Source organism: Sporosarcina limicola, from assembly GCF_014873855.1.
GTDB lineage: Bacteria > Bacillota > Bacilli > Bacillales_A > Planococcaceae > Sporosarcina > Sporosarcina limicola.
On sequence record NZ_JADBEL010000001.1, the window covers coordinates 221198 to 278868 of the forward strand.

At 39.0% G+C, this 57671-nt stretch carries 48 protein-coding genes and 1 riboswitch (1 of these 49 cut by a window edge); of the genes, 24 read left to right on the plus strand and 24 right to left on the minus strand.

Translation table 11 applies throughout. The features are described from left to right. The 7 genes from H4683_RS21190 to H4683_RS01225 form a co-directional block, all read left to right on the plus strand. Window positions 1-386: hypothetical protein (locus tag H4683_RS21190; protein ID WP_225941805.1), on the plus strand; the 386-nt coding region annotated here is incomplete at its 5' end. 69 nt (window positions 387-455) lie between these two features. Beyond that, window positions 456-1157 (plus strand): response regulator transcription factor, encoded by a 702-nt coding sequence (locus H4683_RS01200; RefSeq protein WP_192596986.1) that lies wholly within the window; start codon window positions 456-458, stop codon window positions 1155-1157. After that, a complete protein-coding gene (locus tag H4683_RS01205; RefSeq protein WP_192596987.1) occupies window positions 1154-2578 on the plus strand; it encodes a sensor histidine kinase in 1425 nt (474 codons plus the stop codon). Before H4683_RS01200 ends, H4683_RS01205 begins: the two co-directional genes overlap by 4 nt. Window positions 2579-2793: 215 nt before the next feature. Further along, window positions 2794-3984 carry a hypothetical protein gene (locus tag H4683_RS01210; protein WP_192596988.1) on the plus strand — a complete coding sequence of 397 codons (1191 nt, stop codon included), beginning with the start codon at window positions 2794-2796 and terminating at the stop codon, window positions 3982-3984. A gap of 61 nt (window positions 3985-4045) precedes the next feature. Continuing rightward, window positions 4046-5221, plus strand: a complete 1176-nt coding sequence (locus H4683_RS01215; RefSeq protein ID WP_192596989.1) for an amidohydrolase — start codon at window positions 4046-4048, stop codon at window positions 5219-5221. A 254-nt stretch (window positions 5222-5475) separates the two neighbouring features. After that, window positions 5476-5847 (plus strand): AbrB/MazE/SpoVT family DNA-binding domain-containing protein, encoded by a 372-nt coding sequence (locus tag H4683_RS01220; protein ID WP_192596990.1) that lies wholly within the window; start codon window positions 5476-5478, stop codon window positions 5845-5847. Then, on the plus strand, window positions 5847-6137 hold the full coding sequence (locus H4683_RS01225; RefSeq protein WP_192596991.1) for a type II toxin-antitoxin system RelE/ParE family toxin: 291 nt from the start codon (window positions 5847-5849) through the stop codon (window positions 6135-6137). Before H4683_RS01220 ends, H4683_RS01225 begins: the two co-directional genes overlap by 1 nt. Before the next feature lie 95 nt (window positions 6138-6232). Here H4683_RS01225 and H4683_RS01230 read toward each other — a convergent pair whose 3' ends face one another. After that, complete coding sequence (locus H4683_RS01230; RefSeq protein WP_192596992.1) at window positions 6233-6820, minus strand: TetR/AcrR family transcriptional regulator; 588 nt, start codon at window positions 6818-6820, stop codon at window positions 6233-6235. A 118-nt stretch (window positions 6821-6938) separates the two neighbouring features. Between H4683_RS01230 and H4683_RS01235 the strand changes: the two genes are divergently transcribed. The 5 genes from H4683_RS01235 (at window position 6939) to H4683_RS01255 (ending at window position 10950) form a co-directional block, all read left to right on the plus strand. Further along, window positions 6939-7481, plus strand: a complete 543-nt coding sequence (locus H4683_RS01235) for a hypothetical protein (protein WP_192596993.1) — start codon at window positions 6939-6941, stop codon at window positions 7479-7481. Window positions 7482-7486: 5 nt separating this feature from the next. Then, window positions 7487-8344 carry a CPBP family glutamic-type intramembrane protease gene (locus H4683_RS01240; protein ID WP_192596994.1) on the plus strand — a complete coding sequence of 286 codons (858 nt, stop codon included), beginning with the start codon at window positions 7487-7489 and terminating at the stop codon, window positions 8342-8344. Between the two features lie 213 nt (window positions 8345-8557). Next, a complete protein-coding gene (locus tag H4683_RS01245; protein WP_192596995.1) occupies window positions 8558-9085 on the plus strand; it encodes a PadR family transcriptional regulator in 528 nt (175 codons plus the stop codon). Continuing rightward, entirely contained in the window at window positions 9085-9828 is a 744-nt protein-coding gene (locus tag H4683_RS01250; protein WP_192596996.1) for a CPBP family intramembrane glutamic endopeptidase, read from the plus strand. The genes H4683_RS01245 and H4683_RS01250 overlap by 1 nt, the downstream gene beginning before the upstream one ends. Window positions 9829-10401: 573 nt before the next feature. Next, window positions 10402-10950, plus strand: coding sequence for a PBECR4 domain-containing protein (locus tag H4683_RS01255; RefSeq protein ID WP_192596997.1), 549 nt, complete (start codon window positions 10402-10404; stop codon window positions 10948-10950). Between the two features lie 240 nt (window positions 10951-11190). Here the strand turns inward: H4683_RS01255 and wrbA are convergent, their stop codons facing one another. Both wrbA and H4683_RS01265 read right to left on the minus strand, forming a co-directional pair. Continuing rightward, window positions 11191-11805, minus strand: a complete 615-nt coding sequence (gene wrbA / locus H4683_RS01260) for an NAD(P)H:quinone oxidoreductase (protein ID WP_192596998.1) — start codon at window positions 11803-11805, stop codon at window positions 11191-11193. Window positions 11806-11900: 95 nt separating this feature from the next. Further along, a complete protein-coding gene (locus H4683_RS01265; RefSeq protein ID WP_192596999.1) occupies window positions 11901-13106 on the minus strand; it encodes a DUF3238 domain-containing protein in 1206 nt (401 codons plus the stop codon). 88 nt (window positions 13107-13194) lie between these two features. Then, window positions 13195-13304: riboswitch (TPP riboswitch) on the plus strand. Between the two features lie 95 nt (window positions 13305-13399). On the opposite strand from H4683_RS01265, the gene tenA reads away from it, so the two are divergent. The 5 genes from tenA (at window position 13400) to thiW (ending at window position 16941) form a co-directional block, all read left to right on the plus strand. Then, on the plus strand, window positions 13400-14089 hold the full coding sequence (tenA, locus tag H4683_RS01270; RefSeq protein ID WP_192597000.1) for a thiaminase II: 690 nt from the start codon (window positions 13400-13402) through the stop codon (window positions 14087-14089). Then, window positions 14089-14850, plus strand: a complete 762-nt coding sequence (thiM, locus tag H4683_RS01275; RefSeq protein WP_192597001.1) for a hydroxyethylthiazole kinase — start codon at window positions 14089-14091, stop codon at window positions 14848-14850. Before tenA ends, thiM begins: the two co-directional genes overlap by 1 nt. Window positions 14851-14955: 105 nt before the next feature. Next, entirely contained in the window at window positions 14956-15789 is an 834-nt protein-coding gene (gene thiD / locus H4683_RS01280) for a bifunctional hydroxymethylpyrimidine kinase/phosphomethylpyrimidine kinase (RefSeq protein WP_192597002.1), read from the plus strand. A 4-nt stretch (window positions 15790-15793) separates the two neighbouring features. After that, the gene (gene thiE, locus H4683_RS01285) at window positions 15794-16447 is read left to right on the plus strand and encodes a thiamine phosphate synthase (RefSeq protein WP_192597170.1); all 654 of its coding nucleotides are present in this window, start codon (window positions 15794-15796) and stop codon (window positions 16445-16447) included. Beyond that, window positions 16444-16941 carry an energy coupling factor transporter S component ThiW gene (gene thiW, locus H4683_RS01290; protein ID WP_192597003.1) on the plus strand — a complete coding sequence of 166 codons (498 nt, stop codon included), beginning with the start codon at window positions 16444-16446 and terminating at the stop codon, window positions 16939-16941. Before thiE ends, thiW begins: the two co-directional genes overlap by 4 nt. Window positions 16942-17087: 146 nt before the next feature. On the opposite strand, the gene H4683_RS21845 is transcribed toward thiW, so the two are convergent. From H4683_RS21845 to H4683_RS01305, 4 genes are all read right to left on the minus strand, one after another. Further along, a complete protein-coding gene (locus tag H4683_RS21845) occupies window positions 17088-17213 on the minus strand; it encodes a hypothetical protein (protein WP_275403053.1) in 126 nt (41 codons plus the stop codon). Between the two features lie 91 nt (window positions 17214-17304). Beyond that, the gene (gene abc-f / locus H4683_RS01295) at window positions 17305-18963 is read right to left on the minus strand and encodes a ribosomal protection-like ABC-F family protein (RefSeq protein WP_192597004.1); all 1659 of its coding nucleotides are present in this window, start codon (window positions 18961-18963) and stop codon (window positions 17305-17307) included. A 294-nt stretch (window positions 18964-19257) separates the two neighbouring features. Next, window positions 19258-19893, minus strand: coding sequence for an NUDIX hydrolase (locus H4683_RS01300; protein WP_338062373.1), 636 nt, complete (start codon window positions 19891-19893; stop codon window positions 19258-19260). 173 nt (window positions 19894-20066) lie between these two features. Continuing rightward, on the minus strand, window positions 20067-20624 hold the full coding sequence (locus tag H4683_RS01305) for a histidine phosphatase family protein (RefSeq protein ID WP_192597006.1): 558 nt from the start codon (window positions 20622-20624) through the stop codon (window positions 20067-20069). A gap of 252 nt (window positions 20625-20876) precedes the next feature. Between H4683_RS01305 and H4683_RS01310 the strand changes: the two genes are divergently transcribed. After that, window positions 20877-21761 (plus strand): helix-turn-helix transcriptional regulator, encoded by an 885-nt coding sequence (locus tag H4683_RS01310; RefSeq protein ID WP_192597007.1) that lies wholly within the window; start codon window positions 20877-20879, stop codon window positions 21759-21761. 149 nt (window positions 21762-21910) lie between these two features. Here H4683_RS01310 and H4683_RS01315 read toward each other — a convergent pair whose 3' ends face one another. Both H4683_RS01315 and H4683_RS01320 read right to left on the minus strand, forming a co-directional pair. Continuing rightward, window positions 21911-22876: an alpha/beta hydrolase gene (locus H4683_RS01315; protein ID WP_192597008.1), complete on the minus strand. Its 966-nt coding sequence runs from the start codon at window positions 22874-22876 to the stop codon at window positions 21911-21913. A gap of 384 nt (window positions 22877-23260) precedes the next feature. Further along, a complete protein-coding gene (locus H4683_RS01320; RefSeq protein WP_192597009.1) occupies window positions 23261-24763 on the minus strand; it encodes a malate:quinone oxidoreductase in 1503 nt (500 codons plus the stop codon). A 374-nt stretch (window positions 24764-25137) separates the two neighbouring features. Here H4683_RS01320 and H4683_RS01325 point away from each other — a divergent pair, with 374 nt between their 5' ends. Together H4683_RS01325 and H4683_RS01330 are read left to right on the plus strand one after the other, a co-directional pair. Next, window positions 25138-25668: an ECF transporter S component gene (locus H4683_RS01325; protein ID WP_225941806.1), complete on the plus strand. Its 531-nt coding sequence runs from the start codon at window positions 25138-25140 to the stop codon at window positions 25666-25668. A 333-nt stretch (window positions 25669-26001) separates the two neighbouring features. Continuing rightward, the gene (locus tag H4683_RS01330) at window positions 26002-26151 is read left to right on the plus strand and encodes a hypothetical protein (RefSeq protein WP_192597011.1); all 150 of its coding nucleotides are present in this window, start codon (window positions 26002-26004) and stop codon (window positions 26149-26151) included. Between the two features lie 51 nt (window positions 26152-26202). On the opposite strand, the gene H4683_RS01335 is transcribed toward H4683_RS01330, so the two are convergent. The 6 genes from H4683_RS01335 to H4683_RS01360 form a co-directional block, all read right to left on the minus strand. Continuing rightward, window positions 26203-27327 (minus strand): plasmid pRiA4b ORF-3 family protein, encoded by a 1125-nt coding sequence (locus H4683_RS01335; protein ID WP_192597012.1) that lies wholly within the window; start codon window positions 27325-27327, stop codon window positions 26203-26205. A gap of 384 nt (window positions 27328-27711) precedes the next feature. Next, complete coding sequence (locus H4683_RS01340) at window positions 27712-29352, minus strand: RNA-binding domain-containing protein (RefSeq protein ID WP_192597013.1); 1641 nt, start codon at window positions 29350-29352, stop codon at window positions 27712-27714. A gap of 333 nt (window positions 29353-29685) precedes the next feature. Beyond that, window positions 29686-30876 (minus strand): DUF4317 domain-containing protein, encoded by a 1191-nt coding sequence (locus H4683_RS01345; RefSeq protein WP_192597014.1) that lies wholly within the window; start codon window positions 30874-30876, stop codon window positions 29686-29688. 376 nt (window positions 30877-31252) lie between these two features. Then, window positions 31253-32206: a hypothetical protein gene (locus tag H4683_RS01350; RefSeq protein WP_192597015.1), complete on the minus strand. Its 954-nt coding sequence runs from the start codon at window positions 32204-32206 to the stop codon at window positions 31253-31255. Then, complete coding sequence (locus H4683_RS01355) at window positions 32203-32760, minus strand: RNA polymerase sigma factor (RefSeq protein ID WP_192597016.1); 558 nt, start codon at window positions 32758-32760, stop codon at window positions 32203-32205. Before H4683_RS01355 ends, H4683_RS01350 begins: the two co-directional genes overlap by 4 nt. Before the next feature lie 558 nt (window positions 32761-33318). Continuing rightward, window positions 33319-35040, minus strand: a complete 1722-nt coding sequence (locus tag H4683_RS01360; protein WP_192597017.1) for a hypothetical protein — start codon at window positions 35038-35040, stop codon at window positions 33319-33321. Between the two features lie 110 nt (window positions 35041-35150). Here H4683_RS01360 and H4683_RS01365 point away from each other — a divergent pair, with 110 nt between their 5' ends. Then, window positions 35151-36443 carry a DNA cytosine methyltransferase gene (locus H4683_RS01365; protein ID WP_192597018.1) on the plus strand — a complete coding sequence of 431 codons (1293 nt, stop codon included), beginning with the start codon at window positions 35151-35153 and terminating at the stop codon, window positions 36441-36443. A 276-nt stretch (window positions 36444-36719) separates the two neighbouring features. Continuing rightward, window positions 36720-40451 carry a YobI family P-loop NTPase gene (locus H4683_RS01370; RefSeq protein ID WP_192597019.1) on the plus strand — a complete coding sequence of 1244 codons (3732 nt, stop codon included), beginning with the start codon at window positions 36720-36722 and terminating at the stop codon, window positions 40449-40451. Between the two features lie 109 nt (window positions 40452-40560). Here H4683_RS01370 and H4683_RS01375 read toward each other — a convergent pair whose 3' ends face one another. From H4683_RS01375 to H4683_RS01405, 7 genes are all read right to left on the minus strand, one after another. Then, the gene (locus tag H4683_RS01375) at window positions 40561-43017 is read right to left on the minus strand and encodes a restriction endonuclease-like protein (protein ID WP_192597020.1); all 2457 of its coding nucleotides are present in this window, start codon (window positions 43015-43017) and stop codon (window positions 40561-40563) included. Beyond that, the gene (locus tag H4683_RS01380; RefSeq protein ID WP_225941807.1) at window positions 42989-44752 is read right to left on the minus strand and encodes an McrB family protein; all 1764 of its coding nucleotides are present in this window, start codon (window positions 44750-44752) and stop codon (window positions 42989-42991) included. The genes H4683_RS01375 and H4683_RS01380 overlap by 29 nt, the downstream gene beginning before the upstream one ends. 109 nt (window positions 44753-44861) lie before the next feature. Beyond that, window positions 44862-46730 carry a DUF1998 domain-containing protein gene (gene drmB / locus H4683_RS01385; protein WP_192597021.1) on the minus strand — a complete coding sequence of 623 codons (1869 nt, stop codon included), beginning with the start codon at window positions 46728-46730 and terminating at the stop codon, window positions 44862-44864. After that, window positions 46731-50312 (minus strand): helicase-related protein, encoded by a 3582-nt coding sequence (locus tag H4683_RS01390; RefSeq protein ID WP_192597022.1) that lies wholly within the window; start codon window positions 50310-50312, stop codon window positions 46731-46733. 9 nt (window positions 50313-50321) lie between these two features. After that, window positions 50322-51833, minus strand: a complete 1512-nt coding sequence (locus tag H4683_RS01395) for a DISARM anti-phage system protein DrmE domain-containing protein (RefSeq protein ID WP_192597023.1) — start codon at window positions 51831-51833, stop codon at window positions 50322-50324. Then, window positions 51811-52776, minus strand: coding sequence for a hypothetical protein (locus H4683_RS01400; RefSeq protein WP_192597024.1), 966 nt, complete (start codon window positions 52774-52776; stop codon window positions 51811-51813). The genes H4683_RS01395 and H4683_RS01400 overlap by 23 nt, the downstream gene beginning before the upstream one ends. A gap of 368 nt (window positions 52777-53144) precedes the next feature. Continuing rightward, complete coding sequence (locus tag H4683_RS01405; RefSeq protein WP_192597025.1) at window positions 53145-53525, minus strand: hypothetical protein; 381 nt, start codon at window positions 53523-53525, stop codon at window positions 53145-53147. A 302-nt stretch (window positions 53526-53827) separates the two neighbouring features. On the opposite strand from H4683_RS01405, the gene H4683_RS01410 reads away from it, so the two are divergent. Then, window positions 53828-54409 (plus strand): hypothetical protein, encoded by a 582-nt coding sequence (locus H4683_RS01410; RefSeq protein ID WP_192597026.1) that lies wholly within the window; start codon window positions 53828-53830, stop codon window positions 54407-54409. Between the two features lie 230 nt (window positions 54410-54639). Here H4683_RS01410 and H4683_RS01415 read toward each other — a convergent pair whose 3' ends face one another. Beyond that, window positions 54640-55407, minus strand: a complete 768-nt coding sequence (locus tag H4683_RS01415; protein ID WP_192597027.1) for a MerR family transcriptional regulator — start codon at window positions 55405-55407, stop codon at window positions 54640-54642. A 370-nt stretch (window positions 55408-55777) separates the two neighbouring features. Continuing rightward, window positions 55778-56893, minus strand: a complete 1116-nt coding sequence (locus H4683_RS01420) for a Fic family protein (protein ID WP_192597028.1) — start codon at window positions 56891-56893, stop codon at window positions 55778-55780. 292 nt (window positions 56894-57185) lie between these two features. Here H4683_RS01420 and H4683_RS01425 point away from each other — a divergent pair, with 292 nt between their 5' ends. Further along, window positions 57186-57671, plus strand: the 5' portion of a protein-coding gene (locus H4683_RS01425; RefSeq protein ID WP_192597029.1) for an alpha/beta fold hydrolase. It continues 588 nt past the right edge of the window; only the first 486 of its 1074 coding nucleotides appear in the window; it begins with the start codon at window positions 57186-57188; the stop codon falls past the right edge of the window.

Sequence of the window (57671 nt, forward strand, 5' to 3'; positions counted from 1 at the left end):
GTTCAACCGACCAATTCCACTGCACAACCGACCATTCTTTCATTCAACCGACCAATTCCACTGCACAACCGACCATTCTTTCATTCAACCGACCAATTCCACTGCACAACCGACCATTCTTTCATTCAACCGACCAATCACATTGCACAAGCGACCATTCTTTCGTTCAACCGACCAATCACACTGCACAAGCAACTATTCTTTCGTTCAACCGACCAATTCCACTGTACAAGCGACTATTCTTTCATTCAACCGATCTATCACACTGTACTAGCGACTATTCTTTCATTCAACCGACCAATCACACTGCACAACCGACTATTCTTTCGTTCAACCGACCCATTCCACTGTACAAGAAACTATTCTTTCATTCAACCGATCATTAACAGTTGCACAATTCCTGTCTTGAGTATAATTTTGTAATGAACAGCGACACTGGAAGGAGGACCACTCCCTTGAAAATCCTAGTAATCGAAGACAACGAAAGCGTATCATCCATGCTCGAACTATTCTTATCTAAAGAAGGAATCGATGGACAATTCGTTATGGATGGGCTCGATGGCTATCATCAAGCACGCGTAGGCGAATGGGATTGCTTAATCATCGACTGGATGCTTCCCGGAATGGACGGTGTAACGATTTGCCGCAAGCTTCGCGAAGAAAATTATTCAACACCCATCATCATGTTAACCGCTAAAGACAGCGAGTCGGAGCAAGTATTGGGACTTGAAATGGGCGCGGATGACTATGTCACGAAACCGTTTAGCCCGCTCGCGCTAATGGCCCGTATCAAAGCCGTGACACGCCGGTATTCTGCTCTAAAAGAGACCCTCCAAGAAGAGGGCGTCATTGAAAGCGCTCATTTTAGAATTAATTCAACTACGCGTGAAGTATTGCTCAACGGTAAACAAATACAAAATCTGACCCCAAAAGAATTCGATTTGCTCTGTCATTTCGTGCAACATCCAAAACAAGTATTTTCACGTGAACAGCTCCTCGACCGCGTGTGGGGATACGATTTCTACGGGGATGACCGAACTGTCGACGTGCATATCAAGCGACTTCGCACGAAAATCTCGACGAACAATCAGACCTTTTTCCACACAATCTGGGGCGTCGGTTACCGATTCGATGAAACAATCGGTGAACGAAAATGAAAATCAAATACTTATACCAACAGCTCGCAAGTCATGTCAGCGTGATTGTAATTGCTTTTTTAATCCTAAGTCTGCTCTTCTCCCACTACGTCGAGCAATTCGTCTATGATAATAAAACCGAGGAACTCGCAACCTACGGACAGGCTATTCTACGTGACATCGAGCGTGACCAGCTGAATTCAAGAAGGACATTGCAATCCTATGGTCATGTCCTCGATGCCCGCGATATTCAATACAGCCTCTTCAATGAAAAATCCGTCATTATCTACTCGACAGGCTTAAAGACGCCCCTTAACGAACTAAATGCAGAAGAATGGGCCAATATTAAAAACGGCCATACGGTTACCGTGAAACAGGATTTCAAACGGTTCGACGTTGGCGTCACGTTCGTTTTGCTCCCTTATGTCATTAACCACCAATTTGTCGGTGGGATCTTGTTAACCTCCCCCATCAAAGGCTCGCGGGAAGTCATTTCACAGATGAACAATTATTTAATCTACACAACAATCATCGCCCTCGCGGTTGCACTCCTTCTCAGTTGGATATTATCGACTTTCCACGGAAGACGCATTAAACGGTTACAAGAGGCCACTTCCGCAGTTGCACAAGGCGATTATTCCGTACGGATTCCCTCTTCCGATTTTGATGAAATCAGTGAACTCGCTGATGATTTCAATGGTATGGTCGAAAAACTAAACGTTTCAATGGAAGAAATTGAAAATCTGGAAAATCGGCGTCGACAGTTCATGGCTGATGTTTCACATGAATTAAGAACGCCACTCACAACCATTCGCGGCATCATTGAAGGCTTACGCAACGACATGATTTCTGAATCTGAGAAAGGGAAAGGTCTTCAACTCGCCAGCAACGAAACGATGCGACTCATTCGTCTTGTCAATGAAAACCTCGACTACGAAAGAATCCGTTCCAATCAAGTGCAGTTGGTGAAACAGGATATCCAACTCGTCGAATTGCTGGAAATCATCAAAGAACAACTAAACGGTGCAGCAACGGAACGCGGAAATGACATCTTTGTCACGGCTAATTCCGCTATCCGCATATTTGCCGATTACGATCGGCTCACTCAGATTTTGATTAACATAACGAAAAACAGCATCCAGTTCACGGATAACGGAACGATTCATCTACGTGGCTTCGCAAGTGATAGTGGAACAGTAATTGAAATTGAAGACACAGGCATTGGTATGGACTCCGATGAAATCGAGCGGATTTGGAGCCGATTTTACAAAGCTATCGTCTCGCGCACTACAAACCCATACGGCGAATTCGGACTCGGTCTGTCCATCGTGAAACAGCTCGTCACGATGCATAAGGGGACGATTAAAGTTACGAGCACAAAAGGGATTGGAACGAAATTCATAATTTCCTTGCCTACTAATAATCAAAAGGGAAAGCGCTAATGCTTTTCCTTTTTTACTATTCAAAATAAGTATTGCTCCCCCTTTTCATCACCAAAAACTGTAAAAACTATGTGTAATACGTTTATTTCCAAGACAGCGCTTTCTTTTCCAGCTCTTTTAAAATAGTATTCCAAAAACACAAAATACGCTTTTAATTTATAAAAATACGTGTTATTGTTGTTGAAATTCATTATTATTCGAAAGGATGAGAATACATGCCCCAAATGCTCGCTTTAGTTATTTTAGTCGCTATTCTATTTGTTGGAGATGTAATTGCAGTTCGAACAAAAGCTTGGATTCCATCCGTTTTCGTCTGCGCTGTACTATTTTTACTTGGCTACTGGACGTTTTTCCCACAAGATATTGTCGCACTCTCCGGCGTGCCGCCTACTGTTGCGGTGATGATGATTTACCTACTCATCACAAATATGGGTACATTATTGTCTATCCAACAACTGAAAGAACAATGGAAAACGATTTTAATCTCCATTGCTGGAATTTTGGGTATTATTGTCGCTTTATTCGGAATTGGAACATTGTTATTTGATGTTAAAACCATCATCGTCGCCATTCCACCTCTCGTAGGCGGTGTCGTATCCGCTTTGATCATGTCAGAAGGGGCTGCAAATGCTGGTCTTGTCACGTTGTCTGTATTTGCCATCGTCATTTACGTTATGCAAGGCTTCGCTGGCTACCCACTTACGTCAATTGTTCTCAAAAAAGAAGGCAAGATGCTTCTTGGAAAATACCGAAGTGGCACCCTTGAAGTGAAAAGTGGAGATATCAACCCACTAACTCTGGAGCCCAAAAAAGAACTTAAACTATTTAGTAAAATTCCGGAAAAATACAATACCAACTACTTCAAGTTTTTACGACTTGCGTTTGTTGGCTATCTCGCCTATCTCACATCTACACTGCTTGCACCTATCGTGACCGTGAGCCCTTTTGTACTTTGCTTATTATTCGGGATCATCGCAACGAGCGTAGGATTCTTGGAGCGTCAAGTGCTACAAAAAGCGAATGGCTTCGGATTAGCCATGATGGCACTGATGCTTTTCATATTTGACGGGTTAAAAAGTGCGACACCTTCTATGATGATGGAGATTCTGTACCCACTCATCGGCTGTATCGTTTTAGGCGTCATTGGAATGTACATCTTCTCATTACTTATCGGAAAAGTACTAAAAGTGAGCAAGGAAATGGCGTTCGCCGTATCCTTAACTGCGTTATATGGCTTCCCAGCTGACTACATTATCACCAATGAAGTCATTAACTCGCTAACCGAAGATGAAAAGGAAAGAGAAGCATTGACGAGTCATATGATGCCGCCTATGCTCGTTGGTGGATTCATAAGCGTCACAGTCGTATCAGTCATCCTAGCAGGCTTCTTTGTCGAATTCCTATAAGACGACCGTACGAATACTTTTTTTAGGAATAGTAATATGATTAACGGAGGCTAAATGAGCTATGATCAATCAGAGAATTAAAGACGCCATTACGCAGTCTAATGGCGAACTAATTGAGTTACGTCGCAAGCTTCATAGTGAACCGGAGTTGTCATTTGAAGAAGTGAAAACGACTGCCTTCATTTGTGAATACCTTGACGGACTTGGTATCCCCTATCGTAGGACCGTACCAACTGGCGTAATCGCAGATATCCAAGGCATGAAAGCTGGCAAAACCGTCGCGCTTCGCGGTGATATGGATGCACTGTCTGTCGACCAATTAAACACACATGTTCCATACGCCTCCAAAATAGAAGGGAAAATGCATGCATGCGGTCACGACGCGCATACGTCAATGCTTCTAATCGCGGCAAAAGCGTTAACTACTATAAAAGACGAGCTATCCGGTACCGTTCGCCTTCTATTCCAACCTGCTGAGGAAATTGCACAAGGGGCTAAAGCAATGGTCAAACAGGGTGCCATGGAAGGCGTTGATAACGTCTTCGGCATCCACATCTGGTCGCAAATGCCGACACATAAAGTAGCTTGTTCCCCAGGGCCTTCATTTGCGGCAGCCGACATTTTCAAAGTTCATTTCACTGGTAAAGGTGGCCATGGTGCCATTCCCCAAGACTGTATCGACGCTGCACTCGTTGCCTCTTCGTTCGTCTTAAATATCCAAACCGTCATCTCACGGACAATTGATCCGCAAAGTCCCGCAGTTCTCACAGTTGGGAAAATGGATGTCGGCACACGATTCAACATTATTGCTGAAAACGCCATGATTGAAGGAACAGTCCGTACGTTCGATCAAGACACGCGCAATCACATCGAAAAAAGCATCACGCAATACGCTGACAGTGTCGCCGCCATGTATGGTGCAAAAGCGGAGGTCGAATATATTCGTGGAACCGAGCCAGTCATCAATGACGAAGAAAGCGCCAATCTTGTCCAGCAAGTTGCTGCTGAAGCGTTTGGATCAGACGTCTTGTTTGATGAAAAACCGACAATGGGCGCCGAAGACTTCTCATTCTTCCTTGATGAAGCACCCGGTAGCTTCGCACTTGTCGGCAGTGGTAATCCCAACAAAGATACAGAATGGTCGCACCACCACGGCAACTTTGACATCGATGAAGATGCGCTTGCTACGGGAGCGGAATTATACGCACAATACGCGTGGGCTTATTTGAATAAGTAAGATGTGGGACGGAAAAGCTAATCAGCTTTTCCGTTTTTTTGTGCGTGGCGGTGATAAACCAGGTCAAGACGGTGATAACTCGCTCCAAGGCCGTGATAAACCATTCATCGTGCTAACTTTTCATTAAAGCGCAAGCATTTCAGAAACTCTACACTGTTTCATAGACTGTTTCCGGGTTTCCTTGTTATAATGATTTCAAAGATATCCGCATATACTTGTTTCACTTTGCATATACTGACAAGGAGGTGGCAACGATGCCAGTAACCGCCGTAGGAAGTGATAAGATGGAACGAAAAATAATTAGCGTTTCAAAAAAGCGCCAAATCACAATTCCATTAAAGTTTTTTAACGAACTTAATTTAGACAGTGAAGTCGAATGCTTCGTGGAAAACGATGTAATTGTCATACGCCCGCTACACAGGGATACAAGCGAGTTTTCATTAGAAATATTAAAGGATCTTGTCTCACAAGGCTTTTCCGGTGATGAATTGATAAAGCACTTTGAAATCTATAGCCGGACTATCCAGAAGTCTATAGGTACACTATTAGAAGAAGCCGATCAGATTGCAAGCGACGAAAAACGTGCCGCAAGTTTTGACGATGTGTTCGGTTCGGAGAATGGCTAATGTATGAGTTGGTATTTGCATCAGCGGCAGAACGCTATTTTAAAAAGCTAATAGAAAAACCGTTAATCACAGCTTATAAAAATGAACTCTTACTGATTCGTGAAAATCCATATATTGGACAACCTAAACGGGGTAATTTAAGTGGGATTTATGGCTATGACGTGAACTATAGGGGCATTAATCACGAAATTGCTTATACGATTCATGAGGATAATGGTAAATTAATTGTCGTATTGCTAGCTGGAACAAGAGAAAATTTTTACGACGAATTGACCCGATCTTTAAAGTGAGTATTTCACAAGAACCATCATTTATTATGATGATCCTTTTTCCAACTAAAAACACCCTTCGCTTCCACTAAAAAAGTAGAAACGAAGGGTGCTTTTCATTCAACGCAGATTGAATTGATATGGTACTCGATTGTTTTTATGACCCGCTCGCTATCCAAACGCTGCGGATCAAGCAACGCGTGCATGGCAATCCCGTCAATGAACGCATAAAGCCGCTCGATTTCAAGTTCCAGGTCGAGCCCTTCTTTCAATAATCCAGTTGCGTGCAAATAGCCGATAAACTTTTGCGTTCCTTCAAAAATACCGTCTTCCGGTACATTTGGGATATCTTTTCGATGCTTCACATACGCCGTGAACGCAAACCAGACGCCCATTTCCGCAAGCGTTTCCGCGTTAACCGGCACAATTTCAAGTAAAACAGCAATGACCTTTTCCTTCGGCGGTATGTCACGCTTCATAACCGATTCGATACGTGAATTCGCCCTTTCCAGTACAAGCGTCATCGCATAGACAAGCAAATCATTTTGGTTTTGAAAATAATGACGGAGTGCTCCAAGTGAAAGCCCCGCCTCTTCCGCAATATTCCGCACTGTCGCCCCTTCCATCCCTTTATCCAAAATGACACGCCACATCGCCTCGGCAATGCGCTTCTTTCTTTCCTCATGATCTACAATTTTAGGCATACTCTTATTTTATCAGAAGAAAAATGATTAGCAATTAAACAACACACTTGTATTAAATAAATAGCTTATGCTATGATAAATACAAAACAATACAGTTGTATTAAAAAGGGGTGCTTAGATGAATTTTGTTGCTTGGACAATTGTTGCCTGCGAAATCGGGTTCTGGGTTGTTATCTTACTCGGCCTTTTAACCCGCTATATTTTCAACCGTGAGAAACTTGGCTTATTCTTTCTGGCGTTGACGCCTGTCATTGACCTTATTCTCCTCATCGTCACAGCAACAGATTTATATAACGGAGCGACAGCAACGCAGGTTCACGCGATTTCAGCCATTTACCTCGGAGCATCGATTGCTTTTGGGAAAAGCATGATTCGATGGGCCGACGAACGGTTCCTTTATTATGTGAAGAAACAAGGAAAGAGACCCGTCCGTAAAACGGGAATGGACCACGCGCGTCACTCTATGAAAGGCTCTTTTCAGCATCTGCTTGCCTACATCATCGGCGCCGCATTCCTCGCCGTGATGATCTATTTCATAGACGACCCAACAAGATCGGAAGCATTATTCGGAACATTAAAAACCTGGTCATTCATCCTCGGTATTGACTTCGTTATTTCAATCTCTTATTTCATTTGGCCAAGGCCTGCGAAAGTGAAGTGAATGATGTGTTAAAAGCAAAGTCATGGTGGCTTTATCTCCTTCTCGGTTGGTTAACATTCGTAGTAGGATTACTCTTTGCTACAATCGTCGGCACTGCATTCCGGAATGCAGATGCGCCAAATTGGTTATGGCAAATTGTTCAAGCAATTATCGTTACAGGCACCGTGATACCTTCCATCTATTTATTGCAAAGAAAACTGGGGCTCAATCACTGGAATGATTTAGGGTTGTCACGATTAAAAAAAGGAATTCCTTATGTGTTCATCGGAGCCGGTTTAGTCATTATCTTAGCTGGAACGGGGCTTATGATCGCTTATTCCCTAGGTTGGATCTATGATATCAGATTCCATTTTTCCTCTAAGCTTGTCTTAGCATTCCTCGTAAATGTACTATTCGCCTTCTTCTATGAGGCTTTTCCGGAGGAAGTCGTGTTTAGGGGGTATACATATCACATATTAACGATGCGGGTACCACGGATTGTAGCATTACTGGTTCAACCTGTTCTATTTGTCCTCGCACCTCTTGCGGTTGTAAGTCTTCAAGAGCTAGTCGGCATAGGAGGTATGGTCATCACAGTCGATTACATCATACTTTTACTCGGGTTCGGTTTGATGCTTCAATTTCTGCGTATTTTGACGAACAACCTCTGGACAAGTATCGGGTTTCATCTCGCTTTCTTGGAAGTGTCACGCTTTTTTATCCAACAACAAGAGCAGCGTTTTCTAAGTTTTAAAGAAGTAGAAGCGGGAACAGGAGACGTATTTGTAGCATTCTTTATGGTGATTGTTGTCGGGATTGTGTTGATGATGATTCTTTCCATTGTATTGCGTAAAAAGATTCGTTGGTTTGAAAAGTCGGACTGAAATGCTGTACGTATATGAACGTAAAAAGAAAGTAATTGCTATGGGGTTGTCCTATAAGTCGAAATTTTGCCGACTTATGAGACAGCCCTTTTTTCATGTATCGTGAGAAAGCAAGGAGATTCAAATGAAAAAGTTGCTAGTTTTCTTAATAAAAACGATTGACTCATATACCTAAGCGATATATAGTATCGATATATAAAGAGGAGTGAAAAAATGCTTGAATATATTCTTATCGGTTTATTACATGAACAGCCTATGAGTGGCTATGACTTGAAGAAAACAATTGATTATTCAATAGGCTTTTTCTACAAAGCGAGTTTTGGCAGTCTTTATCCTGCACTGAAAAGGCTCGAGGAAAAAGAATGGGTGACTGCAAAAGAGGTGGAGGGCAACAGCAAAAACAAAAAAATCTATACGGTCAATCCAGTAGGAAAAGAGGCTTTTTTAAAATGGCTTGCACAACCACTACAAAGTTCTAAAAATGAGCATTTATTAAAAATCTTTTTTATCGACTATCTTGATGAAGAAAAACGAACGGATCTCCTTCAACAATTTCATTTGCAATTGAAAAACGAAAGAGGAAAACTTAAAGAAGTCGAGCAAATTGTTTCAGAGGAAGTAACCGCTCTTACTAATCCCGAAGATTTCTATTACCGCATCTCCGTCTTACGCTATGGAGTGCGACATCTTGAAATGGAGCTGGATTGGTTAGAAGAGATTATTGAGAGGAAAGTGAACTAATGTCAAATGAGAAGACAAACATTTTTGCCAAACGTCCGATTTTAAGCGTCATACTGATTGAGGTATGCTTCTTACTGGCGGTTTTTATTGCCGGCGCGATTGCCACGATTAAACAGTTAGATTATACCTCGCCAGTATTGATTTCATTCATTCCGACTGCTGTCGTTCTTATTCTGTACTTTACATTAAAAAGAAAATGGCGTTCTTTCGGCTTCAAAATCGGGCAAGCATGGAGAAATTGGCTGCTCTACTTGCCTCTTCTATTGATTCTAATCATCTTATGCTTCCAAGGGTTTAACTACACCGCTCCAGAAACAATTCTATTTTATCTTGGCTTTTCCATTTTAGTTGGTTTTGTTGAAGAAAGTATTTATAGAGGGCTCATAGTACACATTTTAGTACCTAAAGGAATCGTTACAGCGATTATTACTTCTAGTTTATTGTTTTCCTTATCGCATATCCTTAACAGCCTATCAGGGCAGAGCATAGAGCAAACTTTGCTACAAGTAGCTTACGCGCTACTTCTCGGTATTGTACTCGCACAATTAATGATCAAAAACGGCAGTATTTATCCGCTGATCCTATTTCATACGCTGCACAATTTTATTCAGTTTATAGGTAAAGGCGGCTACAATCCAATACTCGACGCAACCATCTTGATTATTTTAGTGATAACAATAGTTGTTTTATCTATGCCGTCACGTAAAATTGTGAAAACTAATAGTGGCCAATTAACCGTTTAACGCTTCTGCTTAATACTATGAAAAATCGAGGTTTAGATGACGTTTAATCCATTTGAAATAGTGATTGTAATGGGCATTGTGTCGATGAAATTCTTTCCACATCATTACGCAAAGAGATTACTTGGTCTGAAATGCACACAAAAAGCCGACCCCTCGTAGGTCGGCTTTTTTATCTTACGATTATGCTTCTAAATGTTTCATCGCTTGCGCAACTTTCACCGTACGTCTTCGCACCCAGATTTTGAATTGTACGTTTAGTTGGTTGACAAAATTTAGGGTTAGGCGTTAAAATTGTAGTTGATATGATGGACTAAAAAAGTCATTCGGGGAACAACCTCGAATTCTCTGCGGCGGAGACATTAAACTTGTGCCGAAACCTGATAGCTGCTTTATATGAAAAGTAGAGCCTTGATTTCAAGAAATCAAGGCTCTATTTTTCATATAAAAACAATAGAGCGTTAATATTGAGGGGAAACCATGTCGCTTACTTGTCCAGATTTATTCAATTTAATTGAATAGCCCAAAATCAATCTGATTACATTGAATCTTCTTCGTGAATATTATGAGACGTATTTGAATCCATATATTTATCAATTTGAAATTGTTGATGAATCGGGTGAGAAACCAGTAAAAAGAACAATTGAATTAAGGTTTGACCAAGAAAACTTTTGTCACTTATTTGGTTTAGAAAGTATTGTCCGTCGACATGTTAGAAACACCGGACCATACAAAGGGCAAGCCGGATGGGATACTATTAAAAACGGTATCATTGATTTTAGTGACCTAAAGGTGAAAAACAAGGGTGGCTTTACAGATAATAAGGCTAGGTTCGTTTTTTTCTATTTAGTTCCGAGGCTATTCGAATCTCCAAAGGGTTTGTTATTTGACCCTGATAAAGTTTCTGTAAACACGTACGTAGATTGTGAATTATTATTTTATGACCAATTCCAAAAAACTTACGTACATATCGGAATTATGGAAGATATAAATTTGGGTTACTACATACCAAAGACTTTTTTAATCGAAAAAATGACCAAGCAAAGTGATGGCCAGAAATATATAAAAAGACAGCAGACGATTCATGTAACTAAAATTTCTAAAGAAGAAATTGAAATTATTTGAGAAGAAACCCTAACTCTCTACCTAACTTTTTTGAGGTCTATCTGTCATATACGTAGAATTTTGAATATCTGGATCAATTTTCTATGAGTTTTTCCGGGTTTATATACGAGGGCACCAACCTCAACGGTATTGTATCACGCTTAGTATTGACTAATTACTCAAAAGTCCGATATTATGAAATATAGAAAACCCGACTCCTGAATCCATCAATTGACAGATCTAAGAATCGGGTTATTACAATCACACTTCTAAATGTTTCATCGCTTGCGCAACTTTTACTGTACGTCTCGCCTGGTGCTTAACCGCAGCTTCGATATCTTCGACCATTTTTCCATCTTGTCCAACTGTCACACTCGTACCATACGGATTGCCTCCCGCTGCATATACGGAGCCATCTGTGTAACCTGGCGCCGCCACAATCGATCCCCAGTGATACATTGACGTATAAAGAGAAAGAATCGTCGCTTCTTGCCCGCCGTGTGCGTTTCCGGCAGAAGCCATAGCACTCACTACTTTATTGGCAAGCTTTCCTTGTGCCCAAACTCCGCCCGTCGTATCTAAGAAATTTTTCATTTGACCCGGCATATTACCGAAACGTGTTGGTACGCTAAAGATTATTGCATCCGCCCACGCAAGGTCTTCCGGTGTTACTTCCTGTACATCTTTTGTTGCTTCGATGTTGGCTTTCCATGCTGGATTCGAGTCAATTGCCGCTTGTGGCGCTGTCTCTGCCACTTTTAAAATTTTCACTTCAGAAGAACCAGCCTCTTTTGCCGCTTCCGCTGCCCATTGTGCAAGTTGGTAGTTTGTACCACCTGAACTATAATAAACAACTGCTGTTTTTGTACTTGTCATTTTTTCCGTCTCCTTTGTTATTCATCATATATATAGTAACATTCCCCAATTTAACTATCCAAAAATCTGATTGTAAACCTAAAAACCATCTACTTTCATTCAAAATTTGAAAACCGCCAATAATGCCAAGCAATGACGTCGGACAGCCAGGCAAGTCCTTTACTTTCAGCTTGATGAATAGCAATCGACTCACCCCTTTCACCGCACACGATGTAAATTTCGTGATGTGGCGCTTGATCATGGTAGCCCGTTAGATCAACTATCCCGTCATGACGCATAATCGCGTGAACTTCATAGTCGATTTTCGGGGCAGTTGTGAGCGGATTTCCAACAGCGTGTTCGAGATGGAACCCCGTTTCCCCCTTCCTATGGTCCAACCGTTTCAAAACAATCCCTTCATGTGATGCGGTCAACTTTTTGCGCATGCGTTTTAAATAGCTATACGCAACCGACTTTCCGACATCCTTCGTAAACGTAAGAGGAGTGCGATCTAAATCATACGCGAGATCAATATCCACACGGGTACGATAACTTCCCCCATTCGAATTAAACCCCCTATCATCCCCTTTGAAATAGCGATTGGGTGATAATAGATTCGGATTTTTAACCCACTTCTCTGCCAAAAACGTTGTGTAACGAAATTTCCATCTATCGACGCGCACATGACGCGACCTTTCCTGAACAGGCGTTAGCAATTTCCTCGGCTCCGCAATCATTTTCTGAACCGTGAATTCTTCAACCGCCGCTTCTTCTTTCGATGAAAATGGATTGAGCGTGCCAAAAATTTTTGAGACAACCGATTTACTTATATTTAGCCGTTCCTCCGACTTCGCAAGCGGACGCCTGAAGCGGATAGTGTACGTATATGATTCATCCAACGAAAAATCCCGATCGATCATACAAGTCGTTGTCACTGTTTTTAAATATATCCCATTCCGATAAACCGCATACTCCTCGACATCTTTGATTTCCTCCCAAGACACAGCAATTTGTGTCTTTGCTACAATCGTTGTCAGCACTAGGGAGTGAAGCGGATTATCCTTGTTTTTCTGTTCGGCAAACGCCGTTGTTTGCAGTGCTATACAATCGACCACTTCACAGTTTTCAACTCGCTCGATTAGATAGCTATACAGTTTCGCATGCTTGAAATCCCCGTCACTAAATTCCGGTACCGTCCCTTCATACAGATGACTTCCGTCTCTATACACTTTATATAATCCGCCCGTATCATTCCATGTGAAGGAAATCGAATCATGTACATGAGTAACTGTTTTTATCTCAAAAATCGGTTTTGAATTCATTCGCGTGATTCCTCCTTTGTATGGGTTAGGTTGCCCATATCGCAGAGATCTAAAAGTATGTTATAGTCGTAGAGAAAACTAAATAGAACTACACCACTAGGGGTGTCTTTGTAGAAGACTGAGACGCGTAACCATATATGCGGACCCTTGGAACCTGATCTGGATGATACCAGCGGAGGGAAGTGGGACCGCGTGCAATTTATTTTATCAAACCAAAAAACCGTGGGCCGCTTCCTGACATAGATCAGTAGGTGGCTTTTTTGTATTTAAAAAACAAGAAGGAGTTGGACTAGATGACGTTTTGTGAAGAAGTTCGTAAAGAGTGTGATGATTTGTGGCAAGGGAGTTTCGATCATCCCTTCATTAAACAAATTGCGGAAGGTATATTACCGGAGGACGTATTCAAGTATTACGTTAAACAGGATTCGTATTATTTACAGCATTTTGCAAAAGTACATGCGCTTGCTGCGGTGAAAGCAAAAGGAATTTTGACGACTCAGCGTTTTGCACAGCATGCGGAAATCACATGCGGCGCCGAGATTGCATTGCATGAACATTTTTTCGAAATGCTTGACGTGACAGATGAAGAATTAGCAACCTTCCAACCGGCGCCCACGGCCTATGACTATACATCGCATTTATATCGCGTAGCATTTGAAGGAGACCTAGCGGATATTCTCGCTGCACTACTCCCTTGCTACTGGCTTTATTATGAAATCGGAGAACGTTTGAAAGGGGCGAAACCAAATCACCCCGTTTACGATAAATGGATTCAAACATACGGTTCTGAGTGGTTTGAGAATGCGGTGATGGAACAAATCACGCGGATGAATGAACTAGCGGAAGGACTCTCTACAGAGCGCCGCGAAGAACTGAAAGAACATTTCCGAAAAAGTAGCTATTATGAGTGGCATTTCTGGGAGATGGCATGGACGAAACAAGCGTGGGCAATTGGTTCGTATGAATTGACGCGGAATAAATGATGGAAACAACGGAAAATCTTCTACAGAAGTTGCGAACAGAGCAGCCCCTCATCCATTGCATTACAAATATCGTCGTCGCTAATTTCCAAGCGAATGGCCTGCTGGCACTTGGTGCATCACCCGTCATGGCGGACGCTGTGGAAGAAGCAGCGGAAATTGCTGCTGTATCATCTTGCACCGTATTAAATATCGGTACGCTCAAACGCGAGACTGTGGAAGCGATGCTGTTAGCCGGGAAAAGCGCCAATAAACATGGAAAACCCGTCATCCTCGATCCCGTCGGCGCCGGAGCAACCGCTTTCCGTAAAGAGACCGTTTTACGAATTTTGAATGAAGTAGATGTATCACTCATCCGTTGTAATGCCGGAGAATTAGCAGCAATCGCCGGTGTCTCGTGGCGTGCAAAAGGTGTGGACGCAGGAGCAGGCGATGCAGATATTGCCACTATCGCAAAAGAAGTCGCTAGTAACCACCGCTGCCTCGTTGCAGTAACCGGCAAGGAAGACCTAGTAACGGACGGAGAAAATTTAGCACATATTTCAGGCGGTCATCCACTTATGTCCCGCGTGACCGGAATGGGCTGTTTACTAAGTGCTGTCACTGGCGCCTTTTTAGCTGTCGCAAATGAAAACCGTTTGGATGCTGTCGCAACTGCATTAGCATTCTATAAGCGAACCGGTGAAATAGCAGCAGAAAAAGCTGTCGGACCGGGTGATTTCGCAGTTCACTTTTTAAACTCACTTGATTCATTAAATGATTAAGGTACTTAATTCATTAAATGATTAAGGTACTTAATTCATTAAATGATTAAGGTACTTAATTCATAACAAACATTGATTCATCAACAAAAATGGAGGTAGCTCATAATGACTGTTGTAGCCTTAACAATTGCAGGTTCTGATAGTGGCGGCGGTGCAGGTATCCAAGCAGATTTGAAAACTTTTCAGGAACTGGGTGTCTTCGGTACGTCGGCATTAACCGCGGTGACCGCACAAAACACACGCGGCGTTCACGGTGTCTATCCGATTGACGCACAAGGAGTGACTGCTCAAATTCGTGCAGTGATGGATGATTTCAACGTCGGCGCAGTGAAAACAGGCATGCTATTTTCAGCCAATATTATACAAGCGGTGGCAGAGACGTTACAATCATACGGCCCGTCCGCGCTTGTTATCGATCCAGTCATGATCGCAAAAGGAGGTGCTTCGTTGTTGTTAGATGAAGCGGTGCAGGCCATGAAAGAACTACTCATTCCACTGGCATCCGTGATTACGCCAAATATTCCCGAAGCGGAAGTGCTGGCTAGCATGAGCATCAAATCGGATAGCGATGTTGTGGAAGCGGCTAATCGACTTTTGAAATTAGGTGCTAAAGCGGTCGTCATGAAAGGCGGTCATCGTCGACAAGCCAACTATGCAGAGGATCTATTCCTATCTGCTGCGGGCGAACGATTTACGCTACGCTCCGAATGGATTGAAACCAAAGATACACATGGTACCGGCTGTACATTTTCCGCGGCCATTACGGCTCAAATCGCTCAAGGGAAAACAATCGCAGAATCCGTTATTACAGCCAAGCATTTCATCCAAGCTGCCATAGCGGATGGACTAACTCTTGGAGGCGGGCACGGGCCAACTAATCATTGGGCATATAAGCGACTCGGTAAAACGGCGGGAAAGGATGTCGTTTTGATTGATTAAAAAGATGCTGCGGTTGTATTTCATCATGGGTAGTACAAATACTGGAACAGCTGACCCTTTAGACGTACTAGAGGCGGCACTTCGTGGCGGAGTGACATGCTTTCAGTTAAGAGAGAAAGGTCCTGGGGCACTAAGTGGGAATGAAAAGCAGAAATTCGCGGAAGCCTGCAAAAAACTTTGTGGACTCTATAATGTGCCATTCATCGTCAATGATGATGTCGACTTAGCGATTGCAGTGGACGCGGACGGGGTGCATATCGGCCAGGACGATGAACATGCAAAAGTGGTTCGGGAACAGATTGGTACCCATAAAATCCTTGGCGTTTCTACACATACCGAAAACGAAGTGAAAGAGGCCTTGGTAGTAAGTGCCGATTACATTGGGATGGGACCCGTCTATGCTACTTCATCGAAAGCGGACGCAAAACCCGTTGCTGGAACAGATATGATTCGAACAATAGCAAATGCATATCCAGACTTACCAATCGTCGGTATTGGCGGCATCACATCGACCAATTTCACTCCCGTCATCGAAGCGGGTGCGGCAGGCGTATCCGTTATTTCAGCCATCGCAGCTGCTGGTAACCCGTTTGTTGCGGCATGTGATTTCAAGAAAGCCATCGACTCTATTTTGAATGAAGAAGGTGCCACCTCATGAACACAAGAAAAATGGTCATCATGACAATGTTCGTCGCCATTGCAGTTGCCGGTTCAACATTCGTGTCATTCCCGGCAGGCATCGCACGCGCCTATCCAATCCAGCATGCAGTCAACGTCGTCGCGGCCATCATGCTCGGCCCAATTCCAGCCGTCATTATCGCATTCTTGACTGGATTGATTCGCGTATTGACCGGTACTGGATCGCTACTCGCATTTCCGGGCGGCATGATTGGCGCATTCCTTGCCGGCGTTCTCTATAGGCAATACGGCAAAGCCTGGCTCGCAGCAACCGGGGAAATTATCGGAACCGGTATCATCGCCTCCTTACTCGCCGTTCCCTACGCTAAGATTTTGATGGGCACAACCGTTACAGCATTTTTCTTCGTGCCGCCATTTATCATTTCTAGCGTAAGTGGTGCATTGCTCGGGGTTATGCTTGCTGTACGATTAGAGAGGAACAGGGTTGGGGTGAAGATTAGGGAGATGGTGTAGGTGTTTCCGGCGTGACAATGTTGTTCAGTTTAGGGGAACATTAACGTTGTTTACTTTGGATAAAGCCTTGTCCTGCTCGACGATACACTTCTTGATCAAATATTAATCAAAATAAACAGCCGACTCCTAGTAAAAATAGGGGTCGGCTATTTATTCACTATTGCAGCGAATATATCCGTCACTTTCAGAAAGATATCCGTCACTATTGCGAATATATCCGTCACTTTCAGAAAGATATCCTCCACTTTTGCTTGGATATCCGTCAAGTTCACAAACTTATTCTCAAAACATGACTTTCAGACTATACTCTTCGTAGCCGAATCCAGAATCAGACTACTAAGAGTTTCCGAATAACCGCCGAATTCATTTCAACGCTTTCAACCGCCTACTCAACTCATTATAAACCCTATCCAACCTAGCATATTCACCACTTCCAGGCTTCATCAAACTCAACTTCCCAAGCACCGCCTGCATTTCCGTCTCAAGACGCAGTCGCTCCTCCAGCTGATTATCCGTTTGCTGAACAACGCCCCGCTCTTCCCACTCACGCAACGTCATCGGCACTTTCTGTATCGTTCCATCACCAAAGATCAGTAATCCATCCGCCATCCGCTCATTGAAATAGCGGTCATGTGATGCAAATAACAGCGTTCCAGGAAATGTCTCCAGCGTCTTTTCAAGTTCCTCCCTCGAAGGCAAATCCAGATGGTTCGTCGGCTCATCCAACAGCAACACATCCATTCCTTCTAAGATAAACTGCATCAGCTTCACCTTCACACGCTCGCCCTGACTTAGCGCCGACAACGGAAGGTTCCACTGTTTCTCCGAAAAACCTAGATTCGTCAAATTAATGCGGATCATCCCTTGCTCCTGGAACGTATCTGCATAAAAATACTCCGCCATCGTCATATCCCCAGGCAAATCCAGTACTGTCTGACTCAAATAACCAATCGACATCCCAGCCGTTTTCCACAATTCACCCGCATAACTTTCTTCCCCCAACGCCATCTTGAACAAAGTCGATTTCCCGGTACCATTTGGACCAACAAGCGCAATCCGCTCGCCGGCCTGCACTGTGAACGACACGTCCTTAAACAACTCTCTCCCCGCAAACGCTTTCCGAACACCTTTGCACTCCAGTACCCGTTTCCCTTTTTTCTGCTGCCCCTTCACCTCGAAGGACACATCCACTTCATTCTCAGGCTTATCAATTCGGTCCTTCTCAAGCTCTGCTTCCAGTCGCGTACGCATAGAACGAACCTGGACATCCCTTTTTTTCGCCTTCATACGAAAATGTTCTTTGAAACCATCTTTCTTCGTTGATGCCGCATGTGCTTTCGACGACCAATTCGTAAGCTCCGCGATCTGGCCCTCCACTTGCGCAATTTTCCGCTGCTGCTGCTCATAATGCTTCTGCTGATTCTTTCGGTCTGACGCTTTCTTATCCCTGTAATCCGAATAATTCCCTTTATACGCCGTCAACTTCCCATACTCAATCTCGAATACAAAATCAGCCGTCTGGTCAATGAAATGCCGATCATGCGTCACAATCACATACGTACTTCCGCCTTTATTAATCAACCGAATGAGTTCATCCAGGCTATCACTATCCAAATGATTCGTCGGTTCATCCAGCAAAGTAAGACGACTCTTCTCTGCAAGTGCAGCAGAAAGACGCATCTTCATCCGTTCCCCGCCACTCGCCGAAGCATACTCAACTCTTTCTGGCACATGCCATTTACTCCGGTAAATATGCGTCTCTGCCTGCTCCCAATCAGTATCCCCTTCAACTTCCTGCTCCTGCCTAAAATACGTAACGGAGGGTGGAGATCCATTCCAAGCAATCAAACCCCCTGTCGGTACAATTTCTCCCGCTAACATCGACATTAATGTCGTCTTACCTGCACCATTCGCCCCAACAATCGCGATACAAGCTCCCTCTGGAATATCCGCAGACAACCGATTCAAAATTACTGTCTCTCCATGCGCAAATGATAAATGATTTAATGTTCCAATAAGCATAGCCATTCCTCCATAATCGAGGGATTAAAAAATCCCCCCGAAAGATAATCGGAAGGATCAGTCATCATACTATCCAGATTTCAAAGTTCCTCAAAAAAACCCGTTGCATGCGCAAAGAGAAAGGAAACTACTTAAAATGGACAGACCAATCCTGTTTTCCGTTCGAACAAAAAATTCACTTTCCCGGAATTACAAGATTAGTACTTCATCGTCCACCCTCAGCCCTTTCACTTTTAAGTTGTGTTTAGTATAGCATATTTTTCGTTGTATAGAAATAATTGGACAGCCATTTTTTTATTTAATTTTCCCTTTAATCAAATTCAAAATTTCTTCATAAACCAGTTTCCCATGTGGCACAAATCCATCTCTTCCAACAAGCTTATTAATTGAAATCCTCTCTCCATCCTTCGCTATCCCAAATCCCTGAATCCTAATTTCTTCCTCGTCCCCCAACCAGAGCTCATAAAAATCATCGAATACCACTTTCACAATCCCTGAAACTTCTTCTTTTTGCAACGTGAATTGCTCCAACGTATTTTGGCAATCATATAAAAATACATTCGCCAATTCTTTGTCGATAAAACCTTCCTGTTTTACGCAATAATCGATAACCCCCAACGGCACTAGATCCATAAAAGAAACTGCGACACCAATTTCTTCCTCGACCTCTCTTACGCCATCATGCACAGTTTCATGTGCTAATAAATGACCGGCAGCAGTGATATCCAACAAATTCGGATAATCTTTTTTCAACTCACTTCGCAGCTGAAGAAACAGATAATACACGCCATTTTCTTTACTACCAAACCAACAATGGAAGGTTTCATGCCAATGTCCAAGCCTATGTACTTCTTCACGTGTAGCAACACCAATGTGATTCCTATCTTCATCAAATATGTTCAGAATTTCATTCTCCATGATTGTCTTCACCTACTCATCCTTTTTTTGTCGAATGCAAATCTAACAACGTATCCTCTAACTTTATTAATCTCAACACTTATATCCCAGACTTTTTAAACGTTTAAAAAGAGGTCCTTCCCCAGTTACCATTAGATGTTATCTTGTTCACTAAATTTGTTGCTTCCTTTCGTGCGGACGTTATTTTATTCCGATAAAATAACATTCACGCCCCAAATCCTCTCCACCGACGCACCATTATCACTAATCCGCACCCAATACACATCTGGATTTGTTAACGACTTCCATTCAACAAAACCGACGCGGTCATCGAAGCTCTTCAACAACAAAGCCATCAGATTTCCATGCGTCACAAGCACTATACGCAAGCCATCACTTAGCTCATCCACTACATCCCGAACCCGTGCCGTCGCCTCATTCGACGATTCTCCACCCTCATATTTCAAATGAAAATCTAAAAACGTATCTTCCAATTTTGACATCCAATCATCCATCGATCTTTTACTCAACATGCGTTCAGCGAATCGGTTGTCTGTCTCCACACTGATTCTTTTCGCTTCCGAAAGAGCTCCAATCGATTGTTGCGCTCGAACGTATGGACTTGAAATGATTCGGTCAATATGAATATCTGCGAAAAATCGGCCAAGCTGCTTCGCCTGCGAGACACCCTTCGAAGTTAGATCTGCATCTGGAGCCTGCCCCTCCGCCTCACAATGACGAACGACATAAACTATTTTCTCCACGATATCTCAACTCCTGTTCGTAACGCTTCGGTATTCACAATAAACATAAAATCACTCCCATTCTTAGAAAGAAACATTCAATAGTTCTACAACAAGTTTTTCCACGTCCAGATAACAAACTCTATATACTATTCAATAAGTGCACCCAAAATCCTCTCTCATCTAGTGAAATCAAATCTCTACACTTTCGCACAAAAAGTCAAATCTCCATTTTCATTCCGTTATACAATGAATATGAAAGGGGGCGACGCGATGTTTGAAAATCATGCAATCGTTGTGGATGAAGCAATCGCATTCATCGGAAAAAACGTACTCGAAAAGATTTCATCCAGGGAAGTAGCAAGATATTGTGGGATTTCCCACTGGTATTTCCAACGCATTTTCAAAAAACATACAGGAGAAAACATCGGGGAGTATATCCGGAAGCGACGATTAACAAATGCGGCACAGCGACTCATCCGTTCCAAAGAGCGAATCATCGATATCGCGATGGAACACCACTTCACAACGCAGGAATCTTTTACGCGCGCTTTCAAAATGCTATTTGCCATGCCCCCTGCAAAGTACAGAACTCAATTCAGAGATTTTCTATTTCACAAGGAGGCGTTTCAATTGACCGCACCAACAGGATGGATGATTAGTGGCAGCAACCCACAAGATTATCTGACAGGGATAGACTATACAACGGTTCATACCGGAAAGGCATCCGCCTATCTCCAAGGAGATTCAAAGTTGACTCCCAATGGCTTCGTAACGATGATGCAAGAAATCAAAACCGACCTCTACATCGGAAAAAGAATACGATTATCCGCATTCGCAAAGGCGGACACTATTTCCGGATCGGGTGCGTTGTGGATGCGAGTCGATACGGCCAACGGAGACACCGTCGCATTCGACAATATGCACAACAGACTCATCAAAGGCACACACGACTGGGGCCATTGTAGCGTAGTACTTGATATCCCAGCAGATGCATCCACAATCTCGTTCGGCTTTCTTCTTTCCGGAGAAGGTAAATTATTTATGGATGGCATGAAGTTTGAGGAAGTGGATGAAACCATTCCTGTGACGGATATAAGGTTGGGTGAGGTGGAAACGCTTGGAAACGAGCCTGTGAATCTTGGGTTTGAAAGGTGAATAAAAATATAAAAAAGAGAACTCGGTTTTCAGGAGTTCTCCTTTTTTAATGCCTTGATACCCTAAATGCATGGCTATCGGGGAACTTAAAAAGATGTCCGTAAATCCTTGAATTAGTTAACACTTCTTCAATGAAAACAGCATTAAATTTATTTTATATAACGATTGAGAAAATGATCTATTGTCATTTTGTATTTATCTTCAGCCAATGCAAAGGACTCACCGTGGTTCGCATTCGGGACAAGCAAGAGTTCTGCGTCACTTGAAGTATGCTGATACAAATCCTTCGCCATCTCCGTAGGAACGAATGTATCGCCTTCCCCATGGATATACAGGATCGGGACATTCGTCTTCTCCACTTCATTCAGTGCGCTCGCTTCTCTGAATGAATAACCTGCTCTAATTTTCGTTAACACGCTGGTGCTATCTAACAACGGAAATGCCGGCAGATAAAACATCCGATTCATTTGATACTTGAATAATTGATAGACAGATTCATACGGACTATCCGCTATAATGACCTTGACTTGGCGAGGTAATTCTTCTTCACCGCTGGCCATCAAGACGGTCGCCGCACCCATCGATAAACCATGGTAGGCCACTTTAGTATCAGGCCCAAGCTTCTTCACCAAAAAGTAAGTCCAATCAATCAAATCAAGTCGATCTGGCCAGCCGAACCCATAATAATCCCCCTCACTCTTCCCATGCCCCCGTGCATCAGGCATGAAAATGTTGTAGTCCAAATCGTTATGATAATACTGTCCAAATAGCCCCATTTGCTTCGCATTTCCTAAATAACCATGCGTTAAAATAACCAATTTATCTGTCGGCTTGGATGCCGGTAAATAGTAGCCTGACAGTTTCAGTCCATCGCGTGATGTTAAAGTGAGCTGTTCAAATTTTTGAGCAACCACCCAATCTATCCAACTTCCATTCAAAAAGAGTTCCATTGCCTGATCCGACACTGCCAAATCTGCATTCTTCTGCAAGAATTCTTTCGGTCCCCGCTTGATTGCTAACTCATAGAAAAAGAAGCTGCCGATGATTTGAATCACCAAGAAGACAGTAGTAAAAAGAAAAAGCAGCTTCTTCCATTTGATTCGAATGTTACTCATTCCCCTTTGTTTTTCGGTCTTTTAGTATGTATGATGCCTATGATTAGTATAGTAGAAAAACAGAGGGAAATGAACGAAATTATTACGACTTCATGAAATTACCAAAGGGTTTCGAAGTACGTGAAGGATGGTGGTTGATTTGGTTGCTTGATATACGGGAGATTATTTTAAAGTTAACATTTATGGCGTAGCCTTTTCAACTTGTGATACGGTTCCCCGTAGCCTTTCTAACTGCGAATTTCGAAAAAAGAACCTTCAATCCAAAGTTGGAGTGAAGGTTCTATATTTTAGTTCCAATCTCTTCATCAAAGAAATGATTGTCCGATAATGAAAAATGTTACTTACACTTTTTCATTAAATACCTTCACTTCTACATCGAAAGAATCAACTAGGGTCCAGCAAGTTTTCGCTTAGACCAAGTGTCTGCGCTGTTGAAGTATGGATTTCATGCAAAAGTTCTGGGTTTTCCATTAGCGACATGCCATAAGAAGGAATCATTTCTTTAATTTTCTCTTCCCACTCTTTCACATGTTGCGGGAAGCACTTATTAATTACCTCAAGCATAACGTGAACCGCAGTGGAAGCACCTGGAGAAGCGCCGAGCAATGCTGCAATCGAGCCATCAGCGGCAGTAATAACTTCCGTACCAAATTGAAGCGTTCCTTTTCCACCTGCCTCAGTATCTTTGATAACTTGCACACGTTGGCCCGCTACTACTAAATCCCAATCATCGCTTTTGGCATTCGGGATAAAATCTCGTAACTCTTCCATGCGTTGCTCTTTTGATAACATCACTTGCTGGATTAGGTATTTTGTCAATGACATGTTTTTTCCGCCTGCCGCTAACATAGTAAAGACATTATTCGGTTTTACAGAAGTTATCAAATCTAACATTGAACCCGTTTTTAAGAACTTTGGTGAGAAGCCGGCAAACGGTCCAAATAGCAACGATTTTTTATTGTCGATATATCTTGTGTCAAGATGCGGAACAGACATTGGCGGAGCACCAACCGCGGCTTTGCCGTATACTTTTGCATTATGCTGCTCTATAACATCCGGGTTCTTACACACCATAAATATTCCACCTACTGGGAATCCACCAATATGTTTTCCTTCAGGAATACCGGACTTTTGCAGCAAATGCAGACTTCCCCCTCCGCCCCCGATAAAGACGAATTTTGCAGTATGACGTTCTACATTTCCGCTATCGACATTCTTTACTTTCAATTCCCATGAGCCATCGTTCGTACGTTTAATAGCATCAACACTATGTTTGTAGTTGATATCGACGTTTTTAGTCTTTAAGTGGTCAAATAACATACGTGTTAAAGCACCAAAGTTAACATCCGTTCCAGTGTCGATTTTTGTTGCCGCTATAGCTTCTTTTGATGAACGATCTTGCATAATAAGCGGAATCCACTCCATCAGTTTTCCTGGGTCATTGGAAAATTCCATTCCTTTGAACAGAGGATTGTTTGACATCGCTTCAAAACGTTTCTTTAAAAACGTTACATTCTGCTCCCCTTGTACCATACTCATATGAGGCAATGGCATGATAAAGTCCTGTGGATTATTGATCAGCTTATTGTTTACAAGATAAGACCAAAACTGCATTGAAACCTGAAACTGTTCATTAATTTCTATAGCTTTGCTAATATCTACGGATCCGTCCGGTTTTTCAACTGTGTAGTTAAGCTCGCACAGTGCAGCATGCCCCGTTCCCGCATTATTCCATTCGTTAGAGCTTTCCTCCCCTGCGCTTTCAAGCTTCTCAAACACTTTAATTTCCCATTCCGGTACTAATTCTTTCAGGAATGCCCCCAAAGTCGCACTCATGATTCCCGCACCAATTAAGATAACGTCTGTTTTAGTTTCTTCGTTGCTCATTTTTATCATCCTTATACTCTATATATTTGCAGAAAAGATGTAAGCACTCCTGCTTAGGCGTCACAACAAGCCAAGGCACGACCTAGTCACACACCCCTCTGTATCAATTATAAACTTATCATAGCCCATTACAATTATTTAAGGATTAAAATATCCAGCACTATATACATGGTATTTTGTAATTGTAGTGTATTAACAGTATAGCATCTTGCATAGGCACCAAAAATCAAGATTCAAAACTCCAGTTTTCCAATCTTTCTACAAACTGACCCCTACGTTTTTCGTTAAATTGATACTTTTAAATAGGCCAGTTCTTTGCTAAAGTTATCAGGAAATGCGAATTTAATTTGAAAAATAAGGGTAGGTTTATGACTATGAAAACAACAAGTTATTCAAAATCACGCACGTTTGATTTGATCCTAACTGGAATGCTAATTGCACTCGTATTCGTCGCAACTCTCACATTAAATATCAAGCTACCTATCACGGCAAATGGTGGGTTGGTTCATCTTGGAACAGCCATGCTCTTTATAGCGTCTATTCTTTTTGGTCCTAAAAAAGGGGCACTCGCTGGGGCTATCGGTATGGGTTTGTTTGACTTAGTATCTGGTTGGACATTGTGGGCACCCTTCACCTTTGTGGCTCGTGGCTTACAAGGCTATATCGTCGGAAAAATTGCTTGGTCATTCGCTCGCAAAGGAAACAGTATTACTTTCAATCTACTGGCTACCATCGCTTCGATTCCTGTTATGTTAGGTGTTTATTACATTTGTGAACGGGTTCTATTTGGCAGTTGGGTTATACCATTAGCTTCCATTCCCGGAAACATGGTTCAAAACATTGTGGGGATTGCTATAGCCATTCCAGTTTGTGTTTTGCTAAACAAAGTTTATTTTTCTAAATAGTTCATTAAAAAAGATGACTTCTGCTACATAGCGAAGTCATCTCATTACCACATAAAAGCTGCATATCCCTTTTTATTAAACTGTATCCTTTATAGTAAGTCTCGTTCGTCATTATAGTTTTTCCATTTATCTTTTTTAATATACTCTTTTATTCTCTCATGCCTAATTTTAAAGGGAATGAGCCTACTTCAATCGGTATCACGCCGAGGAGACCATCTTGATAACGCATCTATACAAGAAATATCAAAAAGTCGAAGCACTCTCCTACATAAAACTTTTCCTCTTGGACATAATACAAAGAATGAAATCTTTAAACAAAGGGAGTCATGCGTTATGTCAGTGGAAAACAAAAATAAGAATAAGGATAAAGGTAAACAGCGAAATGCCCTTAAATACGATACAAAGCCAAAAAACGATGTTGAGTTTGCAAGCGAAAGCGAATTTCTAAATTTAGATGGTAAAAAAAACAAAAGAAAGCGCTAAAAACGGTGCCTGTCCACCATAAGTGTGACAGGCACTGTCCGTTTTCATCCCCTAAAGTCCCTTTAACCTCCTATTTATGCGATCAATAGCAAAATCCTGATACCGCTGCATCTGTCCCCACTTAACCAGATGCTCATGTTCAGGGTGGTCGGGATCAGCAAGGACTTTAAGAAACTCTTCATATCCATATTGGCCACCCACATCTTCTGGCGGTGTATTTCCCTCTCCCTCTAAGCAAACGGGATAGTTAGAGTCATAATCCTCCATAATACTTTCCACTTCGATGTCATGGTTCCAATCATCGCCGAAATCGTAAGTATAGGTTAGCTTCTCGCATGCAGGAATATACTCCGATAGCTTCACGCCTTTTTCATGCTTCATGTCTACTTCCCCAGGATAAGAAAAGGCCTCTTCGTCACAGACAAGATTGATGATTGGTTTTTGGAGTTTTTTAATATGCCCTTCAGCGATGTGATTTCCCATAGTGACCGCCTTGTCATAAACATAAAAATCATGAAGATGGTAATCCTGCCACTCAAAGGCTCTCTGTATGATTTGATGCAATTGGTTAAAAGTTTTGTTTACGGGAACCACAAGTCGCCGCCATACTTGGTGATTTTCAAGCCTGAGTGTAACTTTTAAAACGGCAGCTTTCGCTTCAAAAATGGATTGTCCTGCAAATTGGGTAAGATCCTTATACATCTCTTCATTCGGTAGAAAATAACCGCCCTTTCCGTCTCCAACTAAAGAACGGCTAATTCTGATTCCCATGTCTGGCTGAAAAATAGAATCATTATCCCATACCTCATTAAAAAAGTACGCTTCATCACAAGCCTTATTCATCCTCGCCACTAAAGTCCGATTCTTTGTCTTGGTAATGGAAATTTCATTAGTATGAAGTAAATACCGATCAATTGCCTTGTCCGATATCCCTTCCTCCTGGAATGTTGTGCGGATTCCTTGCAAGGCAATCTCGTTAAACCTTTTAAAGTCTGCTGCTTTCAGACCGTACAGCACAACGGCATAACGATTCTGATCATTCATTAACACAACCGCTTTCCTACGATTAACCATGATTAAATTTGCATGCCAAGAGAAAAGTGGATTTTCCTCCGCAACTGATTCAGGTTCTACTTTAAGTTCAACTAAAAGTTTCTTCGTACAACAGATATACATAATTGAAAACTCCTTTACTTTTGTGAGCTTGCCTAATGATGTATAACAACCAGATGCAGCTCAAATCAGACTGTATTTTCATAAAAACTCACTTACCAATGATAAGGCTCTCCGTACTGTGTCTATATGAGTTATCTACAATGAAAGGTACCAGCGTATAATGCTACTCTGAATCCCGTCGGTACCCAAGACCAAGATTAATATTGGTTCGCTTGCGGCTCACTTCAGTCCGCTTGCGGCTCACTTCAGTCCGCTTGCGGCTCACTTCAGTCCGCTTGCGGCTCACTTCAGTCCGCTTGCGGCTCACTTCGGTCCGCTTGCGGCTCACTTCAGTCTGCTTGCGGCTCACTTCGGTCCGCTTGCTCACTTTGGTCTGCTTGCGGCTCACCTATTCAATCTGTATTTACTTGCTTTTGATTTTCCTTCTAGGACTATTTTTTTTTGTTCTCTTAATGATTTTAAGATTCGTTTGCTCGTAGCCGATGAAAACCCGCATAGCCTTTCAACTTCTTGACGCGTCATATATTCATTTTCAGATAAATAATCCAAAATCATTACATTAGCTTGAATCTCATCAAAATCCTTATCTTTTGCATATTCAATATTTCCATTAAAACTTTCATAGACCCTATGCGTAAACATATACTTATTTCTTTTTTCCCTTTGGAGAATATTATTTTTTTGACAAAGCCTATTCAACACACTAATTGCCGATTGGGATGTAATCTGCGCCACATCACCAGCTTTACTAAGAGTGATTGTTTTATTAGATTTAACGTATTTCAAAATACAGATTTCTGCGACTGAAAATTCACCATGTTTTTCTTGCTCTTGTGTAATAAACTCCAGAAACTCCTTATCCTCCAAACCACTTCTTAATGTTAGGCTGACTGCATCCAAATATAAACTATATTCAGGGGCAGATTTCCCCAGAGATAACATATCCTTAAAAATAATATCCACACCTTGTCCAGAGCGTTGAACATATTTCAGTTTTTGGAGCGTTTCTGCAATTAGTTTATTTCTTGGTGAGGATGGATGCGTAATAATATTTTTACTATCCACTCCAGTTGGAAATGCCCCTGGATTTTCTATAATAATTTCATTAGGGTAAAATTTAACGATTATTGATGAGGTATTTTCATAATCTCGATGTGAAATTGCATTTAATAGGGCCTCTTGAAAAACGTTGATAGGATAATCATTTACCTCTAATTTAAACAATCCCATTTGAATGTTTTCTAATCCATTTTGATCTTCAAAAATTTGATGGATTCTATCTACAGCTTGAATTAGGGGAATTCTTAACTCCAAACGCTTATAATATTCCATCTGCCCCTCATTGTAAGTAAGAATGATGATTTCAGCCTGTGGCAAATATTTAACAATTGCTTCTTTGGTGCCCACAAATAATAGACCAGCCACGGTTAATTGAATTTCATCTTCTACAACGTCTATTAGTCGTAAATCCTTTAGAAATGTTATGTTATCCGATTGATACAAAGTAGAATCCTTATCCCGTGATTGGATTTTTAATTTCAGATGCTCTACTTCCGTAAAATCAATATCTTCTTTTGCAGCTGGCCCAATAATCTTTGATGAATAATCCCCTTTAAATCCCGTGATTTTATTAGAACTATACTCTGCCGGATAAAACGGTTTCGTATTCTTACCCAATCTTTTATATACTACACCTTTTGATGTAGCCACAATTTCTGGCGACTTTTGAACAGTAATTTTCAATACTTCTTTATCAGCCAGTTCAACTACTTCAATATCAGTAAAAATTTTTGGCACAGTCTTATCATAAATACTTTCTATGATAGTTTGCACATCATAATTATCACATCCGGTAACCTCTCCGTCATCTTCTACACCAACAAGAATTACCCCACCATCTGTATTAGAAAAACCTACCGCCTCATTTATTAAGATACTCATTAGTTCCTTTTTATTTACTTTAACCCAACTTTTAAACTCAACGTACTTAGTTTCTCCTTGTTGAATCATTTCTTTAATTTCCAATGGGCACACCCCCAACCTAATAACACTAGTATACCAAGATGCGGGAGATTATATATCATACCCGTATCTATAATAAGATAAAGCATCATACGAAAGTCCTGATGATATCATGGTTTTTCTTATTGTGAGGATAAGCAATGTGGGAGGCATTTGAGTTTTAATGTGAAGCATGCAAAGTAAAAGTACACAGTGTTATAAAGGGCTAAACCTTTGCCACACTGTGTACCTATAATTTTAGAAGTTGAAATAATAAGCGGCCCAGCTTGAGCGCGACCCACACCGAGTTCATTGATACCTGTCATGTCGATACCCAGTGCCCGGGACCTCTCTCTCCTACTTCAACAGCTCTTCCGGAAGCAGCTTAAATCCTTCAATCATCGTGTCTTCTTCTACCTCAATCAATATGCAGCGTTTGCCATTGTAATTGACCTGTCTGACATATTTCAAATCTTGCGGGCTGATAGCGATATTCGCTACTTTTGTGCTGATTTTGATAGACTTTGATGTGTAACTTGGAACGATATGGCTCGCTTTCATTTCATACGCTTCATCATCAATCACCTTTTGGAAAGCCATTTCCACTTTTTCCGCATTCACATCCTGCACGCCACACGCCTTCAGCACGCGTTCCACCTCTTTCGTGTCCAAGGTAGGGATGCTTTCGTCTTCCTCTTCTTCGTCTTCCTCATCCATCATGCGATTGATTTCTTCATATACGCTCGCGAGGGTTTGCGCATTCACCTCATCACCTATCACTTCTTTTACAATCTCTTCAAAGACGGCTTTATCATCCTCGGCAGTCATGATCTCTTCGCCGTTCAACACGTTCTCGATAAAATGGATATCCGGCTTATTCGCTTTGCCCGCAGCATAAAGGATGTGATTGACATCTGCCGCGTTGTCCGTGAAACAGGGAAACAAAAATCCACCAATTGGAGAAGCAAGATTAATGATGGGATCAGCTATCATACTCGACTTAAATTCTTTTTCGATAAAATCAAACACGAGTGAACGTTTCGGCAGTTCAGTCTGATTCATGCTACAGAGGATAAAAGGGTTCGTATACACTTCATCCCGAACGTCTATTTCCGATTCATCACCATTCCGTTTTGTCGGTTTAAAATAGTTTCCGCGAATGAACGTAACGACCAAGTCCTTTTCATATTGGACGTCCTGAACCATCTTCCGGGTAACGCGATGCATATCCGCTTTCCATTCTTCTACATTGTCTGTATGAAGTCCCTCATATAAAAGCCGCTGCGTATGGTCCGTTTGCTCCTCCGCAGGACGTTGAAACTTCACTTCAAACAGCTTCACATCCAGTTTCCCACCTAAAACTTTTTTAAAGTTGGTGAGGAATAATTCCTGTTGCTCCTGATCCAACAGGGGAAACGGCTGGCTCTCCTCATGATAGATGTCACTGCTCTCCTGTTTGATATAAACTTTATAAATATCAGTGATCGTCAGTAAATCAGTGTTCAACTTAAATTGTTTACGCATCGCTGCAATGTCCTTCTTATTCATCTCTAATTCCAACTCCCTGGCTTGTATGATTGGTTATATTGGTTCGAAGTCTGTGATATATAGTGAAAAAAGAGCATCCAAAGCTACAGTTTAGCTTTTGACACTCTTTTATTTTTCAAAAGCGTGGTCAAAAACCACCGTCTTTAGACGGTATACGCTTTAGCCTTATCTTTTAGTTTTTGAGCTTTGTTTTTGATTTTTATCTTTAGTGGGCTTTAGCCCGAATAGATTCCACCTACTTTAGTAGGTGGTTGTTCAATATAGCAATGTTTATGATGAAGACAGAAATACATTCAATCTTGAATGATGCGCGGGGTATTTCGAGTTGGGATTACCCACGTTACTGACTCAATTCCTTTATAATTGACATTCCTAGCTATCTAGACTCATTAAGTTCTTTTACTTCCATTACCTTGTTACTGAATTGATACGTTACAGTAACATTTTCTATAATCTCAGTATTCTCGTATGCAAGAGAAGCCTCAAACTGTAGAGTATTATCGTCTTTCCACGCGATATTATTTACATAGCTATAATTCTCATGGTCTGTACGAATCCATGTTTCTAATTCTTTTTGTGCCCCATATTTGATTCTTGCTGACTCTACTAACTCAGGACTGTTTATTCCTTCTTCAACATTAATAATTTGAATAAATTCACTTTTATTAGAGACAGTTACTACCGCAATCGACTTCTGATCTGGTGAGGGAATCATTTTTCTAATATACAGGGATGGCGCAGGAAAATGATAATACTCTTCAAGCACATCATCTTTTATCCTCCAAATGACATTTTGACTTCCATAATCCGAATAATTATTAAACAATGTAAATATCTTACTTCCGTCTGCTAACTGAAGAATAGTAGTACCCTTATAACCTTTTGACAAAATATCAATAGCAAAAGCAGAAGCATCGGCAATTTTTTGATTATCACTTTCTAAAAAGGGGTGAAGTTCATGTAAAGCTTTCTCTCTTAGCCTTTCGTCATTAAAGGTTTCTACCAGCCTATTTATAGCAACATATACATGCTCATTATTATCACTTTTTAAAGCCTGTAGAAATTTATTCGCATCATAGTGAGTAACTGGCTGTAACTCCATATTTTCAGCTGTTAAATAACGAAGATAAGGCTCTGCATCATGCTTTTCATAATATGCCATTGCCAATAAAACTGTAGAGGTTGAACAATAAAGGACAAGGCACGAAACTAGAGCAATCCACATTTTAGAAATACCTTTTTTTCTAACTTTTACGCCACTATTCTCTGCCGCTTTAATTAAGTTCTCATCAATTAATCCAAACTCCCGAAATATATCTTCTCTTTTCATAGGTTAACCCCCTCTTTCACCAAATAAACCCTAAGTTTATTTCTTGTTCGAAATAATATGGACTTCACTTTACTGCTACTCATATCAAACCTCATAGAAAGATTATCTATTGAATCAGAGTACCAGTACCTCCTAATAAACAAATTTCTTGTTTGCTCATCTATCCCATATAAAAATTGATTGATCACATATGCAATCTCACCTGCTTCAAATTCTGTTTCTACAGTATTAATGGAGGCTAGACTTCCTTCCAGTTCAGTTAGAATGACTTCAAACTTAGGATTGCGTTTTTTCGCTGTATTATAACCATATTTATCAAGTGCAATATTACGTGCGATTCTACCTAAAAATACTGACAGATTCCTTGGTATACTAGGCGGGATTGCATTCCATGCTGCTAAGTATGTATCGTTCTCACACTCCTCAATATCCTCGTAGTTGGAAATTATGTTTCTTGCGATTGCTTTGCAGTATGCCCCATATTTATGCTTAGTCTCCAAAATAGCTTGCTGCGAGCGCTGTAAATATAAGTAGACTATTTCTTGGTCCCCCATCCGATATCCCCCTTTCCAAATCTCACCTTTTAGCATGTAAGTATTTGTTTTTTATGCCCTCACTTATATAGTAGAAGTTTCAATGAATTGGTTGCACTTTATACGATAATTTTCAAAAAAATAATCCTAGCCTATAAGAATTTAAAAAGCTTCTCATAGGCTAGGATTAGATGTTTTATCTATATCGAACAAAATATCCATTCTTCTAATCGTTTAAAACACAAACCTCACTTACTTATGATAAGGCTCACCGTACTGTGTCTACAGTTTAGCTTTTGACACTCCTTTATTATGACGATAGTTAGTGATGAAGTAATATTGCATTCCTTTGTTATGCAAATTCATGCTTGTTTAAACTTTTACGATAGCTTTCTTGCACAGATACCTGAAATCAATTGCTGGACACAAGGGAATACGCCTAGTGTGAGTTTTAAGTGGTCGGTTTTAAAATAAAATAAGGTGCCTGGTTCTCAAACGGCTTTTGCTTATCGAGAACCAGGCACCTTATTTGTTTTGCCGCTGATAAAAAGCAGGATAACTTGTACAATTCCCTGAAAATCACTTCACTATCTTACCCTCACAAGCAAGCTTCAAAGAAGACCATCCATACTGTTGCCCCTTACTAAATTTTACCCGTAATGACAGCTCCTCCTGATTATCGTTCCAACGCAATGTTGTTTGAATGGCAGACGGTGTTTTAGGTAAAACTTCAATTTCGCTTTTTATCGCATTGTGCTCTAAAATAACGCTATCGTTGTGCAAATAGAATGTAACAACCATCGGGGCTCTTCCCAACAAAGCTGCAAGACCCTTCTTAATATTTGCTTGTGGAGCTTTATATAAGCTTTCCCCCAGCTCCTCCGATACCTTTCCTAATACCTGTTGATGATTCAATAATTTCTGCTCAAACTGTTTTTGTATATCCTTCACAACTAAATCCAAGGAGCCTATATCAAAATAGGTAGGTCCTAAGATTTGACCAATGCCCGGATTTTTTGACGTAATTTTAACATTCCTTTTTGAAGCTGCTTTCAAGGAGAAGCCTTCTACAACATAATTCCCATTCACTCTTAGGATAAGTTGTAGATCACTCGTTTCCGAGCGATCATCTATATAGCTATCCCCAACCAATTGAATACTTTCAATTTGGTAGACCGGATATTTCCCTTCCAAATATTCATGCATTTTTTGTGTCGTTATAGTAGACGCTATCTGTATACTCAATAACTCTTTATGCGTTATTATAGGCGAATAGGCATTCAGCATATGATAATATTCTTGTTCATCGACTTGATTGATGGATGAATTTTCTTTCAAAATTCTATAATACACCATCGCCTCATTACATTTCCCGATAGCATTGCTCTTATTTGTTGTTTCCAACTGCTTATGTTGACCTATCAACATTTCGAAATTCTCAATTGAACGTAGATTACGATGCAATACCTTGTCTTCTGCTGGAAAAACTTCATAACTCGTTGCCAACTTAACTGACGAGGTAGGACTGCTTTCAAACTTAAAACGAAGTGTTAATGCCTCTTCCCCCGAACGAATCCCAATAGTATCATTACCTTTTTTGTAAATATAAATTCCCTGTGTACTATCTATATTCGACTTCCATCGATCCACATTCAAACATTTGTTCTCTCTAGAATATCGTGTTATAATCGTAGTACTCTCGATTAACATTAATTCATTGAATGCCAACTGGATTCCCGTAGCTCCCAAGTTATATTCATCTGTCAGGAGTTGAAAACAGTGCTCCCTTAAGCTAAAAAGAAAAGCCCGACGAAATGGGTTAATATCCTCCATAAACTTTGGATAATAACCGTCCGCTTTTTTCTTTAGCATCGGAATACTGTCATACTGATTTATGTCTTCCTTTAAAGCAATCACACTATGTAAATACGTTTTATATTCCTGTTGTAAAAGATCATTAAAATAGGTTTGTAAACCACTTGAACCAAAGTATTTTGTGAAAAAACTTTTAGCCCCTAAGTTTTTTGGCTGAATAGCTGCCGAACCTTGAATGAGAAAAAGGTTTACTTTAACTTGTTGCTGATCTTCTAACGTTAACAATAGACTCGGCTGTGTATCAGACTGTTCCATTTCAAACTTATTGATAACAAATTGTATAGTTGGATACTGGTCTTTGATAAAGTGCGCTGTTTGCACGACTGGATCAGAAAACTTCACAATGGATTCTCCCGCCAACAGGTACTTCAAAGCACTGCTAACCTGTAAAACGTGGGCCTTTCCAATTTCACTTGGTTTAGTCACATTCATCCCCCATTCTTCACTTCCACCATGAGATTTTTTCACAATTTATTTCAATGGCCTTTTCTGACTGCGCATGTTAGAATGATAATTAGCTATCGGAGGTGCTCGACATGAAGATTGCAGTACGCGGAAGAGCAAAATTCAGTCCTTTAAAAGACTATGATAAAGCAAAAATCAAAGAATTGCTACTTAACAAAGTTATAGAAGAACAAGAAAAATCCTTGAATTTATCTAACGGGGATCAGTTTGAAATATTCAATCGACAAAATGATAAAATGAACGTAGTTAGTCTTTTCTCAGGATGTGGGGGCTTGGACTTGGGCTTTGAATTAGCTGGTCTGGACGCCTTACTTGGCACAAAAAAAACAAATCGAATACTACAATCACAGGAAGACTTCTTAAATATTCGACACAAGAGTCTATTTCATACTTTCTACACGAATGATATGTTTAAAGAAGCCAACGAATCCTATAAATCGAACTTTCCTAGCACAATCGTCCAACATGCAAAAGACATTAGGCAAATAAAAAACTTCCCTAATTGCGATATTGTGCTTGGCGGATTTCCATGCCCTGGCTTCAGTGAAGCAGGTCCTCGCCTAATCGATGATGAGCGAAATTTTTTGTACATTCACTTTATCCGTTGTCTGATCCAAACGAAGCCAAGTTTCTTCATCGCGGAAAACGTAAAAGGTTTACTGACTTTAGGAAAAGGTGAAGTAGCCAAACAAATCATTCAGGATTTTGAATCTGCCGGCTATACAGTTACTTACAAACTCGTAAACGCCCGTGATTATGGCGTTCCACAAAGCCGTGAGCGTGTCTTCATCGTCGGTGTACGTGAGGACATAGACTTTGACTACGAGTTCCCTGAAGCAACACATGGAGAAGGACAGGGATTACAGCCATTCGTTACATTACACGATGCTATCCATGACTTAGAGGACAAGCCCGGTGATTCATACGAAGGTAGTTTTTCATCCATGTATCTTTCTCGTAACCGTAAGAAAGAATGGAACGATCAGAGCTTTACCATACAAGCCTCTGGCAGACAGGCGCCTTTACATCCAGGTGGAGCACCTATGGAAAAAATTCATGCAGATAAATGGATACTCCCCGGTGGAGAAAACCAGCATCGACGACTATCCATAAGTGAAATCGCTCGCATCCAAACATTCCCTGATTGGTTCCAATTCTCGGATGGAAACAATTCATCTATTAGTAGAAATGGACGTCTCAATAAAGTCTATAAGCAAATTGGCAATGCGGTACCTGTCGAACTTGCAAGAGTCATTGCTGCACCTATTGCACAGTGGACACTCGAAAATCTCCAAGCCATTAAAAAGAGCCGTAGCTATTCAGAGCAATTGGAGTTGTTTGAGGAAACTTCTGGTTATAAGTGATAGCTATACAGAGATACTAAGTAAAAATGAGGACATATATATAAAGATGTACCCTAAGGAGTTGATAGCTTAAAAGCCTACTTTAAAGGGTACATTTTAATTTATCAGGATGCTCCTTATATGAACAATAATATAAATCCCTTCTAATCTCGCTCTGGTTCTACGCAATATCTTGCAACACAAGTCATGCTGTAATGACTTCGACTATTAAACATTAATATAATTAACATCGTCACAAATCTATATTAAAATATTATATTTGGGCGGGGATTCCTTGTGGAAAACAGAAACTATAATTTTCAAAAGCTGACTCCTATAAAAGATGTCGACCTGGATACATACAAAGATGCCTTAGACTTCATCTTTAATAATGACGATATTAAAAATGCTGCAATTACCGGAGCCTATAGTGCCGGAAAAAGTAGCTTATTGGAAAGTTATAAATTAACTAAGCCCGAAAAAAAGTTCTTACATATCTCTTTGGCTCACTTTACGGCTACTGAAGAGAATACTGATACTCCTCTCCAATATAATGAAACTATTTTAGAAGGTAAAATATTAAATCAACTTATTCATCAAATCGACTCAAACGACATTCCTCAAACACACTTCAAGGTCAAAAAAACAAGATCAGAAAAAAGCACAAAAGTTGTTACATCTTTATTTATCACATTCTCTGTATTAATCATGTATATGATTGGGTTCACTTCTTGGACTTCTTTTGTCGATGGTTTATCCCAGCCACTCTTAAAAAACATATTAGGCTGGACTACCAACAGCAATGTACTTCTCTTCAGCGGAATAGTATGCTTAACCATCTTTAGTATAGGATTCTACTTTCTACTAAGTACCCAATTCAACAAAAATATGTTCAGGAAAATCAACTTCCAAGGAAATGAAATAGAGATATTCGAGGAGTCAGAGGAATCATACTTCGATAAATATCTAAATGAGGTCATTTATCTTTTCGAAAACTCTGGGGCAGATGTAATAGTATTCGAAGACATGGATAGGTATAACATTAATCAAATATTCGAGAAGTTACGGGAAATTAATTCCCTTGTTAACACACGTAAAGGGAAGACACTTCGTTTTTTTTACCTGCTCAGGGATGATGTCTTCATTTCAAAAGATAGAACTAAATTTTTCGACTTCATAATACCTGTTGTACCGGTTATAGATGGGTCTAATTCATACGAAAAGTTTATTGAACACTTTAAACTGGGTGAAATTTATGATTTATTTGATGAAAAGTTCCTTCAAAGTCTATCTCTATACGTGGATGATTTAAGAGTTTTGAAAAATATTTATAATGAATTTATTATTTATCATGGCAGAATTAATTCTATAGAATTAAATAATAATAAATTACTTGCTATTATTACTTACAAAAATATCTTCCCTAAAGATTTTAGTAATCTTCAGCTAGGGAATGGGTACGTCCATACGTTATTTGAAAATAAGTCTATATTCACCAATAATTCTTTACAAGAAATTGAACAAGATATCAATGCTTACGAAAACTTTCTAAAAGCAGCAGATAATGAGCACCTGTCTAATATAGACGAACTAGATTCGCTATACTTCAAAGCCCCAGGAAGTTATCCTATTCAAGTCAATAATCAGAGCGAAACCAGTTTTGAGAGTCGTGCAGACTTAATAAGAGCTATTAAGGATCCTACAAAAAACGTTCAATATCTTGATAATTATCGATATTGGAACACCCTTGACGTCGATACAATATTCAATTCTTTCACAAGTAATGAAATCTATATTGAAAGAAAAAAAGCCATAGAAACAAAATTTGATGATAAATATGAACATCTCGCAACCAAAATTAATCAACTAAAAAGTGAGAAAACCATTATTCAAAACTCTCGACTAGAGACTATTATTACCAAAGAAAATATTGATAATATTTTCGATACAAATTTCATAAATGAAATTGGAGTAGAGAATACATTTAAGGAAGTGGAATCAAGTTCCTACTTCCATTTAATTAAATACTTAATTAGAAATGGATATATCGATGAATCATACCCTGATTACATGACTTACTTTTACGAAAATAGTTTAAGTCGCGAAGACAAAATTTTCTTACGCAGTATTACAGATGAAGTTTCTAAAGAGTATAGTTACGATCTGAAAAACCCTAAATTAGTGGTCTCTAGACTACGGATCTCTGATTTCGACCATATTGAGGTTCTTAACTTTGATTTGTTTAGCTACTTGTTACAGAATCACACAAAGTACGAAGAACAGTTATCTCGACTATTCAGTCAAATGAAAAGCGAGAAAAACTACACATTCATTACTGAGTTTTCTGAGCTAACAAATGCCACTATCTCCTTGACCAAATCAATAAATTTATATTGGCATGAATTTTACCACCAACTAATAAACACAGATGGTTTTAGTCATTCCCTAAGGAAAAATCTTATTATTAATGCAATATTATTCTCATCATCAGATTCCGAAATCAAGTCCGCGAATATTGATAATTGCATAACTAAATTTATTTCTAATGATGTAGACTTTCTAGATACTACATTATCCACAGCATCCAATGTCCAAAAGTTAATTTCGGGATTTAAATTGTTGAAAGTTAAAATGAAAGATATTAATTTCAATAAAGCAAATCACCCCCTTTTTATTGATGTATATAAAAATGATTTATATGAACTAAATTTCAACCTTATTTCTTTAATATTAGAGCACGTTTACCACATACCTACTGGTAATGATTACTTTACTAGAAACTATTCTTTAATAAACTCCAACGGTGAAGCCGAACCACTATTAATATACGTAAATAATAACATCAATCAGTATATGTCTATCATTATTGAAAAATCTAATAATCATATTGCTGATAGCGAATCCATAGCATTGTTAATACTTAATAATGAGGATATTGATTTAGAACTTAAAGAGCAATTTATTAACTATTTGGATACAATAATCAATGATATTAGTACTGTTAAAGAGGATAGTTTATGGAGTATTTTATTACAAAATACTACAGTCAAATATTCTTCGGAAAATATCTTACTATACTTCTTCTCTTCTGAACCTAATCTAGATGATTATTTAATTGATTTTATCAATAGTAGCAGTGATGAGTTGAGTTTTAACCCTCAACTAATTGATGAACAATTCGGTGAAAATTCTACTTCGACATTACTTTCAGCTGTTATCGAATGCAACGAATTAGTTGACGAAAAATACCAACTAATAATCAACTCACTAGGATTATATTATGAAGACTTTTCATTTGCAGGAATTTCAAATAGTAAAATTGAAATTTTAATTGAAAGTAAGTTAATTGAGATGAATGAACAAAATCTTTTATTCATGCGCAGGGAATACTCTTTAACTACAATATCATTTATTAAACAAAACATTGTAGTTTATACAGAGAGCATAATAAATCCAGAATTATTTTCACTTGAAGAATTACTAATTTTACTTGAATCTGATATTTCAGACCTGCATAAATTGCACTTGCTAAGTTACACCAATTCCAAAATCTCCACGAACGAAAAAGCATATTCAATAAAAACTAAAAAATATATTTTAGAAAACAATCTTGACACAGATGATATCCCATCATTGATTAAGTCATTTGATACAGAGGACAAAAAAGTTCAAGATATAATAATAAATTCAGCTATTGATCACGTCGATATTATTAATGGTGAACAAATTCCTACACCATTTCTACTACTTAATAAGCTACTTTTAACTGAACGATTAGAATTAGATGTAAAGAAAAAGTTATTATATCTAGCTTTGCCTGATTTGAATAAAGCCCAAGTAATTCAAATGCTTAGCACTTTACACATGAATAGTTTTTCAGAACTATTTATAGGTAAACGCCCCAAAATTGAAGTTACACCAATAAACCATGATGTTTTATCTTATTTTAAATCCCGTAACTGGATTTCTAGCTTTGCTATCGATAGCTCCGACTCGAATTATTATAGAGCAATTGGGCGAAAGATATAGCTGTTTACACTAGTCGGTAGTAAAATGACCACTCATACTTTTTCCATGAGTGGTCACTTTATGAATATTATCACGTATAGTCGCCCACTTCATGAGCCTGCAGAAGACATCATTTCCCACGCCAACCGTAACCCGGATAAATCAATTCATTCATCCTTTTAAATATGAATGATTCATTCTCCAAAATCATTACCATATCTATCGTTTCCCTAAAATCTTCACCCATAAAAATTAATTGCCGAAGTTTATGTTGGATTTCCAATCTATACTTCGCAAACTCGAACGAAATGACTCTTTTTGCATCATCTACATATACATTATCCAAGTTCACTTGAACATCATTCGATAGCCGCTGTACCATTTTCCAAAGTATATTTTCTTCCACCGTTTTTGAATGCAGGTTTGCTAACGAATCAGCTTGAAGAAATTTATTCGTGTAAACAGTGGCCTGATGTTGAACACGATAGCCCTTCCCTTCAATCAATTTCTGCTGCCAACGATTGACCTTAAAATAAAGACTTTGTTCATTAATTTCAATACTCGCTACTTCGGCATAGTAACGAATACGCGTCCCATCATCCTCATAAATCGCAACATACTTTATATGTTGCCAGCCTTCTAACAAATCTTCAACAAGCATCTCATAACTTTTCCCCATTAATAACTGCCGTAATTCCGCTTCACTATAGACAGCACAAATTAACACCTGGTCTACCGAATAAAGACTTCCTATTTCTTCATATGTTCCTTTTGGTAATATCCCCTCTTGCTGTAGCTGATCCGGGCTTTTATTCAACAAGTTATCAATAAAACGATCTACTAATCCCGTCACATTTGGCAGGAATGGAAAAGCACCAATATTTACACTTTCAATGCTACGGTATAACGGATGATTCTCGTATTGCCGCTCTTCGGTCCAAGGAAATAGTACATACGCGCCAAATGCCGTGCGCTCATATCTACCATCCGTATTTACAACAATCGAGTCACGATAACGGTGCATCGTATTAATGTCATCCTGCATGGGTCCAGGCATATCAGGATTTGTTTCTAAATCTAAACGGTACTTTGCATCGAAAATATACTGATATTGATAATCTTTGCCTACCTTGCCGATACTCAACATAGAATCCGGTTTTTGTTGTACAGTCGGTACCCGATTACTCGATGTATCAAACTGATATCTCAATGTGATTTCTTCACCTGTAACAGGATGAACATACTTACGCTCGGCTGTTCGTGTCGTATCCAAACTAATAAAAAGCCCGTCCGAATTGATACTTACAATATTCTGACTGACCTGCTCGCACTTTTGCTCTAACAACCGACCTAACTTTAAAAATGTCCAATATTCATACAAAGTAGCAATATCTTTAACCGACATCTTATAAATTTCACCTTGTAAAACAATGCTTTTGCTAATCGTCGTATATACTTGAAGTACATTACGATAACCCGGCGCCATTTGTAATACTAAGCTCATGACAGAGCGATCCAACTTACCGACTGCTCGCCAAAATATATTTCTCTCTCTTTTTTCAACCCATTCAATCATCGTCTTAAGCTTATTGACCAACTCATAATCTTCTTTTCCATATCCCTTTGCATAGGACTTTTCAACCACTCTCATTAAATCCTTAAGTCGTGTGGCTATCCTTAGCATTGTCCATTTTACATAACGGTTTTCGAGGGTATCTGCTGAATGTTCTTTTTTCATTAGCAGCCCCTTGGTAGGCATTACAGTTCTACCGTGAATAGATATGCCATTTGCTGTATCCACAAACTTCCCGCTATTTTTACGTAAATAGGCTAACGTTCGTGAATCCTGTTTCCTTAACTGATCTCCCCGTACCTCTACATACTTTTTTGTCAATTGCTGGTGGGAAACCTTCTCGATTCGCTCAATCGCCTGAGTATATTGTTCAAAATGCAAATCAATCAGACGATAAAACTCTGTTAAGGAAGGTTCTTTATAAATTTGGGCACTCCCCTGTAAATACGTTCGCTTAATAAAATGATAAGCAAGATTATAAATCTCCTCATTCACTTCGTCTAATAACGCCTTGTAATCCTTTTTATAATCTAGCTTTGTAGGGAAAACCTCCAACACAACCGTCAACAGCACACGCTGACGATCTCCGCGAATCTCAAAAGAAGTTAAGCCTACTTCATTTTGAAAATGCAATGTCCCTGTTAATACATCACTTCTAGAAAGCTTTTTTATCGCGTCTCTGAATCCAGGAAATTCATGATAAAATGTTATCCGCTCTTTTATTTCAGGTAAAACAATAATTTCATAACGTCCATTTTCGAAAAAGACAGGTAGTAGTGGTTGATCTGAAAAAGTTTCTACTTGTCCAGTCAACACATTATGAATTTGAATTTCCTCCAAGTTTTCTGCTCGACAATGAAATTGCATAGCATCCTCAACTTTAAACGACATATGTTCGCGAAGTTTATTATATTGTGGATGCGCTGCAGTCCCTTTAATAATGCACGTCAATTCCGCTGTTTTAATGACCACCAATTCTTGTTCTTTAGGAGATCCAGAAAGAAGTGAAACCATCCGCATGATACCTCCCGAGCATTTCTGTGACCTTTTTTGCACTACGCGGATAATTACCGGATATAGCAATATCATAAGACCGGTCAGTTAACCATTCCAAAAGATCATTCAACAGCGTTTCAACCCGACCATCTCCACCCGTAATACGAGGTAAAATCTTTTGCATTATACAGAAATCAAACGCTTCATTTTCATCAAGTAATCCTGCTTCCGCATTATGTATCATATAAAAGCAAATCTCATCTCGCACACGATATCCAACATGCGCATTCAAAGGTTCAAGGATTTTATTAATGGCCACCAATCTACTTGAAACTTTAGAAATTAACGTGCTATGCGTATCATATACATCTTTCAATGAAATATAATTAGCTGCCAACTGCTCATTCAAAAATTGTTGCGCCTCTACTTCTTCCTGTTCTTCAAGGTAGTCAAAGTTCTCTAAGTAAATTTCATTAAATTCAATCGTATTCGCACGATCCAGCACCTTTTTACTAAATGGATGCGTCGTCTCGTCCATATTGACCGTACCGATGATAAATAGGTTTTCAGGTAATCGTAAAGGCACTCCAGTAGCCTTTTCATCCAACAAATAGGATGAAATAATCTCATCCCGATTTCTTCTGCGGCTCTCCATCACACTCAGTACATCACTGAAATAATACTCCACCCGTGCTAAATTCATCTCGTCCAATAAAACAAAATGAGGGAGGGTCGAGTATTTCATCGCGTGCTCAACCATTTCTGTCAACGGACCTTTTTGAAACTCACCTTTTATATCTGTGTATCCTAATAACTCCGAACCGTCACTCCAGTCCGGTCTAACAGGGATTAACTTAAACCGTTCATTTTCCTCTGTAGCCCCAACACTCTCCGCAAACAACTGCACAATCTTTGTTTTCCCGGTTCCTGAAATTCCAGAGATGATGACAAATGGCTTGCTACGTAGGGATAAGTAGAAATTTTTGATATTGATGAGGGAGTAGTTAAAGCCTTGGGAAGTGATGTAAGAATGGATATGCTCGATTAACTCAATACCCTCCAATATTTCCAATGGCTTTATTTCAGGCTCAAGAGGTAGCTCACCATGTTCTTTTAAATTCAAAAGTGTCTCTAACATCGTATATTTCACGGGATTACCACTACCTTTATGGATAGATTGAACATCAAGTGCAATTAATTTCTCACGAATAGTCTCACTTGCCAATTCCCCTTCTAAAATAAAACGACCTTCTCTTTCTGGACGCATATCTGGTTTATAACCAGTTAATAGATAAACATCTATTATCTCATTGTTATATACTGCACAATAATATTTAATATCTTGAGTCTCTAGTTTTTTCGCACTGATTTTCCAGCTAATACTAGTCACCTCATATAATTTTTCAGAAGAAATCCCTTCGTAATAACTCTGATTAATCTTAATTAAAATCACATCATCAACGTCGGTCGCTATAGCTACTTCACTTCCTTCAGAAGCTAAATACTTTTTATAATGATTCAATGCAGCACTATACATTTGATTTCCACGCTTGTTTTTCTCAATAAAATCACTGTTCAACATTACCTTATCAATATATGTCGGATCGTTTAGCGAATAAATATCTACTTCGTCCAGTCCCCAACCAGCCATCTCATTTGAAACTATTTTTATAGCATCAAAATACTTCTTCCGGGTTATTTCTTTACTATTTAAATTTCTATCCATCCATTGTCTAAACTTTTCACCATTCATTTGAACACCCCGCTTGTCATAGATATTATTTTAGTGAAAATACAACCATTTCTCCTAGCTATAAATAAACCCACACATAAATGCATGAGTTTATTTACAACCTTTACTTTTAGTCTCTAAAATAACCTATGGTCTTATCAATAAGTAGACTTCTATCCAAGTACAAATTCCAAAATTCACAGGAAGTCTCGGGTATATGCGAACAATTATAGCATGCTGCACCGTTCAATCCATTCACCCCATGTCCCTGCGTTTTACCTAGCTCTGTACATACTGGATCCGAACTACACCATTCTGCATTATTTTTAGCTTTATCTAAAATCTGAAAGAACTTATCTTGTAAACCTAGGCGAACAAGACCACCTAAAGTCCCTTCTGAATCGCCCGCTGAAATATAAATTAACACACCAATCTGTCCTTCATCCAAATACAGCCTCTCCCTAATTGAAGCTCGATTGTAGCCGCACGCATTTGCAAGTTCATCAATTAGAAAATGTGATAGTGTATGTAGCATAATATTTCGTGGCTTGAGAATAGAGTCATCTCGGTGTTCCACGTGCTTTATTCTTTTAAGATAAGCCTCAAAATATTTTTGAACTGTTGGAGTGGATTCCCACTCTTCAACTTTTTCTAAGTTAAGCTGCAAGAAGATTCCCTCTCCGTAAACTTCATTTACTGGCAGCCATTTTTCATGAAGACCACTGTAATCTTTATATAATGAAGGATAATAATCACTGTAACCTGTATTGTCCTTGAAGTCTTTACGGTCAAATCCATACAAGGCCGTTGTTTCTTTCAGCTTTAATACTCTCGACAGACGTTGTAAATAGGGTTTATAGTAATTTTCTTCAACTTCTTCTTTAACATCGTACTCCCATTCAAGTTCAACTTTTAACTCTTCAGAACTCAGTGTCGATGTAAGCTTTTCGAATTCTTTTTCTTTAATTAATAGACCTGGTCTTTCTAGCTCTTCTTCCGTATATTCATATTCCTCGCCAGATTCAATGTACATTATGGCATCTTCAATCTCTCGGTCTGTTGTTTCTTCCCTAAGTTCAAATCTCAGATTTTCCCGAATGAATTTTATCTTTTTTTCAACATTATCTAATAAGCCTAGGTTTGTACGTACCAAATGTTTAGCTGGAGATTGAATTTTAGATACAATCAAATCAACATTCTGACTATAGTCGCCTGGAATTGCCAAAGCACTAATTTTTTTAGCCATATACACACTAATTGAGTTTCTTAGGATCGCAACGGGCGCCGCTACACACTCCTCTTTCTCATCGCCACACCATGGACGTTCACCTTCACAAGTATATCTTTTAGACTTATCCTTATTAAGCTGATTTCCTAAATAGCTTGTATTATCATCCTTATCAAATGAAGTAACTCTTTGAAGATTTCTCCTTTCATTACATCTCTCACAAATAATTGCCCAAGAATCTAGTGTAGATCCACCACTCATTTGAATATGCAGATTGCCATTGCATATAGTATCTTCATTGTTATGAACCCATTTACGCCAAGGGAAATCCGATAAATGTCCATGATCACAAATCACTACAAATGGTACTTGTTTGTAGTATCTCTTTTGGTTACATTTTGGACAGTCTAGATACACAGATGTTTGGTCTAACTCAAGTTCACGTAAAGACCTACAAGAACTACAATAATGCCATTTAGGGAAACGCATCAAAGGCATTACAAGGTTACTGTTTGGAACAACTTCCAGAGCATGCTCTGAACTCCTTCTAAATTCAGGTGGTGTATAGAATTTATCTACTTTTAAAATTGCTTTTAAGCGTGGTTCATTGACTGCAAATTCTTCAATATTTCTTGCTCTATTCCCATAGCTATCCTTAAACCACAAATCCAATGCACCTATAACCGCTGTTTCACCTTCCGGGCTAATCACCAAAGAGCCCGGACCTTCAGTTCCTACCAATTTGGAACGTCGCATCGGTAAATATCGCATTTAGTCATCATCCTCCCAAATAAATTCATCATCTTCTTTATCAAGCAAGACGATAGACCCCCGACACTCAACATCGACACTTCTTAATGAATTTATTACAGGGATACTCCCCTGGTACTTTTCCCCGTCATTTAAGTTTCCAGCTTGATACATTAACCCTCGAGTAGTATCAGAAACTCTCCAAGTCTCATAACGTCCTTGTAGTATTGCATCCATAAAAGTCTTAAATAAGTCTTTCCAAATACCAATTTGCTCCGGATCAACTAGTTCTACACGTTCTTTAAATCGCTTATGAAAATCAATAAAACGTTTATCTTCCAGAACACGTTTCAATTCTTTCTTTGTAGGATATTTGGCCATTTGAATGTCCACACGTTGACGTAAGAACCCAATCAATACTGCCGTTAATCCTCTTTCCAAGGATGCTGTAGAGAAAGGAGTTAGACTTGTCGTTTCTACTTGTGCATAAAGTCGTTGGTGATACTCATTAAAATGCTCAAAATGAGATTTATCGCGTGAGTTTTGGTTAGAATACACTGTTACAATTAGCCCTGGTCTTTCATATGGTCTTCTTCCTACACGACCACTTACCTGAATATATTGCGCAGTCATTTTGGGTTGTCCAATAATCCCCATTAATGATAACCGATCAATATCAACTCCAACTTCAATGATATTAGAGGCTAAACATGAGGTAAGGGCCTTCGTTCGTCCCTTGCTATCTTTTTGTGTATAGGGAACATTTAAATCATCAATCGTTTTGGAGATTTCATTGCTTTGTTTACGAGAGGTTAATTCTAATGGTGCATTTAAAAATCTTTTTTTATCTTTATCTACGCCCTCTCTCTTACTTAAAGCATCAATATAGGTTGGAATATCACTATTAAATAAATTTAATCCAGCCCCTAGATCTCTTAAGCTATTATAGAAAGAAAGCAGTGTCCAAAACGGGTCCCGTTCACCTTCTGGTAAACTTCCTACCTTTTGTAAGATTGCTGAATATGTCATTACCTGCGCCATTAAAATACGTACGCGTGACGTGAAAACACCAATATACTTTCTACCTGGCTTTGGTTCGCCATTTTCATCTATTGCTACCTTAGAGAAGAAGGAGTCATCAATATCAATACCTGGGCTTGGGAAAAGTTGTGAAATTTCCCGACCAAATAAACATCTAGCTTGTTCTCCAAACTCTTTAATCGTTGCTGTTGCTGAAATAATTTTAGGCTTAATTGGTTCTTCCCCACGATCATCAATACATAATTCTTCAATCAATACTTCGTACAGACCAGCAAGCGTTCCAAGTGGTCCCGAAATCAGATGCAACTCATCTTGAATAATAATTTGTGGAGGAGATAGAAAACGTTCTCCTAAGTCATTTAATCCAAATAAACTTCTTGCTTCTGGCCTCCATGTTAATTGAACAAACTTATCGATTGTCCCTATTAAGAATGTTGGTCTTTTTTCATAGATAGTTTCGTCAACGAAATATACTGGAATTTCATTATGAAAATCACATTGACTATCGGGACATTGGACTATTAACTGTTCTTTTTCCCGTCTAAAACCAAGAGGCACAGTCTCGCGAAATCTCGCTCCTGCTCCTTTTACCTCGACTTTTCCGATTTCGCAACCACACCATGGACATCTTGTTAAAACTAAATTATCCAGACCTTTAGCTGTTTTCATTTTCTTAACTTGTGCAAATGCATCTTTGTTTGTATTAGGCGATGTTGTAGACCCTACCCAAATCCCAATTGAGTATGGGATATCCCCAAGGGCCGTTTTATTATCCCTCCGAATATACTCCATTGCACAGATTAACCTTGAAGCTCGCTGAAATTGATCTGCTGTCAAAAGTCGTAATGTGTAGCGCATCATAATATCTACACCTGCATCATTTGGATCTAATAAACGTCGATAGAACATTTGAAAGGCAGCAACACCCAAGTATGCCTCTGTTTTACCTCCTCCTGTTGGGAACCAAATCAAATCTACCGTTTCACGATCAAAAGAATCTTTTTTAACTAATGATTGGATGGATAATAAGAAAAATGCAATTTGAAAGGCGCGCCAAGTGTTTTCACGACTATCTAAATCCTGCATATCTTTCATCACATCATTATAAGGCTTATCAATGAACAATTTCATACCTTTACTGTCACTTTTTTCACAATAAGCTTTACGAGGGGTTTTGCCGTTAAGTTGTTGGAGTAAAATAGCTTTATTCGCTAATTTAAACGCCTGAAACACTTTTGGATCTTGTAGTAATTCTAAACCTTTTTTCATTCGGTGAAGACTATCCTTACAAAACTGTAAATTAGCATCGGCAGCTTTTTTCAACTCTTTTTTCATATTTGTGGTTTCTAACTCTCGCTCTTGGATCCAGCCTTCATACCCAACTACCAATGGTTGTAAAATCTCTAATAATTCTTTATAGTTCTGTATGTTCATCAATGCAGCCATTTTGATCTTTAATGCTACTTCTTTTCCATCTACATTCAATGTTATATCCGGTGTCATACTTTCTGTTTCATAGGCTGGAATAAATGTAGAATTAATCTCATTTATTTTTTCAGCATTTTGATCCCATCTAACTGAACAGCCATGACCAAATGCATAATTAAACTTGTTTTTAAATAAAAGTTCGTTATTCCACTCATCCTTTGTCAATTCCAAATTACGTTGTGAGGCTTTAGGGTAATTTAAAAAATCACCAAAGTCCGCAGATATATTTAATTGCGACTGGAATACTGTATATTCATCTTTGTTGTATCTAAGCAGAGGTTCTGTAACATTTACAACGGTCACTGTAAAAAGAATATAATCTTTTTTAATTCGACACTGTACATGTAACTTCAACTTGATCTTCTCGATTTCCTCTTTTACTGCATTATTTACATCTAACTCATATTCTTTCAAACTGACTTTCTCTTTCGGATCGAAATCCGATATTGGGACGTCCAGTTCACCATAAATAGATGTACGTAGCCACCAGTCATCCTTAGAATCATAGCTCTTTTGTTTTCCACTTTTTTCATCTTTATACTGAATATCCGAATAAACTTTATGTTTAGCATAGACGCCACCCACAAATTTAACTTTGAAATCCTTTGCCTCTTTCGACAAGCAATACGTGATTCCCATACTAGAAGGTATAGAATCCTTTTGTTGAATCTTGGGAGATATATCCTCTAGTCCAGTATCTTCAATCATTTCATCCCGATTATCTAACTTATCAAGTTCATCATAAAATCCAACCTTTGTTTCATCAATCTTCTTATCAGACACCATCTCATCACTTTCATCTTCTGTCCCTTCACTTTGAAGTTGAACTGGATAAAGCATTCCCGCTGCATATCTACGAGATGGACTGTCTCTTTGAATAACTTCCTCTTTTAAAGTCGCTGAAAGCCAATAGTAATTTGTATTTAAATCATCGAAACTATCGAATTTTGTATTACCGGTTGTATTTAATAACTTTGTAGCATTCTTAATATCGCCAGGTCCTACAATCTCTTGCTCAATTGCCTTTATTAAAGTCTCTCGATTTCCCAAAGCTTTTTCTAAACTTTTATCCATAGTTACACCTCACCCTTTAATAATCTTCAATATTTCTTTTTCTGGAATATAATATATTTCTTTTGAAATCTTTTTAATTTCTTCAATATTAAAAGATGCTCCCTCGAATTCAGTTGATTCAAAAGTATAAAATCCATTTTCATCAATAATGCCCTCAAGATTTTCATCTAGCTCATTCATCAAAATATATGAAATTTGGTGTCCAGCAGAAATATGAGCGCTGACAATTTCACTAGCTGCGGTTATTATCTCTTCTTTCTCTAAAAGTTCAAATTTGAATACCTCTAATAATTCATTCAAACATGAGGGCTTAATAGTGTAACTACTCATCCAATTTTTTATATTATTCTCTCTAGCTACTTTAATTCCATATCGTTCTATTAAAATTCTTGAAATTTTATCAATCCCCTTTTTATCCACATTAAAACGCAGCCTTTTTTTCCATTTCTCTACATTTGATCGATGCTTCTTGGCGTTTATCCCCATAATCTCATCCGCCACTTCTCGAACTAAGTTAGATGCGTTTTGAGTTCGAAAAACTAATAAGTCTCCCGCAGACAACTCTTTTACTTTTTCTTGAGTTATCTTTAAAGATTCTCGATCAATTACATTCACCTTTTGCCCTTTAGGTAAAAATATATAATTATTATGAGAAATAGTTGCCAACTTCACTTCAATCTTTTCCTCTAAAGAAACACTTGCGATATTTTGAAATCGACTGATTACATCTTCCTCTGATTTTTTTTCATTTCCACTTAAAAACGTCTCTTTAAAATCTATACCCGTAAAACCTTTGTCAGTTGTAACATCCTTATAAATCGTATTAATCAAGTCATTCTGATTTATTAAATCTGAGAAAGACTCCCTTTTTAATAAACGATTTTCAAAACATGCATATCCTAAAAAAAAAGTATATTTCCCATAGAACACTTCTGAGAACTTTCTATCAAAATAGCTGGGCGTTCCTAAAAAGATAATATGTTCAGCAAAAATGCCATGGTCAACAAACTCCTTATCACGCATTACTTTAATTTTCATGTTGTTAATTTCTAAGTACTCGTTCACTATTTTTTGTCTAGTTAAAATATATGTATTTTCAGCATTAATGGGTTTCCGATATCCCAGTTTATTCAAAACATCAATATAAGCATTATTATTTTGTTTTCGTAGTAATCTTATTAAGTCAATGATTGGCACGACATCTTTTTCAAACAAGTCCGTGTAAATAGATTTTTTAGTAAGTGAAAAGTAATTTACGATTGGCATATTATTTGTTTCAAAATAGGTACTATAGTTACTAACTGAACCTACTACCTTCCTACATACCCCAATAAACTCCTCTGTTCTTTCTGATAATACCTCGTCATTCCCATAAAATGATTTCACTGTACTCTTTAATATTTTCAATGCATGCATTAATTGTCCTATTCGATCTTCTTCAACCTTTACAAATTCTACATTTACTGAAGAGGAATAAAGTTCGTTTGCTAAACCTAAATTAGCTCTGCGATAACCAGGCAAAGATCTCCACTCCTTTCGGGATTTCAACTTGATTATCATCCATATAGTCTAATATCTCTTTATTGACAGATCGACTCTGGCCCAATAGAAAATCTTGCTCGATTTTAAATTGAAGATCTTCAAATTTATCTTCAGAATCATGTTGATCCACAATAAACACGCTTTTCCCTCCATCAAAGTAATCCATTTTTCTAAGACTATGCCCACTTCCTATAAATACTGCAATCGCTTCATTGGGAATTGGTATTGAAAAACTTTGTTCAATAAATGAAATGTTTTTAAATGTACCCTCTGTGCCATCAAATACTAAATCGTTTAATTGAAATACCTCTCCCTCCGCTTCCAACTGGATTGAACTTAGAGAGCCTATCCATTCCTTCTTATTCGCAAATAAATATGTTTGCGGTGTATTTTGCATCATCAGCAATTGAAGCTTTTCTTCAGTATACAAATTTTTCAACTTAATATTTTCCGTTATGCTATCTACACTTCTAACTAGTCTAGTATTTCGAACCGTGGTTATCCCATCATCATGAATTCTCAAATAGTCAAACCATCTTGTTTCCGGTATATAATTAATGGCATTCAAGCGATCCTTCACTACTATAGCTCTTGTCTCTGAACCAGGCATTTTACTCACTTCTATAACAGAATGAGCTACCCAGCCTTTACTTGTCTTATAAAGAACCCTTTGCCCTTTTTGTAAAGTGAGATATTGCTGTAACAAAGCATCTCTTGATGGGTTTTTAAAATCATGGTCTAAAGCACCTAATATAAAAAAGTATGAAAATAATAAATTAGAGGGTACAGATATATATAACTTCAATGGCTTATCTATTTCTTTAACATAGTTAGCCAATATAAAACTGAATCTCATCCAGTCTTCAAAATATGTATAATCGCCTCTTTCAAGATTTTCATATTTCCATTCACCCTTAAGCATCACTACTCCACCTCCAAAATATTATTATCTGAAAACAAGTTCAACTTATCAATATCCAATATGAACTAATTGAACTTCTCATGTACCTGAATACTCAGTCACAGGAAGAAACAAAAATCCTAAATAAAAGCTTAATTCCAGATTCGATTATTATTCTAGTGAAAATAGTTTTGCTTTATACAAGTTTAAACTCACTTATATGTTTCACATCGCTCAAGCTTCCATTCTTCTCACACTAACTATTTACCTACTACTATACCACTATGTACTCATATTGTTACACCGTTAACCGCTTAAGCAATCAATTGATTTATTGCTGGAAGGATTTGTAGAATAGCTACTGATTAACTACCTTCAGCCTCAAATTTTCAACAATCATACCAATCCGTCCAGTAAGCATCCCCATTGCCATTATCATGCATCGACAAATAATCCTCCCACGTAATAACTTGCATAAGACACTTTTCGCTACAATACTGTTTTGCATCCGATTCAAAGTAAAATCCTTCCTGCATTGGTACTCCACATTCCGAGCATAAGCGCTCCTCTTCTTCGAGATCTTTCATGCGAAGATGGTGCGCAGTGAGCACGGTATTCAATTCTAAGCGTGTTGCACATTCAAACTTGAAGAAACCCTCATTAATATCATAAATCGCACAAACTTTATCACTTTCTATTAATATTCCATCCTGAATCACAATCGTTCCATTCCGATCTACTACTTGAATCGATGCACTTTTAAAATTCATTATTCCTCCCCCTACTCAATTGATCAGTTCTGATTCAGGAACAAGCCGCAAGCTTTTACAATCACAAACCTGACATATGTATGTTTCATCTTCGTTCATTTCGTGGCACGCATTGCAGACGTAAAGCATATGCTCCTTCAGGCTCTTCTACTTGCATCGACAAACCCTGGGATGAAAGTAGATGGGCCAAATCCTCAATCAAGGTAGAAACGAATGAGTAGTTAGAATAACGAAACTTCTCTTGTGTGTTATCCGTATAAAGAGTAGCTAACTTAATCGAAAAAGAGAAGGTGGGTGAAATTATGTCTCATAAATCACGTTGGAATCGTATTTCTTTCTTCACAAAGAAGATCTTTCTAGGAAAGACAAGGGTTTCCATATCTTCTGTCCTTATATGCCTATTACTTGTAGGCTGTTCTCAAGATGAACTACAAGATAAGAACAAAGAACTTATTCAAGCCTTTCTGGAGTATGATTTGAATGCTCCAAATAAAGAAGCAATACAAATACAAGATGAACTGTTTAAGCAGCAGGAGAGCGGACCATTCAGTAATGAGTATAACGCGTATTTAAAGGATAGCTACGGACCTTACTTTTCTGAAAGTGGTTATAATAAATTTGTTTCGAGATCTCAAGCATTAGAGTTCCACATAGCGGCTGACAAATACGATTTTGAAACAACGGTTAGTAAAATCGATGTAGAGCAAAGTAAAGATACCCCAACGAATTATCACTTCACCGTTTATATTGATTATGAAAAAAACGGTAAGGATAAAGTTAATGCAGAAATCACAGGTATAGCGGTTCTTCGTCCTGATGGAATAGAGAAAATAACGTACCTTGGTAATAAGAAATTGTGGAGAACGCTTATGACAGGCGAGTGAAAAATAAAAGTAGACGTATTTCGTTCTTGCAAAAGGTGAATTCCATACGAAAGATGGGAGAATTTTAAATGAAAAACTATGGGGATCTTTGCAACCAATTAAAATCTAGTGTCAACTTTATTGAAGCTTTCGATTGTTTTAGGGCTTGAACTAAAGCTCGTTGATTATACAGAAGAGGCGATTAGTTTAGCTTGATTGCTTCTTCTTATCGCCATGAAGCAATCAGTTTCTCACGGCTTCTTTCCAATAGAGGGTCCTCCTAAAACATCAATAATCTCTCTTTTCTCCTCTTCAAGATCTCGCCATGTATAATAATCAGAAGGATCATCCATAGAGTCGCCATCAAATTCTTGAAAGGCTTCTTGGTAGGTAGCTGATTTATACTTTATTTGCAGCTCTGTCAGATCGTTGTTAATCTCTTGCAAGCGTTCAGTAGGTGATTGATTTCGTCGTTTCTTTTCCTGAGCAATCATTTGCAAACGGATAGCGTAAACCGGGTCCCGCCAAATTTTGATGATACATTTAGGTATTTTTTTATGCGACGTCGTATCTACGCATTCCAATCCTTGTTGGATGTATTTATTTAATGTCACTTTTGAAACACCTAATTGTTCCGATGCCTCTCTCGGTGTTAACAAGTAGTTTTCGTGATATTCAAAATGGATACCTTCTCCACCCATTTGATAATACCAGTTCTCCAAGTCAATTTTAATTTTCCCGAAGTCTAAGTCAGATGGGGGCATTTCCATAGTCGCAAGTCGCTTTAGCCACTTTAGTAAGTTTTTACGATGTTTTTCTGAAAGCAAGTAATCCGTGCTAAATCGAATGCCACTTTTGTCAAACGTAATTCCCATCAGCTTATCTGAAAAAACACCTAACATTATAGTGACAACTTTCCCGAGTACGTAATCCGTTTCTTTTTCAATCACATGCTCATTGTGCTCACGATAGGCGATGTCAATATTCTGTTCAGTTATTTCATAAATAACTTGGCTCATTGTCCTCACCCTCCTACCTCCATTATAAATTTTATTAACGATAAGTCAATATAGTGAACTTAACGATTCAAACTTATCGTTTATGAAGTCTATTCCTATCCACTTCAAATGATTCTTAATCCATTTTGATAAAATAAAGACTAACTGGCTCTATAACGTTTCAGGACTTGTGCAGAATCGAGTGCCACCAAGAATTGACTAAACAAAATAAGGACCAAATAAGGTACGCTAACGTACCTTATTTGGTCCTTATTTTTGACTTTAGACCCCCTAGAAATTCCTTATTAAGGAAGAACCCCATACTAAAGGAGTTTTCAAATTTGTTTTATCCCCTTATAATCATCATTGAACAAGTGCCAATGTCTATTACTCACTCTTTATAACCCAAATCTGCCAGTGTAAATTCCGAATAGCCACTCCCTATCCGATAAGCTGTAATTCGTTTTGTTCCTCCTGCTGGCTCGATTAACCCCTTCAGCACCCACTGCTTTGTCCACTTTCCGATAGTCCGTGTATGAACTTGGAACAGCTGAGTCAATTCGATTGGCTTAACAGGTCGATTCGTTTCAATCATAAATCGTAATAACGTCGTTTCATTTGGTTCAAGTAAAGCTATCAGTACATGCTGATTTGATGTTGAAAATTGTTTTGCAAGATTCGCGACCTTTTCATATGCCAGGGACATAATTTTCACAAAGTATTCAATCCAAGGGGCCATATTCTCTGGGTTATGACGTCCGTCGTAATAGAGAACCGGCAATCCCATCTGTAAATGCCGGTAATAACCATCCAAATCTTCCACATAATATTCTTCCAAGGATTGAAATCCTTTCATATCATAATCCGCCAAAGATAACATGTATGTTGCTAGTGCCCGTGCCGTCCTCCCGTTACCGTCCTCAAATGGATGGATTGTCAGTAATTGATAAGCGGCAATGGCTGCTTTGATTGGGATAGGAAGATCTGTTTCTTGCTTAATCCATGTAGTAAAATCATCCATGAGAACCGGTACATCCGAATACTCAGGAGGTATATATTCAGGCTGACGGGTTTTATTATCAAATACTGCAAATAGAACGCCAGGTTCTGTCGCTTCCCTGTACCTACTTTTCAAAGCCTTTCTTCCGGTTCCATGCTGATAGATGATTGCATGTAATTGTAGAATAAAATCTTCTGTTATAGGCGTCCCTTTTTTCTTCTCTCGAGATAAGAATGACAGTGCTTCCCAGTAATTCCGTACTTCATCTTCCGCCGCAATTCTATTCTTCTCCGGTTTTTGTTTGACTACTCTTGATACTTGCTCCAAATCCAGTAGATTTCCTTCAATTCGTGTTGAATAGTGTGTCATTTTTACTTTTGCCTTCTCAATCAAATCACGCTCGACCGTCGCGGGTAAAGGCATAAGATCAACAATCGCTCTTGAATGTTCAATCGACATTAGCTCTGAAACCATGGTATTTGTGTATGTGAATTTTGGATTAAACACCTTGCTCACCTCAATAAGGATATTTTAGATACCTTAATTATACCCTCCAGACTCCTTAATAGTCCCTTATTTCTCATTTAAGACTCCTTACTTGGTTCTTATTTGGTGAAAGGCATCCTCTGACGTGCGAGTTGAAATATTTCAATCCGATTCATTTAATTCACTCCTTAAAAGAAATCTTCAATAGTAGAGGTTGACCCATTAACAGAGTTAGACTATTCTAAACATAGTAACTCTTCATCTATTCAGACACCACCCACTATATTTTACAATGGAAGGACGTTAACTATTGATGATTAAAAATGAATTCTACTCACAGGAAAATCAAGGACCTTACGAGATTTATGAACTTGGAGATTTTGAATTAGAGGATGGCGGGATGATTCCTGATTGCAAATTGGCCTACAATACGTTTGGAGAGTTGAATCGTTCAAAAGATAATGTCATTGTGATTCCTACTTGGTTTTCTGGTACAAGTAAAGACATGGAACCGTACATTGGTGAAGATAGAGCGTTAAATCCAAAGGAATACTTCATTATCGTCATCAATCAAATCGGAAATGGACTTTCGAGTTCTCCTCATAACAGTCCGGAACCGATTGCGATGGACAATTTTCCGAATGTCCGAATTGGTGACGATGTGCGTGCACAGCACAAATTAATCACTGAAAAGTATGGAATAAAAGAAATAGCTCTCGTTGTTGGTGGTTCAATGGGCGCTCAGCAAACTTATGAATGGGCAGTTAAATATCCTGATATGGTGAAAAGGGCAGCACCA

Excerpts from the sequence above, each read along its gene's own strand:
- H4683_RS01205 (WP_192596987.1), top strand. The coding sequence starts at position 1,154 with ATGAAAATCAAATACTTATACCAACAGCTCGCAAGTCATGTCAGCGTG.
- H4683_RS01335 (WP_192597012.1), bottom strand. The coding sequence starts at position 27,327 with ATGTATATCTGTTGTACGAAGAAACTTTTAGTTGAACTTAAAGTAGAA.
- H4683_RS01400 (WP_192597024.1), bottom strand. The coding sequence starts at position 52,776 with ATGCTTAAGGGTGAATGGAAATATGAAAATCTTGAAAGAGGCGATTAT.
- H4683_RS01355 (WP_192597016.1), bottom strand. The coding sequence starts at position 32,760 with ATGGGGGACCAAGAAATAGTCTACTTATATTTACAGCGCTCGCAGCAA.
- tenA (WP_192597000.1), top strand. The coding sequence starts at position 13,400 with ATGACGTTTTGTGAAGAAGTTCGTAAAGAGTGTGATGATTTGTGGCAA.
- H4683_RS01410 (WP_192597026.1), top strand. The coding sequence starts at position 53,828 with ATGTCTCATAAATCACGTTGGAATCGTATTTCTTTCTTCACAAAGAAG.
- H4683_RS01405 (WP_192597025.1), bottom strand. The coding sequence starts at position 53,525 with ATGAATTTTAAAAGTGCATCGATTCAAGTAGTAGATCGGAATGGAACG.
- H4683_RS01235 (WP_192596993.1), top strand. The coding sequence starts at position 6,939 with ATGAATTTTGTTGCTTGGACAATTGTTGCCTGCGAAATCGGGTTCTGG.
- H4683_RS01330 (WP_192597011.1), top strand. The coding sequence starts at position 26,002 with ATGTCAGTGGAAAACAAAAATAAGAATAAGGATAAAGGTAAACAGCGA.
- H4683_RS01380 (WP_225941807.1), bottom strand. The coding sequence starts at position 44,752 with ATGAATGGTGAAAAGTTTAGACAATGGATGGATAGAAATTTAAATAGT.
- H4683_RS01225 (WP_192596991.1), top strand. The coding sequence starts at position 5,847 with ATGTATGAGTTGGTATTTGCATCAGCGGCAGAACGCTATTTTAAAAAG.
- H4683_RS01325 (WP_225941806.1), top strand. The coding sequence starts at position 25,138 with ATGAAAACAACAAGTTATTCAAAATCACGCACGTTTGATTTGATCCTA.
- abc-f (WP_192597004.1), bottom strand. The coding sequence starts at position 18,963 with ATGCTTATTGGAACATTAAATCATTTATCATTTGCGCATGGAGAGACA.
- thiM (WP_192597001.1), top strand. The coding sequence starts at position 14,089 with ATGGAAACAACGGAAAATCTTCTACAGAAGTTGCGAACAGAGCAGCCC.
- H4683_RS01265 (WP_192596999.1), bottom strand. The coding sequence starts at position 13,106 with ATGAATTCAAAACCGATTTTTGAGATAAAAACAGTTACTCATGTACAT.
- H4683_RS01365 (WP_192597018.1), top strand. The coding sequence starts at position 35,151 with ATGAAGATTGCAGTACGCGGAAGAGCAAAATTCAGTCCTTTAAAAGAC.
- H4683_RS01320 (WP_192597009.1), bottom strand. The coding sequence starts at position 24,763 with ATGAGCAACGAAGAAACTAAAACAGACGTTATCTTAATTGGTGCGGGA.
- wrbA (WP_192596998.1), bottom strand. The coding sequence starts at position 11,805 with ATGACAAGTACAAAAACAGCAGTTGTTTATTATAGTTCAGGTGGTACA.
- H4683_RS01375 (WP_192597020.1), bottom strand. The coding sequence starts at position 43,017 with ATGGTTTCACTTCTTTCTGGATCTCCTAAAGAACAAGAATTGGTGGTC.
- H4683_RS01245 (WP_192596995.1), top strand. The coding sequence starts at position 8,558 with ATGCTTGAATATATTCTTATCGGTTTATTACATGAACAGCCTATGAGT.
- H4683_RS01310 (WP_192597007.1), top strand. The coding sequence starts at position 20,877 with ATGTTTGAAAATCATGCAATCGTTGTGGATGAAGCAATCGCATTCATC.
- H4683_RS01315 (WP_192597008.1), bottom strand. The coding sequence starts at position 22,876 with ATGAGTAACATTCGAATCAAATGGAAGAAGCTGCTTTTTCTTTTTACT.
- H4683_RS01415 (WP_192597027.1), bottom strand. The coding sequence starts at position 55,407 with ATGAGCCAAGTTATTTATGAAATAACTGAACAGAATATTGACATCGCC.
- H4683_RS01390 (WP_192597022.1), bottom strand. The coding sequence starts at position 50,312 with ATGGATAAAAGTTTAGAAAAAGCTTTGGGAAATCGAGAGACTTTAATA.
- H4683_RS01345 (WP_192597014.1), bottom strand. The coding sequence starts at position 30,876 with ATGAATAAGAAGGACATTGCAGCGATGCGTAAACAATTTAAGTTGAAC.
- H4683_RS01210 (WP_192596988.1), top strand. The coding sequence starts at position 2,794 with ATGCCCCAAATGCTCGCTTTAGTTATTTTAGTCGCTATTCTATTTGTT.
- thiD (WP_192597002.1), top strand. The coding sequence starts at position 14,956 with ATGACTGTTGTAGCCTTAACAATTGCAGGTTCTGATAGTGGCGGCGGT.
- H4683_RS01350 (WP_192597015.1), bottom strand. The coding sequence starts at position 32,206 with ATGAAAAGAGAAGATATATTTCGGGAGTTTGGATTAATTGATGAGAAC.
- H4683_RS01220 (WP_192596990.1), top strand. The coding sequence starts at position 5,476 with ATGCCAGTAACCGCCGTAGGAAGTGATAAGATGGAACGAAAAATAATT.
- H4683_RS01230 (WP_192596992.1), bottom strand. The coding sequence starts at position 6,820 with ATGCCTAAAATTGTAGATCATGAGGAAAGAAAGAAGCGCATTGCCGAG.
- H4683_RS01250 (WP_192596996.1), top strand. The coding sequence starts at position 9,085 with ATGTCAAATGAGAAGACAAACATTTTTGCCAAACGTCCGATTTTAAGC.
- thiE (WP_192597170.1), top strand. The coding sequence starts at position 15,794 with ATGCTGCGGTTGTATTTCATCATGGGTAGTACAAATACTGGAACAGCT.
- thiW (WP_192597003.1), top strand. The coding sequence starts at position 16,444 with ATGAACACAAGAAAAATGGTCATCATGACAATGTTCGTCGCCATTGCA.
- drmB (WP_192597021.1), bottom strand. The coding sequence starts at position 46,730 with ATGCGATATTTACCGATGCGACGTTCCAAATTGGTAGGAACTGAAGGT.
- H4683_RS01215 (WP_192596989.1), top strand. The coding sequence starts at position 4,046 with ATGATCAATCAGAGAATTAAAGACGCCATTACGCAGTCTAATGGCGAA.